Here is a 57,154-nt window from a genome sequence, read left to right on the forward strand (position 1 = left end):
AGCCGAGCCGAGCCGAGCCGAGCCGAGCCGAGCCGAGCCGAGCCGAGCCGAGCCGAGCCGAGCCGAGCCGAGCCGAGCCGAGCCGAGCCGAGCCGGGCCAGGCCAGGCCGAGCCGGGCTGCGCCGGGCGCAACGTGCTCGCTGTCGGCGCGTACCGCGACCCTGCGGTGTCGACTGTGGTCGCCACTGGCGGTCGGCGGGGCGTACTGCCAGGTCAGTGGGCCTGGCGGGGGTGCGGTCGCCGGGCCGGGGCCGCCGGGGCGGGGCGGTGTTGCCAAAACGAGGTCTTGACGAGTCGGGAAGTTTGACATTTGATAAATCCCGCCGATGCAGGAGGTCTCATGTCAGCTCGCACCCGTCTCGTCGCGGCCGTCGCCGCAGCGGCTCTCACACTCACCGTCGCCGGCTGTGGTGATTCGGAGAAGGCCGATTCCCCCGATGCCGCCTCCGTCACCTACCTGACCTCCTTCGGGACGTTCGGTCGGGACGCGTACGCATACGTCGCCCTGGAGAAGGGCTACTTCAAGGAGGCCGGGCTCAACGTCACCATCAAGCCCGGCACCGGCACCGTCGATGTCATGAAACTGATCGGGTCGGGGCAGGCCGACTACGGCCCGGGCGACCTGTCCGGGGTCATCACCACGCTGGCCAACGAGAAGATGCCGGTGCGCGTGGTGGCCGCCATCCACCAGCGGTCGATGGCCGGCATCGCCTCGCTGGACAAGGCGATCGACTCGCCGGAGAAGCTGCCCGGCGCCAGCATCGCGGACAGCTCCGGCTCCACCAACATGATCATTTTCCCGGCGTACGCCAAGGCGGCCGGCATCGACCCGAAGTCGGTGAAGTTCGTCCCGTCCTCGCCGCAGTCGCTCCCGCAGTTGCTCGCCGCCGGCTCGGTGGACGCGATCGGCCAGTTCGCCGCCGGCAAGCCGCTGCTGGAGAAGGCGGCCGGTGGCAAGACCGTCACCATGCTGCCGTACGCGGACAAGCTTCCCGACCTGTACGGCAACGGCCTGCTGGTCTCCGCCGCGAAGCTGGAAAGCAACCGCGCAGAGGTCGAGAAGTTCACGGCAGCGCTGGTCAAGGGCCTGCTCTACGCGGTGGAGCACCCCGAGGAAGCCGCCCAGTTGCTCAAGAAGCACGACCGGACGGCCGACGAGAAGGTCGCCGCCGCCGAACTCACCGAGATGCGGCCGTACGTCCTGGGTGACGGCGGGCCGGCCGGAAAGCTGACCCGGGAGCGGGTGGAGGCGATGATCAAGCTCCTCGCCGGCACCGGCACCCTCAAGTCGACGCCGAACGCCGAAGACATCGGCGTCTACGACATCGCAAAGTCATAACTTCCTCTTCGACGGCGGTGCGCGCGGCTGGTTGCGGCGCGCACCGCGAGGGGCGAACCATGATCGGAATTCGTAACGTTTCGCAGATCTACCGCACCCGGGCCGGTGACGTGGAGGCCCTGCGTGATGTGTCGCTGGAGGTCGCCGACGGCGAGTTCGTGGCGATCGTCGGGCGGTCCGGGTGCGGTAAGTCCAGCCTGTTGCGGCTGGTGGCGGGCCTCCAGGCGGCCACCTCGGGCGAGATAACCGTCGCCGGCACCCCGATCCGGGGGCCACGGCGGGACATCGGCTTCATGTTCCAGCGCCCGGCCCTGCTGCCGTGGCGGTCGGTCATCGACAACGTGCTGCTGCCGACCGAGGTGTTCAAGCAGGACCGCCGGGACGCCCGGGCACGCGCGCACGAACTGCTCGACCTGGTCGGGCTGAACGGCTTCGAGAAGCGCCTGCCGCACGAACTCTCCGGCGGGATGCAGCAGCGGGTCTCGCTGTGCCGGGCCCTCATCCAGCAGCCGCGGGTGCTGCTGATGGACGAGCCGTTCTCCGCGCTCGACGCGCTCACCCGCGCCGACCTCACGGTCGAACTCCAGCGCCTCCAGATGAAGCACGCCTCGACGGTGCTCTTCGTGACGCACTCGGTCGACGAGGCCGTGCTGCTCGCCGACCGGGTCGTCGTACTCAGCCCGCGACCGGGCCGGCTGCGGCAGATCGTGGGGATCGACATCGCCCGCCCCCGTTCACTGGGACGCGACGGCCACTCGGCCGAACTCGGCGTACTGCGCGCCCAACTGCACGACCTGCTCATGACCCCCGAGGAGGTGGCACGGTGACGGTCACCGAAACCCGCCGTACCGGCCGCGACAAGCCACGCGCCGCAGGCCACTGGGCCCAGCAACTCCCGCCCGTGCTCGGCGTCGTGGGCGCCACCGCCCTGTGGTGGGCGATCACGGTCGTCTTCGAGGTGGAGAGCTTCATCCTGCCGTCCCCCGTGCAGGTGGCGCAGACCATGGTCGAGCAGTCCGGCTACCTGTGGGACAACACCCTGGTCACCCTCTGGGAGACGCTGCTGGGCTTCCTGCTGGCCATCGCGGTCGGGGTGCCGCTGGCGCTGATCGTCACCGCCTCGCGGATGCTGGAACGGACCGTCTACCCGCTGCTGCTGATGCTCAACGCCGTACCGAAGGTGGCCGTCGCGCCGCTGCTGGTGGTGTGGATGGGCTTCGGCCAGTTCCCCAAGGTCTTCCTGGTCTTCCTGGTCTGCTTCTTCCCGATCGTCATCTCCACCGCCGCCGGGCTCAGCTCCACCCCGGCCGACCTGGTGGAGCTGGGCCGGTCGCTGAAGACCAACTGGTGGCAGACGTTCCGCATGATCCGGATGCCGGCCGCCATCCCGCAGCTCTTCGTCGGTCTCAAGCTCGCCATCACCCTCGCCGTCATCGGCGCGGTGATCGCCGAGTTCGTCGGGGCCACCGAGGGGCTGGGCTACGCGATCGTCGCCTCCGGCGCCAGCGCCGACACCGCGTTGGCCTTCGCCGCGATGATCCTGCTCGGGGTGATGAGTGTCGTGCTGTTCTACCTGCTCGCCGCAGTCGAGCGGTTCTTCGTGCCGTGGGCGGACCGGTCATGAGCGCGCCGGACTTCCCGCCGACCGTCCCGGTCGGGTGGCTCACCGACGCCGTCGCCTCGGTCTTCGGCGCACTGGGCTTCTCCGAGCAGGCGGCCGACCTGGTCGCCGGCTCCCTGGTGGACGCCGACATGCGGGGAATCCCCTCGCACGGGGTGATGCTGCTGCCGATGTACGTGGACCGGATCAGGGCCGGCTCGGTCAGCCGGGCCGAGCGGGCCGAGGTGGTCCGCGACAAGGGCGCCATCGCGGTGCTCGACGCCGGCCACGCGCTCGGGCAGCTCACCGGTGACCAGGCGATGCGGCTGGCGGTGGCGAAGGCGCGGACGTACGGCGTCGGCGTGGTCACCGTCCGCCGGGCGTTCCACTTCGGCGGGGCGTTCCGCTACGTGGACCTCGCCGCGAACAACGGCTGCGTCGGCATCGCGGCGGCCAACACCCGCCCGCTGATGCCCGCCCCCGGTGGCGCCTCGGCGGTGGTCGGCAACAACCCGCTCGCGGTGGGCGTACCCCGCGCGGGCGGCAAGCCGGTGATCCTCGACGTGGCGCTCTCCGAGGCCGCGCTCGGCAAGATCCGGCTGGCCGCCGGTGAGGGCCGCGAGATCCCCGCGAGCTGGGCGACCGACGCGCAGGGACGGCCCACCACCGATCCGGCCGCCGCGCTCAAGGGACTGCTGTTGCCGTCCGGCGCCCACAAGGGATACGGTCTCGCGCTCATGATCGACGTACTGACCGGGGTGCTGTCCGGCGGGGCGTACGGCCGGGGCGTCCAGGGCCTCTACGCCGACGTCTCGGTGCCCAACGACTGCGCGCACTTCTTCCTCGCCCTGGACGCCGAGGCGTTCGCCGAGGACGCGGAGGAGCTCGCCCGCCGGGTCGACGACCTGGCCGACCAGGTGCTCGGCTCCGCGCTGGCACCCGGCACGGAGCAGGTCCACCTGCCCGGTGACATCGAAGCCAGCCGGTACGACCGGGCGTCGCGCGACGGTGTCGCGCTCCAGCCGTCGGTCTTCGCCGGACTGGCGGAGGTCGCCGCCGGGCTGGGCGTGCCGCTCCCGTCACCGGCCAGCGCCGGCTGACCCCGGTCGACGAAGGAGGAAGGAAGTCATGCAGGCCAGTTTCGACGCCACCGGCGAGGTGCTCGTGGTCACCGGCGGCGCCAACGGGATCGGCGCCGCCCTCGCCCACGCGTACGCGGACGCGGGGGGCACGGCCGTCGTGTTCGACGTGACATCGGGCCAGCCGCACCCCAGCGGGCGGGTGCACGAGCACCGGGTGGACGTGTCCGACCGGGACGCGGTGCACGCCGCGGTCGCCCGGGTGCTCGCCGAGCACGGGCGGATCGACGCCCTGGTGGCCGGAGCGGCGGTGCAGCCGCGGTGCGACGTGGTCGACATGGACCCCGAGCAGTGGCGCCGCACGCTGGCGGTGAACCTCGACGGGGTGGTCTGGTGCGCGCAGGCGGTCCTGCCGGACATGATCGCCCGCCGCTCGGGCGCGATCCTGGTCTTCGCCTCGGGCCTGGCCACCGCCGGCCGGGCGCAGGCGTCGGCCTACGCGGCGAGCAAGGGGGCGTTGGTCGCCTTCGCCAAGTCGCTCGCCGCCGAGGTCGCCGAGCACCGGATCCGGGTGAACACCGTCTTTCCCGGAGTGGTGGACACCCCGCAGTTCCAGCAGGCCAACCCGACCGGTGGTGAACGGGAGCACTGGGCGCGGGTCACCGGCATCGGCACACCGGCCGACGTGGTCGGCCCGCTGATGTTCCTGCTCTCGCCCGCCGCGACCATGACCGGATCCACCCTCACCCGTGACCGGGCGTACCCGAGGAGCGAAGCACAATGAGCAGCACGACCGAGCAGTTGCCGGTGGGCATCGTGGGCGCCGGGCCGGTCGGCCTGGTCACCGCGCTGGGCCTGGCCCACTACGGCGTGCCGGTGGTCATCTTCGAGGAGGACGAGCGGCTGTCGCTGGACACCAAGGCCGGCACCGTCCTCACCCGCACCCTGGAGGTGCTGCACCGGTACGGCGCCCTGAACGACGTGCTGGCCGGGTCGCTGCGCATCGACGAGATCGGCGAGCTGGACCGGGCCACGAACACCCAGACCCTCAGCGTCCGGACCGGGGACCTCACCGAGGACACCCGCTTCCCGTTCGTCATCAACATCCCGCAGCACGAGTTGGAGCCGATCCTGCGGCAGCGGCTCGACGCCACCGCCCCCGGCGCGCTGCACATGGGACACCGGCTGCTCGACTTCGTCCAGCACCCGGACCGGGTGGACCTGCGGCTGCGCACCGCCGAGGGGGAGCGGACGGTTCCGGTGCGGTACCTGCTGGGCTGCGACGGCGGTCGGTCCGCCGTCCGGGACCAGATCGGCGCGCGGGTCGAGGGCGAGACGTACCAGGAGCGTTACATGCTGGTCGACCTGAAGGTCGACCTGGACGTGGAGAACCCGCGCGACTACCCGTACCTGGCCTACTTCGGTGATCCCCAGGAGTGGATGATCCTGGTCCGCCAGCCGCACTGCTGGCGTTTCCTCTACCCGCTGCCGGCCGGGCAGGCCGAGCCGGACCGGGAGGAACTGGCCGACAAGGCACGCCGGTTCATCGGGGACACCAAGACCCTGGAGATCGTCGGCACCAACATCTACAACGTGCACCAGCGGGTGGCCGACCGGTGGCAGGACGGGCGGGTCTTCCTGCTCGGCGACGCCGCGCACCTGATCACCCCGATGTGGGCGCTGGGCCTGAACACCGGTGTCCTGGACGCCTCCAACCTGCCCTGGCGGATGGCCTGGGTGCTGCGCGGCTGGGCCGAGCCGAGCCTGCTCGACGGTTACCAGGTCGAGCAGGAACCGGTCGCCACCAAGGGCTCCGCGGCGATGGCCGCGGCGGCGCGGGCCTACATGGCCCGCCGCGCGGACGACCCGGGGGTGATGACCGCCGGCAACTGGGGCAACGCGTTCACCCGCGCCATGCTCGGCGTACGCCTCGACGTGGGCGGCACGGGCGACTGGTCGATGGTCGCCGCCGGTGACGAGCCGCTGCCGGTGCTGGCCGGGGCGCGCTGCCCCGACCTGCCGCTGTTCGGTCAGTCCGGCACGGTGCACCTGCACGACCTGGCCGCCGACGCCTTCGTGGCGCTCTACTTCACCGACCCGCGCCGGGTCCCGGCACTGCCGCCACAGGAGTCGCCCGCGCTGCGGCACTACGTGGTGAGCCGGTGGGACGCGCCGCACGACTCCGGGCTGCGGGACCGGGCGCTGTTCGACCCGGGAGACCGGGTGCGGCGCCGCTTCGGGGTCGACAACGACACGCTGGTGCTGGTCCGCCCGGACGGGCACGTGGCGGCGATCGTCCCGTTCGACCCCGTCTCCGGCGTCGACACGGCCGCCCAGCTCTACGCCCGGATCACCGGCTGCCCACCGCCCGTGACCCGGTCCGACAACACCCTCGTCTGCGAAAGGGATGACAATGAGTAACTACGGTCACGCGACCGCCCCGGACGGAACCCAGGTCGAGCTCGGTGCCGTCGGCCAGCAGGTGGTCTTCGAGAACGACCAGGTGCGGGTCTGGGAGATCAGCCTGGCGCCCGGCGAGCAGCAGCCCTGGCACCACCACCTCAACCCGTACATGGTGATCGCGCTGGAAGCCGCCGACAACCGGATCGACGCGCTCGCCGGTGGCGACCCCCGCCTGGTGCACGAGGACATCGGCGGGGTGGTCTACCGCGAGCCGGGGGAGATCCACATGCTCACCAACAACGGCACCACCCGGTACCGCAGCCGGCTCATCGAGCTGAAGTGCCTGGGGGAGAACCTCGTGTCCGGTCAGGGCGAGCGATGAGCGACCTGCCGCTCGTACCGACCCCGCCGGTGCCGGCCGGCGTCGACCCGCAGGAGTGGGCCAACAACCTCTCCGAACCGTCGAACTACGGCGGCGAGGCGGCCGACCGGTCGCGGGAGGAACTGGTGCCCGGCCCGGACGGCCTGGTGCTGGCCCGCTTCCGCGAGATCCTGCTCCAGACCGACGAGTTGGACTGGGCGGACAAGACGCTGGCCGGCCTCGCCCACAAGGCGCTGTGGCGCAACGAGGAGACCGAGGCGTCCATCTCGCTGATCCGGTTCCGCAAGGGCGCCGGCATCCCATTGCGCCACTCACACGCGTCCAACCAGTTCATGTTCTGCCTCAGCGGCCGGTACACCTACGTGCCCACCGGGCTCACCCTCACCCCGGGCTCCTTCTACTGGAACCCGAAGGGCAGCCTGCACGGGCCCACGCTCGCCGAAGAAGAGAGCGTCCTGCTGGAGATCTACGACGGGCCGCACTACCCGACCCAGCCGGAGTGGTACACCGACCCGTCGGACGCCCGCTAGCTCCACCTCGAAGAAGAGAAGATGACGATGCCCAAGCAGCAGATTGTTTCCCCCGAGCTGGCCGCCCCGAACGGCCACTTCGCCCAGGCCACCCAGATCAGGGCGCGGGGCCGGATGGTGTTCGTGTCCGGCATGACCGCCCGCAACCGCGAGGGCGGGGTCACCGGCGTCGGCGACATCGCCGCCCAGACGCACCAGGTCTGCCAGAACCTGCGCGCCGCGATGACGGCTGCCGGCGGGTCGCTGGAGGACATCGTGCGGGTGGATGTCTACGTCCGCAACATGGAGGACTTCCACGCCATCCACGAGGTGCGCCGGCAGTACTTCACCGGTGAACCGCCGGCCTCGACGATGGTGGAGGTCTCCAAGTTCGTGAACAAGGACTACCTGATCGAGATCAACGCGATCGGCGTGATCGACGACGAGCAGGACGCCTGATGAAGCTCGCCAGCGTTCTCACCGAGACCGGCCGGCGGATCGGGGTGGTGGACGGCGACACCGTCGCCGTGCTTCCCGCCGAGCTGGGCGACCTCGACGAGGCGATTCGTGGTGGCGCGGACGCGTTGGAGGCCGTCCGCGCCGCCGCGCGGCAGGTCGCGGCGGTGCCGTTGGCCGAGGTCCGGCTCGACGCGCCGCTGCGCCGGTTCAACCGGGACATCCTCTGCACCGGTTGGAACTACTGGGACCACTTCGAGGAGTCGCGCGGCAAGCGGGAAGGGCAGGACCCCGCGGAACGGCCCAAGCACCCGACCTTCTTCACCAAGGGCCCGGACACGGTCGTCGGCCCGTACGACGACATCGCCTACGACCCGCAACTCTCTGCCAAGTGGGACTACGAGGCGGAGGTGGCGCTGGTCATCGGTGCGGACTGCCGCTCGGTGAGCGAGGCGGACGCGCTGTCGTACGTGGCGGCGTTCTGCGTGGCCAACGACGTGTCGCAGCGCGACCTGCAACGCGCGCACGGCGGCCAGTGGCTCAAGGGCAAGAGCATCGACGCCACCATGCCGCTCGGGCCGTGGCTGACCACCGTGGACGAGGTGCCGGACCCGGCGAACCTGCGCATCCAGTGCGAGGTGAACGGCGTGCTGCTCCAGGACGCGTCGACCGGGCAGATGGCCTTCCCATTCGCCCGCATCATCGCGGAACTGAGTTGGGGGATGACCCTGCGGGCCGGCGATGTCGTGCTCACCGGTACGCCGAGCGGCATCGGCAACGCCCGTGACCCACAGGTGTTCCTGAACGACGGGGACCTGGTGGTGACCCGGGTGGAAGCGCTCGGTGAGCTGCGCAACCGGGTGCGACTGACGAAGCTGCACTGACCCCGCGACGGGTGCGGGTCGGCGCAGCGCGGCACCGACCCGCACCATTCCACAGCGACGAAATTGGTACCATTTCCAGGGCCCTGATGCGTTTGTGGGATCACCCGAGCACCCCATGAACATGGATCATGTCCCGCGAGAACGGGACGAGCACGGCATCCACCAGCGGCCTATCCGGAGGCAACCGTGGTAACAACGCATCGTCGATCCGTGCTGAGCGACGCCAACGACGACGGCCGGGCCGGTGCCGGTGGAGCCGACGGACAGCACCGCACCCTCGCCGACTCGGCGACCGCGGTCCTGCACGAGGCGATCCTCACCGGCCGGCTGCCGGCCGGCACCCCGCTACGGCTCAACGAGATGGCCGACCTGCTCGGCATGAGCATGAGCCCGGTCCGCGAGTCGATCCGACGGTTGGCCGCGCTCGGCCTGGTCGAGGTGGTCCAGCACAAGGGCGCCTGGGTCATGCCGCTGACCGTCGAGGACGCGGTCGACACCCATGAGACCCGGATCGCCATGGAGACGGCACTGATCGAACGGGCGGCCGCCCGGTTCACCGCCCAGGACGCCCGGCGTGCCGAGGCGGCACTCGACGAGCACCTCGCCGCGTCCGCGCGCGGTGACGCCACGGCTGCCCGCCGTGCGCACACCGAGTTCCACTTCACCATCTACCGGGCGGCCGGATCGCGTTGGCTGCTGCGTGGCCTGGAGCCGGTCTGGGAGAACAGCGAGCGGTACCGGTTCGCAACGGTCACCCCGACGGGGCAGAACGAGGAGCGGGTCCGCGAGCACCGGGCCATCCTCGACGCGTGCGTGGCGGGGGACGTGGCCGCGGCGGTGACCGCCGTGCAGGTTCACATCCAGAATGCGGCCGACCGGGTGATCGGCAAGATGAACACCGACGCCGCGGCAGTGCCTGCCGCCCGGGCACCGGGACGCGCGCGTACCGGGAGCTGACCGCCGGCGCCACCGCGTCCGCCGGTAGTGGCGCCGCCCTCCAACCGTCGGGGCACCTCCGCCCCCGACGGACTGTCCGCCGCCGAGCGAGCGGCCACGCCAGCCACCATCCCGTACCGTCGGCGCGTCCCGTCGTGACCGCCGGTCGGGCCGACCGTTAGGAAGCCCCGTTGCCTGGCATCGACATGCACGCCCACCTCGCCCCCGACCTGCGCCCGGCCGACCTGCCGGGGGTGGCGGTCGACGGTGACGGCGCCGCCGTTCTCGGTGGCAAACGGGTCGGCCCGCCCGACCTGTACCACCCGGACCGGCTCGAGAACCACCTGGACCAGGCAGGGCTGGACGAGGCGATCGTCAGCGTGCCGCCGCCCTTCTACCGTCAGCGGCTGTCCGGGCCGGAGGCGGCGGCGTGGGTCCGTGCGGTCAACGACGGCCTGCTCGCCGTGGTCGCCGACCGGCCCCGGCTCACCCCGCTGGCGTACCTGCCGTTCGAACATCCCGAAGTGGCCCTCGCCGAGTACGACCGGATCGCCGCCGACGACCGTTGGGCCGGGGTGGTGGGCGCCGCCGGTGGAGACGCCGGGCCGCTCGACGGTCCGCCGCTGCACCCCCTGTGGCAGCGTCTCGACGCGGACCGGCGCACCGTGCAACTGCACCCCGCGCACTCGGCGGACCCCCGTCTGGAGCCCTACTACCTGGCCAACCTGCTGGGCAACCCGGTCGAGACGGCGGTGGCAGTGGCCCAGCTCGTCTTCGGTGGGGTGCTCGGCGGGCACCCGGGAATCCGGTTCGTGCTGGTGCACTGCGGCGGTTGCGTGCCGGCGGTGGTCGGGCGCTGGGAGCGCGGTCACACCACCACCCGACCGGGCGTACCGGTGCTGTCGCCGACCCCGGCCGAGGCGGTGCGCGCCCTCTACGTCGACAATCTGGCCCACGATCCGCAGGTGGTCGACCTGGCGGTGTCGGTCTTCGGCGCGGACCGGCTGGTGCTCGGCAGCGACTGGCCGTTCCCGATGGGCACCGACGCTCCGTCCGCCACGGTGGCACACCGGGGCGCTGACTACGCCCGGCAGGTGGCCACCGACAACGCGGCGCGGGCCCTGGGCCGGGCACCCGGCGGTCGGTGACGGCTCGGGCCGGGGGAGCGTCGAGCTGCGGCTGCCGCCGTCACCCGGCGCCGGGGCGCCCGGCATGCCGGGCCCACCCCGCCGCCTGCCCGGCAGCCCCGTATCGGACCTCAGCGCCGGGTCAGCGCCAGCACGCTCAGACCGAACATCAACACACCCAGGGGGAGATGGACCGACGGGACGTGTGCGATGCCCAGCACGACCTGGACCGAGGCGAGTACGAGGAATCCTGACGCGTGCCAGACAGGCCGGGGCGAGCTGCCGCCCGGCTTCCACGCCAGCACCGCCGCGAGGACGTACAGCATCGACGCCCCGTACATCACACGGGCTCCGACACTGTGCAGTGTCTCTCCGTAGGACGAGGTCAGCAGCAGTCCGGCGGAGACCGCCTGAAGGAAGATGGTCAGGGTCTGCAGGGCGATCGCGATCTGCAGGAACGAGGAGCTGCGTTGTGCGTTCGCCGTCACCTGAGTGGCCATGTCACAGTCCCCTTTTCCGCCCTCGGGCAGTAGGTCGATAAGGTCTCACCGGTCCGACGACGTGGGCCTGCAAAAGGTAAGGCGAGGGGCGGCCGGAGCATGGGGACTGTCGCGACCAGCGCAGACGAGATAGTCGGCGAGCGACGTCAACTGATCAATGTCGCTTACCGGTTGCTCGGTTCGGTGACCGAGGCCGAGGACGCCGTACAGGATGCCTACGCACGCTGGTACGGGCTGCCGCGGAGCCGGCAGGAGGAGATCGTGTCCCCGGGCGCCTGGCTGACGACGGTGACCAGCCGCATCTGCCTGGACCTGCTCGGCTCGGCGCGGGTCCGCCGTGAACGCTATGTCGGCGCGTGGCTGCCCGAGCCGCTGCCCGACCGCACCGAGTGGGACCACGCCGGCGGCGCCGACCCCACCGGCCGTGCAGACCCCGCCGACCAGATCGTTCTGGACGAGTCGGTGGCCATGGCCTTTCTTGTCGTCCTGGAGTCGATGACGCCCGCCGAGCGGGTGGCGTTCGTCCTGCACGAGGTCTTCCGGTACCCGTTCGCCGAGATCGCCGACGTTCTCGGCCGGACCCCCGCGGCCTGCAAGCAGTTGGCGGCCTCCGCCCGGCGGCGGGTGGGCGTCGCGCGCGCTCGGGTGACGGCGGCCGGCCAGGCCGACGTGGTGAGGCACGTCAAAGAGGCATGGGAGGCCAAGGACGTCGCAGCCCTCGTCGGTCTCCTCAACCCGGCTGCCGTGATGACCGCCGACGGCGGCGGCATGGTCGGCACCGTCCTGCGCCCGGTCGAGGGCGGCGCGCGCATCGCCCAGTACATGGTCGCCATTGCCGACAAGGCTCCGGGGCTCGAACTCCTGGAGCGGTCGGTCAACGGTGTGCCGGGCCTGGTGGCCCAGCGCGCCGGCGTCGTCGTGACCGTAGCCTCGTTCGACGTCGCCGACGGGCGCGTCACCCGGATCTGGGCGGTCCGCAACCCGGAGAAGCTGCGGCCGTGGGCGCGGGAGGGCTAGCCAGTGCTGTGTCCACAGACGTTTGCCGGGTCGACGGCGGTGAAAAATGTCGTACCGGTGGCGTCGGTGATCAGGTGCCCGTGCTGCCCCGGTCAACGGTTTTGCCGGGGAGGACCTTGCGTAGCCGGGGCCATACGCCAGCCACGGTCCATTCGGCCAGGCGGCGCCAGCAGGTCATATCCGAGTCAAAGCCGCGTTCCTGCGGCAGGTGTTCCCAGAGGATCCCGCCGAGGTAGCTGAGCAGCGGCTCGTCGGTCGCGTCGGCGACGGGTGCGGGATCGGCCTATCGGGGGCCCTCCTCCGTGGCGGTCAGCTCACCCTGGCCGGGTGAAGCGGTCGACCAGCAGGGCCAGCCGCCGCTCGTGCTCCGCGCGCCGGAGCCGGCCGCTGCGCATGAGCGTGACCAGGCCGTGCACTCCGCTCCAGAAGGTCTCGGTGAACGTCTCCAGGTCGTCGTCGCCGGCGACCGGGCGCAGGGTCTCGGCCAGCTCGGCGAAGGCCCGGGCCAGCTCGACCGGCGCGTCCTGGCTGGCGAAGGACAGGTCGACGGGGAGGTTGAATATCGCGTCGTAGAGCGCGGGCCGGCGCTCGGCGAACGCGACGTAGGCCGTGGCGATGTTGGCCACCGCCTGCCGTGGGTCGGTCGCGGCGGCCCGGGCGGCGGCGAGTTCGGCGGCCAGATCACCGCAGCCTTCCACGGCGACCGCCGCCATGATGGCGTCCTTGCCCTTGAAGTGGCTGTAGAGGACGGGCTGGCTGTACTCGATCTCGGCGGCGAGCCGGCGGGTGGTGACCGCGTCCCAGCCTTCCGACTCGGCCAGCTCCCGGGCAGCGGCGACGATCGCCCGCTCCCGTTCCGCCCGCTCCCGCTCCCGGCGGGCCTGAATCGACATGCTCGCAATCCTAGCACCGCTAGCCAACCTGCCGACGCTCTGCTAGCGTCGCTCCCAGATCTAGCACTGCTAGCTATCGGAGTCGAACATGCTCAGCCTCATCGCCTACGGGCTCGCCGTCGTCCTCAGCCTCTTCGTCGTTTTCATCGGCGCGCGGTTCCTCCTGGCGCCGCGGGCCTCGGCCGCCGGCTACGGCGTCCCGGCCGCCCCGGATGGGGACCCCGCCTACCTGACGATCAAGGGCCTGCGCGACCTCAGCTACGGCCTGCTCGGCCTCGCCCTGATCGTCTTCACCACCGCCGACGCGGTCGCGTGGTTCATGCTTATCGTCGCGCTCAACCCGTTGGGAGACACCGTCGTCGTGCTGCGGCACGGCGGCACGAAGGCGGTCGCCTTCGGCATCCACTTCGCCACCGCCGTGGTCGTCCTGCTCGACGCCGTCCTGCTGTTCGCCCTCTAGTCCGACCCGACGACAGGAGCCGCCCGATGTCCCTGACCACGCCCGATTTCGACCGCACCGTCATCGTCCGCGACGCGGATGCCGAGGTGGTGGGGCGGGCCCCGACCACGATCCGCCTGCTCGCCGACAGCAGCGCCACCGGCGGGGCGCTCTCCACCCAGCGGGTCACCCTGACCGACGGCGCGGACGGCGCCCGGCCGCACCACCACGCCAACTCGGCCGAGCTGTTCTACCTGCTGGACGGGACCGCGCAACTGCTCTCCGGCGAGCAGGTCGTCACCGCCGAGCGCGGCGACCTGGTGATCGTGCCGCCCGGCGTGGCGCACGCGTTCGCCGCCGCCCCGGGCGAGAACGCCGACATCCTCATCGTGATCACTCCAGGCGTCGAACGGTTCGAGTACTTCCGGCACCTGGAGCGGATCGCCTACGGGACGGTGCCGCCGGAGAGCCTGCTGGAGGTGCAGGAGTTGTACGACACGTACTTTCGGGGCAGCCCAGCCTGGGATGCCGCCCGTCGTTGACCGACGACCGGGCCCGCGACCGTCGACTCTGGTCGCGGGTCCGGTCGGCCGACGGCCGCAGCGGCGGGCCGGGCCGGTGGGGCGCGGTGCAGTCAGGGCGATGGAGTCCCGCCGCCTCCCGCCCCCGATCGCGCTGCTGCTGCTCGCGCCCTGGGCCGCCGAGTGCGCCGAGTGCGCCGGGGGCGGCTTCACCCTCGCCGAGACCGGCCTCGCGATCGCTGGTCGCACCCTGCCCCCACGCCGAAAGCCTCAGGAATCGTCGCGGTACAGGTCCCGTCTCTCGGGCAACTGCTGGAGGCCGGCCGACTGGTAGGTGGCGACGGCGCCGACGTTGGAACTCGGGGTGCACACGACCACGCTGGACGAACCCAACTCCTGGAGTGCGCGCGCCGCGGCGACCGTGATCGCTCGGCCGTAACCGTGACCGCGGTGCGCCGCGTGCACCCCCATCGGCTCGATCAGCCCGAGCTTGCCTTCACCCGCCGACCACACCGTCGTGGCCGCCACCGCCTCGCCCTGCTCATTCCGAACGACCAGGCACCGCGCGTCGACGTACGGCGCACCTGCCGCCATCGCGTGCCAGCGCTCGTCGGTGAACGTCGACCCGTCGAACGACGCCCGCAGGACCGCGGCCCACTCGTGCGCCTGTTCCGGCCCGATCACCTCGGCACGTACGCCGGGATCCGGCACAGGAGCGCCGAGGTCACGCCGAAGTGGTGTCCACGGCTCGCCACTGTCCCAGCCGTCCTTGAACAGCAGGTCCTGGACCAGCGCACCCGTCGGCGCCTCGACGTACACCTTGCCCTCGAACAGCACACCACGCTCAGGCACCGACACGTCCCCGACCACCTGTTGCGCCAACTCCTCGTCCCGCAACGCCTCCGGCGCGAACGCCAACCGCAGCAGATCAGCACCATCCAGCAGCCCGACCGCCAGAACCTTCCCAGCCCGACTCCAGGTCCGCGTGGCCTGCGCCGTTCGCTCCGCACCGAACCGCCAGAACCACCCCACATCTCCCGGATGCAACTGCACGGGTCCTCCGTCGTGCTGCCATTCCGCCAACACCCGCACCACGTCACCGAGCCCGTTGACCCCCGGGCTGCCCATCTCGATCGCCATCCCCCGATCACAGACCACCCCACCGGCCTCCGCACCCGGATTTCCCGCCGGCAGCCTGCCGATCACGCGCCCACGCTCGCTTCGGCACCGAGCAAGTCGCCGTCCACTCTCGGCACGCCGTCGGGTCGTGGATCGCCGGGTTCGCGCTGGAGTCCGCCCTCGGCGCCACCGAAACCGGTGCTGGTGAGTCAGACCCGACCTGGTTGAAGTCCTCGAATACAAGGTTGAGCGGGAACATTTCGGCGAGTCTCGTGCCACCGGGTGGTCGAACAGTTCGCCTTCGGCGCGGGTCTCGTCGACTGTGAGCTCAATCTTCATGCGATCTCCCTTCATTCCCTTGTCACGATGGTGGCGAGACTGCCTATCGGGCCGGGCCAGAGGTGCCCTGTCAGTGCGCCTCTCGACAGGGCCTCCCTGCGCAAGGGAAAGGCAGCTTGGATAGCAGGAGACTGCCCACGGCATGGACCGGAAAGGCCTGATCGGAAGGAGTTTCATCGTATGCGGAAAGGGAATCTCACGGCAGCGGCAGCGCTCGTTCTGACGCTCGCCCTCGCCGCGTGCAGTACGCCTTCCACCGACGAGGCCACTCCCACTGCCGCACCATCCATGCCAGGTGCCTCGTCGGCGCCCCTCAGCACGACGAGCACGGCACCGCCCAGCATCGATCAGGACATTGTGGGCACGGTCGTCCGGTTCACGGTGGACTCGGAGTCGGTAGACGTGACCATCGGTGTAGACAGCCCAGCCACCCGTGACTTCCTGAGCATGCTGCCACTCACCCTCACGCTCGAGGAGTTCAACGGCCGCGAAAAGATCGCCGATCTTCCGCGAGCCTTGGAGTACGAGGGATCGCCAGGATCAGACCCGGAAGACGGCCACCTCATCTATTTCATTCCGTGGGGCAACATCGGCTTCTACTACAACACCGACGGCATCGGATATTCCGATCAGACCCTCCACCTGGGCACCTACAACGCCACCCTCGAAGAACTCGAACGCCTCGAAGGCCATGCGACCGTAGAGATCGTGCGCTGAGCCCGCGAGTACCTGACGCCGCTCGTACGTGGCGAGCTGTGCCCCGCTGGGCCACCGCGCCTGGCGGTAGTGGCAGAAGAACATGCTCCCCGCCAGTACTCCAACGTCACTTGATCTTGACGCGGCAGTCTCAAAAATTATCCGGCGGCGGTCCGGCGAGGGTTCGCCAATGTCCGGCGGTCTACGGCTGCGTGGACGAAGGTAACTTCCCCAGCGTGCGCACCGCAGTCGACGACACCGCGGCCAGTTCGGGCTGCGCAGGCAGAAATACCGTGGGGACACCCAGTGACTGGTTCATCGCGGCGAGCTGGTACTCGGTCCAAAGGTCGGTGGTGTTACGCACGCCGCGGACGATCACTCCTACTTCATGGCGACGGCAGTAGGCGGAGGTCAACCCGCTCCAGGCCGCAACGGTGACGGAGGTCCACTCGACCGGCAGAATGGCCCGAACAGCGGCCGCTCGCTCCTCCTCGTCGGTGCCCGGATGCTTCATGCTGTTGACCGCGACGAGCACGACCACTTCGTCGAAGAGGTCGCGTGCCCGGTTCACCACATTCAAATGCCCGGGAGTAAAGGGATCGAAGCTGCCGGGGTAGACGGCTCGCACGCGTACGCGACCGGGGGTGGGTGCTATCGGACGTGGCCCTGCCGATGGTTCGGGTGTCACGGCCGCACGACCCGCTGCGCATCGCGGATGAGCCGCTCAGGGGCCAGTGGGGCCCAAGAGGCGAACAGGTTCCCCCCGGGATGCGCGATCTGCTCGGCTCCATGCCGGCGGAGCCAGACCCGCACGCCTTCGTCGGTGCTCATGGCCCGACTGTAGGTATCGGCTGTCGGATTCGCTGGCCCCTGGGCGTGGGCGATATGTCACAGCGCCGTGGAGACGTCTGGCACGGCCGCGATCAGCGCGCCATGAGGTGTCGCCGCGCAGCTCGGTCCCGCGCATCCGTCCACACGTACCCACGTGCCGTTCGGCTGGCAGCGACGCCGTGAGGGGGGCCCGCCCTTGACGATCTTCGTGGACTCGGCTGAGGGGCCGTCCGGGCTGGTACAGGTCTTCGAGGCGTGCGGGGCGATGCTGGCGGCCATGATCGATGCCGTGCCGCCGGACCGACGGTCGTTCACGCGTACGGTCTCTCCGACCCTTCCGGGTTCGCCGCGATGGGCGTGGTCGAGGTCCTGGTCCACATGTACGACGTGGCCGCCGGGTTGGACCTGACGTGGTCGCCGCCTGCCGACCTGTGTGCGGGAGCGCTGCGCCGGCTGTTCCCTCCGTGCCGTCAACCGGCGAGCCGTGGTCGACGCTCCTCTGGGCTACCGGCCGGGCGGACCTACCCGGCCTACCGGCGCGAACGTCTTGGAGGTGGGACGGCACTCCGCGCCCCTGAACGCCGGCCCAGACCAAGGTCAGGTGCACTGGCGCCGGGCAGCCCCGCGCCACCCGTTCGGAGTCGACCCCGGCCTCGCACGGCCGGCCGCGGGATTTCGCCGTGGGCAAGACCCACCGGGCCGCTCACGCGGCGTGAGCGGAAGACCTGGCGGTCACCGGGCTCGGCACAGCCGGGCACGTGCCTGATCGCTCGCGGGCGTCGCTGTCCCGCCCTCACCGCGCCGAGGACGTCGTCTCCTTCACCCGGTCGGCCGCGCCGCCGTTGCCTGTCTCGCCGAACACGCTGTCCCGCATGGCAGGAAGGTCACCGGCCGTCGCGCCGCGCACGGCACGGCGACGGCTTGCTCGTACGACGACCGCCGCCGTCACCACCGCGGCCACGGACATCGCCGCCGCCTGCATCAGCGGCACCTTCCTGCTCCGTCGACGCCTCATCTCGCCACCCGTCTTTGTCGAGTCCAACCATGTCGTTCTCATCGTGAGGACACCGCAGCGGCAGCGGAGCTCTGTTCGACGCAATTGACACGGTCGGGTCATTCCCCACGCGGACACGCCGCCGGTGGGTGCGCCAGGTGCGATGGCGGGATCACGAGCGGAGCCCGCCGGCCGCCCGAGCCCACCCGTACGGATCCGAACATCCCCGAACGCCTGGTCCCGGCCTCGGCGGCGCAGGCGTGGTTACGTTCTGGACCCAGTGCCCGGAGGGCAGCCGGTGGTGGGACAGGACGGGGGCGGAGTGACCGAGCGCGCCGCGACGTACGCCGAGGTGTTCGCGGTGCGCGAGTACCGCTACCTGTTCGTGGCGTACCTGCTGTCCCTGGCGGGTGACCAGCTCACGGCCGTGACCGTGGCGTACCTCGTCTACACCGGCACCGGCTCGGCCGCGCTGGCGGCAACCGCCTACGCCAGTTCCTACCTCGCCTGGCTCGTTGGCGGGCCGCTGCTGTCCGGCCTCGCCGACCGCTTCCCCCGGCGGCGGATGCTGGTCACGTGCGACCTCGTCCGGGCGGCGCTCGTCCCGGCGGCGGCGCTGCCGGAACTCCCCGCCCCCGCCCTGGTGGCGCTGCTGTTCGCGGTCAACCTGATGCGGCCGCCGTTCGTGGCCGCGCGGGCGGCGCTGATGCCCGAAGTGCTCGACGGTGACCGCTACGCGGTGGCGAACGGCGTGGACAACATCTGCGCCCAGGTCGTGCAGGTGCTCGGCTTCGCCGTCGGGGGGAGCCTGGTGGCGCTGCTGTCGCTGCGCGGTGCGCTGCTGGTGGACGCCGGCACGTTCCTCGTCTCCGCCCTTCTGATCATGATCGGCGTTCGTTCCCGTCCCGCGCCCCGGCCGCCCGGCCGCCCGGCCCGCCGCGGCCGGGCGGCCGGCCTGCGGGTGATCTTCACCGATCCGCGGCTGCGCGCCTACGTCCTCGTCCTGTGGGCAGCCAGCGCCTTCACCTACGCCGCCGAAGGACTGATGGCGCCGCTGGCCCGACAGTACGGAGGCGGCGCCGGCACCGTCGGGCTGTTGCTGGCGGCGGCGCCGACGGGGATGGCCCTCGGCGGGGTCGCCCTCACCCGGCTCTGTCCGCCGGCGGCCCGGCCACGACTGATCCTGCCCCTGGCCGCGCTCTCCGCCGGGGTGCTGGCGGCGACCTGGCTCGTCCCTCCGCTGTGGGTCGTCCTCCTGCTGTTGGTGCTGGCCGGCACCGCGAGCGCCTTCGCCATCCCGCTGAACGCGTTGTTCGGCCGGGCCGTGCCGACGCAGTACCGGGGACGCGCGTTCGGGGTGGCCATCACCGGTCTGAGCGGGCTCCAGGGGGCGGCGATGGTCATGGCGGGTCTGGCCGCGGACCGGTGGCCGGCGACCACGGTGATCGGGTTCAGCGGACTGTCGGGCGCGGCGGCGGTCCTCGCCCTCGTGCCGCTCTGGCCGCGGCGGTCTGCCGGCACGCCGACGACGTTCGAGATCCCGGTCGAACAAGGCCGAACGACCTCGACCGCCGACAGCCCTACCGCCGAGGCGGGCGGCGGCCGACGCTGAGATCACGGGCGGGCACGGGGCCGCCACGAAGGGAGAGGAGAAGCGCATGCGCAGCGTCCGCAAGCGTGGCGTCAGCTGGACCTGACCCTGACCCTGACGCTCCATCACGTCGGCGACGCGCCTCCGGCTCCGACCTCACCGCCGGAGGAAGCCGACCGCTCTCACGAGAGGAGGTGCGGGCGATGCGGAAGGACGACTGCACTGCCTGAGATCCGTGAACCACGGTGGGTGGTCACCGCGGGTGACCACCCACCCCCTCGACGCTGGAGGAGTCATGCGCGGTCAGGGTGGCCACCCGCTCACCATGGGTCAGCTCTCCATGTGGCGAGCCCTCTCGGTGCGCCCTCCGGAGCAACTCTGGGAGTCCAACCAGGACGTGGTCTGGCCGGTTCCGGCCGGAACCACCGAGGAGCAGGTACGCCAGGCGCTCACCGCGCTGGCGGTGCGGCACGAGTCGCTGCGCACCGTCTACCGGCCGGCGGACGAGCCCGACGCCGTGCGGCAGGTGGTCCTGCGCGACCCGCTCGTGCGCTTCGCCGAGGCGTCCGTACGGGAGCCGTTCGACCTGGCCGCCCAGCCGGCCTGGCGGGCCTGGGTGCGTAGTTCCGACGACGGTGGACCGCCGCGGGTCCATCTGGTGATCCACCACCTCGCGGCCGACGGCGCCGCCGTGCGGATCATGGAGTCCGACCTGCACGCCCTGCTGCGCGGTGACCGCCTCGCCGACGCCCCCGCGCCCCGCGAGGTGGCCGAACTCCAGCGCGCCGACGACTTCCGGGCCAGGCTGACCGCGGCCGGCGAGTACCGTCGGCGGATCGTCGCCGCCGCACCGCGGGTTCCGGTGTCCCGGGGTTCCCTGGTGCGGGCTCGCGCGCACACCGGCATCCCGTACGGCGCGGTTCGCCACGCGGCGCGGCGCCTGCAGGTCACCGTGCCCACCCTGCTGCTCACCGTCTACGCGCAGGCGCTGGCCGCGACCACGGGCCGGACGGACCAACTGCTGTGGCAGTTGGCCGCGAACCGGATGGATCGCACGGTGCGGCACCTGGTGTCGTCGATGACCCAGTGGGTGCCCATGCTCGCCGCCTGCGACCCCGACGGGCCGCTGCGCCCGATGGCCCGCGAGGTCAACGTCGCGGCGGTGCGCGCCATGCAGCACGGCGTGTACGACCCGTTCGCCGTCGCGCCCATGGACTTCGACCACGGCAGCTTCTTCACCTTCATCCCGGCCCCCGCCGACGCCGACGCCGCGCCGTCCGAGGTGACGCCCCGGCGTGTCGAGTTCCTTCCGCCCCGCGCCTACAGCGGGGCCAGCTTCTACCTGATCGCCTGGGTGCACCCCTGCGTGCAGCTCACCATGCGGGTGATGCGCAGCGGGTACGGGCGCGCCGAGGTGGAACGCTTCCTGACCACCATGACCGACCTCCTGCTGCGCGCGGTCGAGGAGCCGGCATGAGCGACAGTCTGTGGCGGCACCGTGACTTCATGGTGTTGTGGTCGGGCCGGACCCTCAGCGAGGTGGGCGACGCCGTCTCGATGCTGGCCATTCCGCTGCTGGCCGTCACCGTGCTGGACGCCTCCGCCGTCGAGGTCGGCGTCCTCGGCGCCACCCGGATGATCGCCTACCTGTTCCTCTCGCTGCCCGCCGGGGTGTGGGTGGACCGGATGCGCAAACGCCGGGTCATGGTGGTCTGCCACCTCGTGCGGGCCGGGCTGGTGGCCACCGTCGCCATCGGCGCGTGGGCCGGCTGGGTCACGATGGCGCAGCTGTGGATCGTGGCGCTGCTGTCCAGCGTCTGCACCGTGCTGTACGAGACCGCGCACCAGAGCTTCCTGCCGTCGGTCGTCGCCGGCAACCAGCTACTCGACGCCAACGGCAAGCTGACGACCACGTACTCGGTGTCGCGGATCGCCGGATACGGCGTGGGCAGCGCACTCGTCTCGGCGCTGGGCGTGGCGCGTACCGCGGGCATCGACGCGCTCGCCTACGTGGTCAACGCCGTGTCCCTCCTGCTGCTCCGCCGTCCAGAGCAACCGCCGGCCGTGGCGCGGCGTCGGGACTTCCGCCGGGAGCTGGGCGCCGGGCTCTCCTTCGTGTTCCGCCACCCGATCATGCCCAGACTGGTGGCGGCCTCGGCGTCGCTGAACCTCTTCAGCCAGATGATCTTCGCGCTGGCGGTCCTGTACCTCGTGCGTGACCTCCACCTGAGCGAGCACATGGTCGGTGTGGTGCTGGCGCTCACCACGCTGGGCGGGATCGGCGGCGGCCTGGTCTCCGCGCGGCTGGCGCGCCTGGTGGGCACGGCCCGGATCATCTGGATCGCCCCACTGGGGCTCGGCTGGACGGTGCTGCTCGTACCGCTCGCCCAGCCCGGTTGGGGTGCGATCGCCTACACGGCCGGCATGGCGGGGCTGGGCGCGGTGTTCGCCATCTACAACGCGGCGGCGGTCAGCTACCGGCAGCGGGTCTGCCCGCCGGACCTGCTGGGCAGGATGACCGCGTCGGTCCGGTGGGTGATCTTCGGGGTGATGCCGGTCGGCGCCCTGACGGGCGGACTGCTGGGCAGTTGGCTGGGGGTGCGCCCGACGCTGTGGATCGCCGCCGCCGGAGTGTGGGCGTCCGGTCTGCTGCTCTACCTCTCGCCGCTGCGGCGGTGGCGCGACCTGCCGGACGAGGCCGGCACGCCGGACGGCGGGCAGCCGCCGCCGAGACTCCCGGCGCCGCACGGGCGGTCGCCGGTCGACCCGGCCGGAAAGGCCATGGGAGGTGTACGAGGTGGATGACCAGCCGTACGCGCAGCACATTCTGTCCTGGGCGGGCGGGCCGGCGGACACCGACCGGTTCGTCGCGCTGGGCGGGGCACGGCTGCCCGCCGAGCCCGACCCGGCAGCCCTGCGCCGAGCCCTGGACGCGCTCCTGGCCCGGCATCCCGTACTCGGCACGGGGCCGGTGCCGCTGCGAACGGTCGACGACGTGTGGGCGGCGGCCGCCGCCGGCCGGTACCCGCCCGACGCGCGGTGCCTGCTCCGGGCGTACCTGGCCGGCCGCGAGTTGCTTCTCGTGGCGCACCACACCGTGTCCGACCCGTGGTCCATGCGGCTGCTGCTCCGCGAGGTGATGAAACCAGGGACCGGCCCGGCCCCCGCCTACCACGCCAGCGCGTCCACGCCCGCGCCCAGGCGGGTGAACCGGTCCCTGCCGTTCTGGCGCCGGATGCTGGCCGACGTGCCGACCCTGGTCCCGGACCCCGCCGGCGACACCGGCACGGCCGAGATCAGGACGCCGAGCGGCATCACCCAGCAGCAGGCGGCAGCGGTCGCCCGGACCGTGCGCAGCACCCCGTTCGTCGTCCTGCTCACCGCGTTCGCGCGGGCCCTCGGCCCGCTGTGCCCGGGCGAGGCGGTCGTCCCGGTGTTGACCCACGGCCGGCAGCGGTCCGACTGGGACACCGTGGGGCTGTACATGAACGTGCTGCCGGTGCGGCTCGGCACGCCGACGGTGGGCGCGGTGCACCGCGCGTTCGCCGAGGCGTACGCCCACGAGATTCCGTTTCCGGTGCTGCTGGACGCGGTGCCGCAGGCCGACGCGCTGTTCGCCGAAGGCGGACCTGCTCTGGCCCAGTTCGAGGTCATCCAGGTGCCCGACGGCGCCGGGATCGAGCCGCTGACGATCCCGGCCGGGCTCGGGCTGGGCGGGCCGGTGCTGCCCGTCAACGGGCTGGCGTTCTGGCTCGAGCCGGGTGCGGGCGGCGCCTACACCGCCTGCCTGCGGTACCGCCGCTCCTACCGGGAGGCCGAGATGCAGGCCCTGACCCGGCGATTCATCGACAGTTGGGAGGATGTCCGTGCCGACGCGGAGCGAGCTTGAGTCGATGCTGACCCGGCTCTGGAGCGAGAAGCTGAACGTCACGCCGGTGGGTGTCGAGGACGACTTCTTCGCCCTCGGCGGCGACTCGCTGCTCGCCGCCGACCTGCTGATGGACCTCTACGAGCAGCTCGGCGTCGAGGTCGACGCCGCGGTGCTGTTCCTCAAGCCGACCATCGCCGAACTGGTCGACGAGGTGCTGGCCGCATGAGGACCCCGCCCTGCCTCCAGACCCGGCCACCGGGCCGGATCGACCTCGCCGACCCCGCCCTGCACGGCGCCGGCGACCCGCACGCCGCCTGGCGGACGCTGCGCCGGTGGGATCCCGTCGGCTGGCAGCCGGTCGAGGGCAGGTCGGGCTTCTGGGCGGTCACCCGCTACGCCGACGCCAGGACCGTCCTGGCCGACCACGCCAGGTTCACCTCCACCGGTGGGGTGATGCTCACCATGCTCGGCCGGGCGGAGCCGGCGCAGAACCAGCAGTTCGCGGCGACCGACCCGCCGCGGCACGGCCTCATCCGGGGGCCGCTGCAACGGCAGATGACCGCGCGTGCGGTGGCACGGCACGAGCCGGCCATCCGGTCCTTCGTCCGGCAGATGCTCCGCCCCGCCGCCGGGGTCCTTGACTTCGCCGAGCTCACCTCCGCCCTGCCGCTGGCCTTCCTGGGGCCGCTGATGGGCATCCCGGCCGCGGACTGGCCCGCCCTGGCCCGGTGGGTGTCCATGTCGGTGGCCGAGCACGACCCGGATGTCGCGCTGCCCGACGGCCCGTCGGCGACCCTCGACCGCGGGCACCGGGAACTTTTCGCCTACCTGCTCCACCTGGTGCTCGAACACCGTCGGCGCCCACGCGGAGACCTGGTGGACCTGCTGGGGGCCATGCCGCTGCGCCCCGGAGCGATCGTCGCCAACTGCTACAGCCTGCTCCTCGGCGGCAGCGCCGCCATCCCGCACGTGCCCCGCGCGGCCCTGGCCGAGCTGATCCGCACCGACCGCTACGAGCAGTGGGCCCGGCGGCCCGAGCGGGTCGGCCGCGCGGTGGAGGAGGCGCTTCGGTTCACCTCTCCCGCCGGGCACTTCATGCGGCTGGCGACACGGGACACCACCGTCGGCGGCGTACGCGTCGGGGCGGGCGACGCCGTCGTGGTGTGGCTCGGGTCGGCGAACCGCGACGAGACCGTCTTCCCCGACCCCGACACGCTGGACCTGGACCGCCACCCGAACCGGCATCTGGCCTTCGGGGACGGGCGGCACTACTGCCTGGGAGCGGCCGTCGCCAGACTGACGTTGCGCGTCTTCTTCGAGGAACTCTTCGCCACCTTCGCGTCCTTCGAGCCGGCCGGCGAGGTCGAGCGCGTACGGTCGACCTGGCTGGGCGGGATCAAGCGGATGCCGGTCGTGGCCGGGCGACGATGATCACCGAGGCGCTGGCCGCTCAGCTGCGCTCCCGCCGGGAGACGCCGGCCGTGACGGATCCCGAGCAGGCCCTGACGTACGCGGACCTGGACGGCCTGTCCGGCGCGGTCGCCCTCCATCTCCGGCAGCGGGGCGTGGCCGTCGGGGAGCCGGTGGTCGTGCACACCCGGCTGTCGTGCTGGGCCGTCGTGGCCATGCTCGGCGTACTGCGGGCGGGAGCACGTTACGTCCCCGTCGACGCGGCCTTCCCGGCGGCGCGCCGCGAGCTGATGGTCGCGGGCAGCGGCGCCCGGGTGACACTCACCGAGAGCCTGCTGACGTCGCTGCGCCCGGCCCGCTCCGGCTGGCGGGACGGGCCCGACGCGTACACGCTGTTCACCAGCGGTTCGACCGGCGTGCCGAAGGCGGTCACGGTGTCGCGGGCGGCGCTGAGCTACTCGACCGGCGCCCGGCTGGAGTACTACGGTCGTGCGCCGCAGCGGTTCCTGCTGTGCTCGTCCATCTCGTTCGACAGCTCCGTGGCGGGCATCTACTGGACGCTGTGCACCGGGGGCACACTGGTCATCCCGAGCGACCGGCCGTTCGACGTGCGGGCGCTGGTCCGGGCCGGCACCCTGCACCGGCCCACCCACACCCTGATGGTGCCGTCCCTGTACCGGCTGATGCTGCGCTCGCCGGTGCCCAGCCTGACCACCGTGATCGTGGCGGGGGAGAGCTGCCCGCCCGGCCTGGTCGACCTGCACCACGAGCGGATGCCCCACGCGACGCTCTACAACGAGTACGGTCCCACCGAGTGCACCGTCTGGAGCACCGTGCACAGGTGCGCGCCGGGCGAGGACCCGGTCCCCATCGGCCGGCCGATTCCCGGCACCACGATCTCCATCGACGACGGCGAGCTGTGCATCTCCTCGCCCGGGGTGGTGTCGGGGGGACCGGTCTACCGCACCGGCGACCGGGTCAGCCTGGGCGCCGACGGCCTGCTCCGCTACCACGGACGCGTCGACGAGCAGCTCAAGGTCGGCGGGATGCGCATCGAACCGGCCGAGATCGAGCACGCCCTGATGTCCCACCCGGCGGTGCTCCTCGCCGGCGTCGCCGTCCCCTACCAGGGCGTCGCGTACGTGGTCTGCGCCGAACCGGTGCCTCGGCGGACCCTGCGCGCGCACCTGCTCGACCGGCTGCCCGCCGTGGCCGTACCCACCGCCTTCGAGCGGCTGGATCGGCTGCCCACCCTGCCCAACGGCAAACTCGACAGGCGCGCTCTGGGCCGGTCCGACCACACTCCACCTCATGGCTGAGGGGCACGCCTCCCCGGCGCCGGCCGGCGTGCGCATCGCCGTGGCCGCCGCGTACGCGAGCACCGCCCGGATCGACGAGCTACGTGCCGCCGAGTATCGGCACCTCGACCGCGACGGGTGCGTCTACCTCGACTACGCGGGGGCCGGGGTGGCCGCACGGGCACAGGTCGCCGCCCACCACGACCGGTTGCTCGCCGGCCCGTACGGCAATCCGCACTCGGAGAACCCCACCTCCGAGGCGACCGGCGTACTGCTCGCCTCGGCGCGACGCGCGGTGCTCGACTTCTTCCGCGCCGACCCCGGCGAGTACGTCGTCGTCTTCACCCCGAACGCCAGTGGCGCCTGCCGCCTGGTGGGCGAGGCGTACGTCTTCGGCCGCGGCCGCCCGCTCGTGCTGACCTGGGACAACCACAACTCCGTCAACGGCATCCGGGAGTACGCCCGCGCGGCCCGCGCGCCGGTCCGCTACGTGCCGCTGGCCGGGCCCGACCTGCGGGTGGCCGAGTCCGACGTGATCGCCGCGCTGGCCGCCGGCCGAGGCGGGCCGGGCGGTCGTAGCCGGCGGGGCAGGTCCGGCCCCACCGGGCTGTTCGCCTACCCGGCACAGAGCAACTTCACCGGCGTGCAACATCCGCTCGGGTGGGTGGAGCTGGCCCGGCAGCGCGGCTACGACGTGCTGCTCGACGCCGCCGCCTTCGCCCCGACGAACCGGCTGGACCTGAGCGTCGTGCAGCCGGAATTCGTCTGCCTGAGCTGGTACAAGCTCTTCGGCTACCCCACCGGGGTGGGGGCGCTGCTGGCCCGGCGCGAGGCGCTGGCCCGGCTGCGCCGACCCTGGTTCGCCGGTGGCACCGTCCGGGCGGTCAGCGTCCAGGGCGACTGGCACCAGCCGATGGGGGACGAGTCGGGGTTCGAGGACGGCACGCTGAACTTCCTCAGCCTCCCCGACGTGGAGTTCGGGCTGCGCTGGCTCGACTCGATCGGCGTCGACCTCGTCCACACCCGGGTCGGCCTGCTCACCGGGTGGCTGCTGGAGCGGCTGACCGCCTTGCGACACCGCAACGGCCGGCCGCTCGTCCACGTCTACGGACCGTCGACGGGCGACGCCCGGGGCGGCACCGTGGCGTTCAACTTCCGCTACCCGGACGGCTCGCTGGTCGACGAGCGGCTCGTCGCGCTCGAATCGTCGGCGGCCGGCTTCGCCCTGCGTACGGGCTGCTTCTGCAACCCGGGCGCGGCCGAGGCCGCCTTCGGGATCAGCCGCCGCTCGCTGCGCCGTACGAACCTCGCCCACGCCGGGACGATCGACCAGCATCTCGCGGCGCTGCGGCTGCCGACCGGCGGAGCGGTACGCGTCTCCTTCGGTCTGGCCTCGACCGCGGCCGACGCGGAGCGCTTCCTGGCCTTCGCCGAGTCGACCTACCTGGACCGCGCCGGCCCCGCCGACGTCCGGCTGGCACCACGCATACGCTGCTGAGCCCGGCGAGCGCCCGCCCGGCAGCCGCCAGACGCGCGTCGTGAGGCCGTGGGCGGGAGCGGCCCGGGGTGGCGTCGACACCCGGAACTGCGCTGCCCGCCAGCGGCGGTCAGGCAGTCGTGTCCGCCGCCAGGGCGGCGCGGAGGCGGGTGCACGCCTGCGGGTCCAGCCCGTCGAGCCGGCCCAATGCCTCCCGCCAGTGCCGGCGCGCCACGGCGCGGTGTCCGAGGCCCGCGTGGGCGTCGCCGAGCACCTGTAGCGCCAAGCCGATGCCCCGCCGGTGCTCGTAGCGTCGGCAGATCTCCAGCGACTCGGTCGCGCGAGCGATCGCCTCCCGGTGGTCACCGCCGGCGTGCAGCGTCTCGGCGAAGTTGACCAGCGCCTGGGCCTCGCGCAACGGATCGGTGCCGCCGTCGGCGACGGCGCGTCCCGCCTCGTGGCAGGCGACGGCCCGGGCGTGGTCGCCGAGGCGCTGGTATACCAGGGCCAGGTTGTCGAGCACCAGCCCCTCCTTGTGCCGGTGGCCGAGTTGCCGCCGGATGACCAGGGCGGCCCGCAGGTGGTTCAGGGCGCCGGTCAGGTCGCCGCCGTCGCGCAGGGCGTTGCCGAGGTTGTTCAGGATGGCGGCCTCCCGGCTCCGGTCGCCGAGTTCGCGCTGGACGGCCAGGCACCGCTCGAGGATGGGGATCGCCTCGTCGAGCCGGCTCTGGCGCAGCAGCGCGACGGCGACGATGTTGAGCCCGGCGGCCTCGCCCGAGCGGTCCCCACACCGGCTCGCCGCCGAGGCGGCGAGGTGGCCGAACTGTTGCTGCTCGGCGATGTGCCCGGCGTAGTCGAGGAACTTGGCCGCCACGAGGGCCAGGTCGCGGACCTCGGTGAGGGCCCGTCCCGCCGTCGCCTGCTGGCCGGCCACCAGCAACAGGTTGGTGTGCTCCCGCTCGAACCAGGTCCACGCGTCGGCCGCGTCGGCGAGGGGCGGGCCGGGGCGAGTCGGGCCGGCCGGCTCGTCGATGCCGAACCGGTCGTCGGGGTAGAGCAGCCGCGCCGCGCGGGTGGTGGCCGCGAGCAGCCACGTGGTGAGGTTGCCGAGGGCCGCCTCCCGGTGGTGTGGGTCGTCCACCGCCTGCGCCCGCTCCCGGGCGTAGAGCCGGACGATGTCGTGGAACCGGTATCCGCCGCCACCGGCCGACTCGATCAGGTGCGCGTCGGCCAACGCGTCCAGGGCCTGCTCGGCGACGGTCACCGGCAGGTCGGCCAGTGCCGCGCAGCCGTACGGCGTGAGGTGCGTCCAGTCGGGCAGCGCGGCGAGCCGGAAGAGCCGGGCCGCCTGCCGACGTCCGCCCTGCCGCGCGTCCCCGAACACCTGGTAGCCCAGGTGCAGGCTGGCCCGTACGGACAGGTCACCGACCTCCAGGACGTCCAACCGCATGCCCTCGTCGTCCATCCGCTCGGCGAGGCCGGTCAGCGAGGCGTCTGGCCGGGCCGCGGCGCGGGCGCCGACGATTCGCAACGCCAGCGGCAACCCGCCGCACCGGCGGACCACCGTCGCGGCCGCGGTGGGCTCCGCCTGCACGCGGTGGGCGCCGGTGAGCCCGCTGAGCAGGGCGAGTGCCGCGTCGTCGGGTAACGGGCCGAGGCGGATCCGCGCCGTCGTGTCGAGGTCGGGGAGCATCCACCGGCTCGTGACGATCGTGGTGCATCCGGGCCCGCTGGTCAGGAGTGGTCGGACCTGCGCCGCCGATGCGGCGTTGTCCAGCACCACCAGCACGCCCCGTCCGGCGGTCCACGTGCGCAGCAACGCCGAGGCCTCGTCGAGCGAGGAGGGGACGGTGGGCAGGCCCAGTGCCCGCAGGAACCGGCCCAACACGTCCGCGGGCTCGGCCGCCGCGACGCCGTCGGTGGCCCCGCGCAGGTCCGCGTAGAGGCAACCGCCGTCGTAGCGTCCCACGATCCGGTGCGCGACGTGCAGGGCGAGCGCGGACTTGCCGACCCCGCCGGCACCTTCGACGAGACACACCGCGGCGTCGGTCTCCGTGGCCGCGAGCAGTTGGCCGACCTCCGCCGAGCGGCCCGTCATCAACGGGGGCGCAGGTGGCAGTTGATAGGGGACCGGTGTCCCCGAACCGCCCTCCACCGGCGGCGGCTCGTTTGCCGCCGGCCACGACAGCCCCCGTAACACGGCCCGGTCCCGGCCGCCGCCGGACGTGGCGACCCGCCCCCGTTCCGGGCCGGCCGACCCGGTCCCGCCGCCTGCGGGGATCAGGCGTAGGGCGGCGGAACGCTGCGGGTGGGATGTCGGCCCGACACCCGTGGTGTCCGGCCCGCCGACCGGGCCGCTCGGACCGGTGACGCGCGCGGCCGGACCGATCGGGGAGTGACCAACCCGGCCCGAGGAACGCGCCCGCGTGGCCGCCGGAGGCGTCGCCGCCGTACGGGCGGCGGCCAGCCTGCCCCACACGGCCAGCCACGCTGTCGCGCGGTCGTCCGGCACGTCGCAGGCCCGCAGCAGCGCCGACACCAGATCACGGCGGGGCAGCGTCGACCGGCCCAGCATCGTCGCCAGGGTGCTCGCCGGCAGCACGTCCCCGTTGCGCTGCGCGCGGCGGGCGATCTCACGATAGGCGAGGCCGGACTGGTCGCGGACGCGACGCAGCAGCCTGACGTACTGTTCCGGACCGGTCGCGGTGGTCGGGTCGACGTCGAAGTCGGCGGCCGTCATGCGCGCCCTCACGTCAGATGTCCTGTGCCCGGGCCGAGGGCGCCGGGCGGTTCTGCCAGAGTGCGTCACACGGTACAGGGCCCGGGCCAGGCACCGTCGCCCCGATACTTCAAAATGGACGCGCCGAAACGCACAGCCCGTGTTGGGTATCGGTTTGTGTCGATCAAGCGACGCGAACCGACATGCCTACGGCAGCCCTGTCGCGACGGGTGGCCGCTCCGCCGTGTGGACAGCCCCTGTGCGGCGATCTCGGGGCGGTGGGGCAGCCCCCACGGCGGCGCGACCTGGTACGCCGCATCCGACGTCGACCACGTCGTGCCCGCTGGCCGAGGCTTGGCGCTCCGGTGCCAGCTCGTGGACGGCCGGCCGCCGCCAGCCAATCGTGCACGAGGTCGTCAGACCAGCAGCTCGCCGTCCCGGACCACCAGCCGCCCGCCGGCGATCACGGCCTGGCGGCGGGGAGCCCTCATCAGAGCGTCCGGCACGTTCTCGGCGTCGAGCAGGACGATGTCCGCACGCGCGCCGGGGACCAGATCGTGCCCGGTGCGGTGCACGAACCGGGCGCCGTCGGTCGTGGCAAGCTTGACCGCGTCGGCGAGGTCATCATCGGTGCGAAGGCCGTGCAGCCGGGCGAAGCCCAGGGCGATGCGGAGCATGTCGCCGTCGCCGTACGGTGACCACAGGTCGCGGATGCCGTCGGTGCCCAGCCCGATCGGGATGCCACCACGTAGGAAACACTGCGGGCACCTGCACCGGAAGCCGCTCGGGCCGGCGCAGGGACTGGGTGCACAAGGTCGCCAACGTCCTCGCCGCACCACCGAAGTCCGCCCACCCCGGCGCGAAGAACGTCCTGGCCGAGATCTACAACGCCGAGCTGTCAGGCCGGAGTGGCTCATAGTGCCACTGCATCCACAACTCTTGACAATTGTTCGATCCTGCGCCGGTGCGCATCCGGGTGCCCGGTGGTCGTGCCGCTGAGAGGGCCCCGCTCGGCGATCGAATTCCAACGAAGTTGGGCTGGCACGTCGGTCACGAGTCCCGCCTTCGGTCGGCTACCGTCCTGCGCCATGACGCAATTTCGGGTGCGATCCCGGTACCGGGATGGGCTTGTGCTGGCCTACGAGATTCCTGTCGGCTCAGCGCCGGTGTCGGACGTGGTGCCCGCAGCGACCTTTCCCGTTGGGGCGCACATGGAGTTGGACGACCATGCCGTAGCACCCGACCTGAGCCGCGCTGTGTACGCGATGCCCGACCACGTGACGTGTATCGACCGTACCGGACGGCGGCTGTGGCAGCTTGACTTCATCCCCGCCGCGGCACCGTGGCCCATCGTCCATAGCTGCTGCGTCTACTCCTTGGACGGAATGATCGTGTGGGTGTTCCGACCTGACGTGATGGCGCGCGGTACCGGCGCCGATCAGTGGTTGGCCGTCGACGCGGGTACCGGTCGGGTGATGGCGCAGGTGGACTTGTGTTCGGCCGGTCACGGGGGCAGGCACTTCGCCCATCCAGACGGCAGGCACATGCTGCTGAATGTGGGGGAGGGGCAGGATGGCTCGCTGATCTACCGGGGTCGCTTCGAGAACGGTCGGATCGAGCTGACCGAGTATCCGTGGCCGGATCGGGTCCTTGTCGACGTAGCGCCGGGCGGCCGCCATTTCATGACCGTGGACCACGATCAGCATGACGCCGCTTTCCATGCGTATCCCGACGGCGCAGTCGTCGCGCGAGTAACGGCGGAGTCGCTCGGCCATGATCCCGACGGCGTGGTCGTCGAGTGGGTTGGCGGCTACCTCGGCGACGACACCGCCGTTGTGACCGTCATCGGCGAGGCCGACGATGAGGAGGAGTGGTTCGAGCGGTACATCGTCGATCCGCGAACCGGCGAGGTCCGAGGGCAGCTGGCCCCGTTCTCTGCTGAACAGTACGACTTCGAACCGCTCGGCGACGGCTCTTGGCTCACCGCCGCCGACGACCATCGGCTTCGGCGCCAAACCCGTTGACGGAGCGAGCCGGTCGGTAGGGCTTCGTAGTTCGCGGGCCACCCGAGCGTGAAGGGCTCGCAGCCCATCGGTGATCATCTGAGTGTCCAAGAGGTCGCGCAGACAGGCGCGGGGGCTGGTGTTGGTCATGCACGACAACGGCACAACAACGGTACGGTCGGCCGCCCGGCAGTTGATAGCGTGATCGTCGTGGCGGAGCTGGAAGAGCTGGTCCTGACCCCCGGCGAGCGGGTCCGGGGGGTCCGGGTCGACAGTGTGATGTTCACGATGGACTGGACTGGTGAGGATTACCCGGGCCAGCTGGCGGCGTTCGTGGCTGGTCGGGTACGGGCCTTCGGGGCAGAGCCGACAGACGTCGACACCAACGTCCTCTACCACGCGGCCGAGGCCGACCCGACTCTGTGCCGCGGTGATTTCCCGGTCCGCCAGCTCGATCATTTGTCCGGTGTGCTGGCAGATCTCGGCTGCACGCTCGTGGTGTGGGACAACGGCACCGACACCTACGAGGTGCTGGTCGCGCTGACCGGTGAGCGTGAGTTGACCGGGTTGATGCACCAGGGCCTCCCGGTGCGGGCCTGGGGCTCGGAACCCGAAGAGACCCTGGTCAGCCTGGACTGCCCGAACTGCTCGGAGATGCTGGTCTGGCAACTGTCGGCGACCCAGACCCTGGCCGACGAGCGCTGCGATTGTGGAGCCGCGTTGTTCGACGCCACTGGCCGCCCACTGCCCAACGTCACTCTCCACGACTGACCAGCTCGGTGCCCCTGGCCTACGGCGCAACTTCGGGGCCGGATCCCGTACGCTCCGGCCGTGTTCACCCCGATTCGCGCGCGCCGGCTCACCCTCCGGCCGGTCACGATGGACGACCTCGACGACGTGTACGCGTACCAGCGCCGGCCCGACGTGTGCCGCTGGATGCTCGGCAACGAGCCGCGCAGCCGCGAGCAGTCGCGGGAGTCGGTGGCGACGATGACCCGTGAGGACGGGCTGCGTGCCGAGGGCGACATCCTGACCTTGGCCGCCGAGCGGGACGGGCGGGTGACCGGAACCGTCGAGCTGGTCTGGCGGAGCCAGGCCGACCGCACCGCCGAGATCGGGTACGTCTTCAACCCGGAGTTCGCAGGCCGGGGGCTGGCCACCGAGGCGGTGGCGGCGCTGCTGGGATGGGGCTTCGAGGAGTTCGGCCTGCACCGCGTCTACGGCCGGTGCCACGCCGGCAACGAGGCGTCGGCCCGGCTGATGACCCGGCTGGGGATGCGGTGCGAGGCGCGGCATGTCGAGAGCTACCTGTTCCGCGGCGAGTGGGCCGACCGGCTCGTGTTCGCGGTGTTGGCCCGGGAGTGGCTGTCGCGATCGGCGGCGCTCCCTGGCTGACGTGGGAGGCCATGACGCGCAGCTGACAGGCGATCACGGCATCGCGGTCGGCGAGGGCGGGGCGCTGCCGCCCCGCGGTGCCTCCGCCGTCATCAGGCGTACGATCTCCGCCCGGTCGGCGGCGGACGGCAGACCCCAGCCGGGGCGGTACCCGTACACCTCGTGCAGCGGGTGGGAGGCGGTGCGGCCGTCGAGGACCTCGATGGCGTCGGTGTCGATCAGGCCCGGATGCTCGACGCCGCACGCCTCGGCGACCTTGACCAGGTCCCGCCGCAGGGTCCTGACGTAGTTGGCCGCGCGGACCGACTTCCGGGTCGGGTCGAGGCCCCGGGCGAGCCACGGGTTCTGCGTGGCGACGCCGGTGGGGCACGTGTCGGTGTGGCACTTCTGGGCCTGGATGCAGCCGATCGCCAGCATCGCCTCCCGGCCGACGTTGACCATGTCGCAGCCGAGCGCGAACGCCACCACGGCGTTGTCGGGCAGGCCGAGCTTGCCGGCGCCGACGAAGACCACCTGCTCGTGCAGGTCGCGTTCCGCGAAGACCTTGTAGACCCGGGTGAAGCCCTGCTGGAACGGCAGCGACACCGAGTCGGTGAAGATCAACGGCGCGGCGCCGGTGCCGCCCTCGCCGCCGTCGACGGTGACGAAGTCGACCCCGCGCCCGGTGTCGCGCATCAGGGTGGCCAGCTCCTCCCAGAAGCCGAGGTCGCCCACCGCGGACTTGATGCCCACCGGCAGGCCGGTCTCGGCGGCGAGCAGCTCCACCCAGTCGAGCAGGCTGTCGCAGTCGGAGAACTCGGCGTGCCGGGACGGGCTCACGCAGTCCCGCCCCGGCGCGATGCCCCGGGTCGCGGCGATCTCCGCGGAGACCTTGGCGGCCGGCAGCAGGCCACCGAGGCTGGGCTTGGCGCCCTGGCTGAGCTTGACCTCCAGCGCCCGTACGGGCGCCCCGGCGACGAGGTCCCGGAGCCGGTCGAGGCTGAACCGGCCCTGCTCGTCCCGGCAGCCGAAGTACGCCGTGCCGATCTGGAAGACCAGGTCACCGCCCTTGCGGTGGTACGGGGACAGCCCACCCTCGCCGGTGTTCTGCAGGCAGCCCGCCAGAGCCGCGCCCCGGTTGAGGGCCTCCACGGCGTTGCCGGAGAGCGAGCCGAAGCTCATCCCGGAGATGTTCACCACCGACTCGGGCCGGAAGGCGTGGGCCCGGCCCCGGGCGGCGCCGAGTACCTTCGCGCACGGCAGCCGCACGTCGTGTCCGGCACCCGGAGTGGACGGCGGTACGGCGCGGCCGAAGGTGCGGTGCTTGATGATCGGATAGCCGGGGGTGAACTCGATGTCGTTGTCGGTGCCGAAGCCGAAGTAGTTGTTCTGCTGCTTCGCCGACGCGTACACCCAGCGGCGCTGGTCGCGGGTGAACGGGCGTTCCTCGTTGTTGCCCGCGACGATGTACTGGCGCAGCTCCGGCCCGATCGACTCGAGCAGGTAGCGGGCCCGGCCGAGGACCGGGAAGTTGCGCAGCAACGCGTGGTCGCGCTGGATCAGGTCGCGCGCGGCGAGGGCCGCGACGGCGGCGACGGCGGCGGGTACGGCTCGACTTGCCCACTTCATGCCCGCCACTCTTTCCGCGATCGCCCTCCGCCAAACGGGCCGGCGGGGCGGACCCGGCCAGCCCCGTGCCGCCGGCTGACCCCCGGCGCGCTCCCCTCCGGCTACCGGATCAGCCGTGCGTCGGCTGTCGACGGACGACCAGCAGGGCGATGTCGTCGGTCGGTTGCTCGACGCCGAGGGCCGCCATGACGGTGCGGCAGACCTCCTCGGGAGGGTCCGGCCGGACCGCGTCGACGAGCTGCTGGACACCGACGTCGATGACCTCGTCGCGGCGTTCGACGAGCCCGTCGGTGAAGCAGGCCAGCACGGCCCCCGGCGGAAGATCCACCTCGGTCTGCCGGCGGGCGGTCGGTCGGCGACCCGTGCCGAGCGGAGGGTCGACGTGGACCGGGACCAGGGCGCCCGGCCGGCCCGGCACGGCGAGGACGGGTTGCAGGTGCCCGGCGGTGGAGATCCGGATCCTGCCCCGGTCGGGGGAGACCATGACGTAGAGGGCCGTGGTCAGGCTGCCGGCCTCGAAGTGGGAGACCTTCCGGTCCAGCAGCGTCAACGCCTCCGCCGGATCGTCGCAGACCAGCGCGTACGCGCGCAGCGCGCTGCGGACGCGCCCCATCACCACGGCCGACTGCAGGCCGTGCCCCGACACGTCGCCGATCACCAGCCCCAGCCAGCCCGACGGCAGGCTGAACACGTCGTACCAGTCCCCGCCGACGCCGGCGACGTGACCGGGCACGTACCGGGCGGCCATGGCCAGACCGGGCACCTCGGGCAGCTGGTTGGGCAGCAGGCTGCGCTGCAGGGCGAGGGCGGCGGTCTGTGCCAGGTTGTTCGCCCGGGCGAAATGGGCCAGGCTCGCCCGGTCGGCGACCAGCTCCAGCAGGCGGACGTCGTCCGCGGTGAACCGGCGGTGACGCAGCGTGCCGACGTGCAGCACGCCGATGAGCTCACCGCGGGCGAATATCGGCACGCCCAGCAGCGACGTCAGGCCCATCGCCAGCAGGATGGGGTTGACCACCGTGCCGGGCGTGACCTCCTCGATGACCACCGGCTGTCGGGTCAGCGCGATCCGGCCGGCGAAACCCCGGCCGACCGAGACGCGGAAACCTCGCCGGACCTCCTCCTCGAGACCCTTGGCGGCGGTGGCCACGAGCTGCTGGGCGTGCGCGTCCAGCAGCAGGATGGCCGCGGTGTCGACGCCGAGCAGATCCCGGACGCGATCGAGCAGCTCGTCGAAGAGGTCGGCCGCGTCGAGCCGGGACAGGGCAGCGTCGGTCACCGCCTCGAGACGGCGTAACCGCTCGTCGTCCTGGATGAGCCCCGCGTCGGCCACGACAGGATCCTAGTCCCGCTGGCCGGTTCCGCCGCTATCAGACCTGCGCCGACAGCAGCGCGTACGGTGCGGGGACGCCGGTCGGACGGTGACGACCGCGAGGTTCGTCCCGAACCGGGCCCGTCCGGGCGTTTCGAGCCGGCGGCGGCGCCGGCGGTCCCGATCCGCGGCCGGTCAGGGGCGGTGTCGGCGGGCGGACATCGCCTGGAGCGTGGGCCGACGCACCACCGCGATCCGGTCGCCGCGGGCGCGCAGCGACGTACGCCCGCCGCGTCCACGCCGGACGGTCAGGTCGACGGTGCGCCCGCCGACCTGCACGCCCTCGAGGACGAGGTCCGGCAGCCACTCGGGCAGGTGCGGGTCGACGAAGATCGTCCGCAGCGGCGCGGCCGGGCGCAGCGCCAGCAGCGCCTGGATGAGCGCGACGACCGCGCTGGCGGACCACGCCTGCGGGGAGCACGAGTTCGGGTAGACGCCGGGGTGCGGGTGCGCGTCGTCGCGCGGCAGGCCGCTGAGCACCTCCGGCAGGCGGTGCTCGGTGAAGAGCGCCGCCGCGGCGAACATCCCCTCGGCGAGCCGGTGCAGGTGCTCCCAGCAGCCGTACCGGGCCAGCCCGAGGCCGATCGTGCCCGCCTCCACCGGCCAGACGCTGCCCCGGTGGTAACTGAACGGGTTGTACGCCGGGTGCGCCGACGACAGGGTGCGCACCCCCCAGCCGCTGAACATGTCGTCGGCCAGCAGGCGGTCGGCGACCAGGGGAGCGAGCCGGGCCGGCACGATCCCGGTGGCGAGCAGGTGACCGTCGTTGGAGTTGACCGAACGCACCTGCCGCTTGTCCGGGTCGAGCGCCATGGCGTGACAGCCCCGCTCGGGCATCCAGTAGGCGCGGTGGAAGCGGCGACGAAGGACGGTGGCCCGGCTGACCAGCCGGGCGCCGAGCGCGGGGTGACCGGCCGCGGCGAACACCACGGCGGCGTGCCGCAGCGCGGCGTACCAGTACGCCTGCAGTTCGCTGGTCGCGATCGGGTTGGGCACCACCTCGCCGTGCTCGTCGACGACTGCGGTGTCGGAGTCCTTCCAGCCCTGGTTCTTCAGCCCGGCCCGGGACCGGCAGTGGTATTCGAGGAAGCCGTCCCGGTCGGGGTCGCCGTACCGGTCGATCCAGTCCAGGGCGCGGCGCGCGACCGGCAGCAGGTCCCGCACCGTGTCGAGATCCCCCGTCCACGCGAAGTACTGCCCGAGGAAGATCAGCAGGTCCGGCGCGGTCGACCAGTCGCCGTAGTAGCCGCTGAACGGGTCGAGCCCGAGCGCGGACACCGGGCCCCGGCGGGCCTCGTGCAACGGCTTGCCGGGCTCCTCGTCGCGCCAGTCGTCGATGCGCCGCCCGAGGTGGCCGGCGTTGAGCCGCAGGCTGTCCGCCAGCATCGTCGGCCCGGCGAGCAGGGCCTGCCACGACGCGGTCATCGTGTCGCGGCCGAAGATCTCCTGGTAGATCGGCAGGCCGGCCATCGGCGCCGTCGGCCCGGCCGGCTCACCCAGCGGCAGCACCGCCAGGTCGTCGACCGCGCACCGCCAGGCCGCCGTGACGTCGAAGTTGCTGCTGTTCAGCCGGGTCAGTTCCCGGGCGAGGTGGGCGCGGGCGCGGGCCGCGTCGTCGTCCGGCTCGGCGAAGGTCGGCGGCGGCGCGGCGAGACGCCGTCCCTCGAAGACCGGCTCGACCACGAGTTCCACCCGGCCCGACCCCCGGGGCGGCACCGCGACCGCGACCAGGACGGCGTCGTCCACGTACCGGACGGGCGAATCCGCGTGTACGCCGATCGCCACCGCCCGGTCGAGGCCGTCGCACCGGTAGGTCAGGCGCAGCTCGCGGTCGTCGGGGTGCCAGCTCGCGTCGACCGCGCCCGACTGCACCCGGCGGCCGGTCTCGGCCTCGCTGGTGTCGGCGAAGTCGGCGGCGAGATCGATCCGCAGTTCCAGTTCCAGCGGCACCGGGGCGTAGCTGACCACGGTCAGCCGGGTGCGCAGCCCCTCGCCGACGAAGCGCTCCACCAGGAGGTAGGCCGCGCGGGAGGGCAGTGCCTCACCGTCGCCGAGTGCGGCGTACGAGAGCTGGGCGTGGCCGGCCACGTTGGCCGTGCTGAACGGCACCGGCTCGCGGCCGTCCACGGCGAGGCGCTCCGTGCTGAGCACCCGGGTGTTGCGCGCGAAGAAGCCCTGCGGGCCGGCGCCGGTGATCCGGCCGCGCACGTCGGTGACCAGCGTGCTCCAGCCGCTCGCCACGTAGAGCAGATCCGGTCGGACCCGCAGGTTCCGGACGCCGCTCATCGGCCCGGCGGCCGGTGTGGCCTCGGCGTCCGGGGCGGCCGCCGCCGGCGCGACCTCCCGTGGCCGGAGGCGGCCCCGGCGGGGCGGGCGGCAGGCGGGTGCGGCGACGTCGCGCGGCCGGCAGGGGTCCCGGCGGCAGGCGCGCTCGAGGGCGTCGACGGCATCGGTGCACCCCCTGACCGGCGGCTGGCGGGCCCGGGCGCGCCGGTGCGGCGCGCCGCGGACCCGTCGGACAGCGGTCGGTACCCGGTCGCGTCGCCGGTACACCTCCGGCCGGCCCGCCGGGCCGCGGGAGCGCTCCCCGGATCAGCCCTGGGGCTGGCCGATGTCCACCATCCAGCTGGTGCCGAAGCGGTCGACGCACATGCCGAACTCGTCGCCCCACATCTGCTTCTCCAGCGGCATGGTCACCGTGCCGCCGTCGGCGAGCTTCTCCCAGTAGCCGCGCAGCTCGTCGGCGTCGTCGCCGCTGAGGCTGACGGCGACGTTGTTGCCCGGGTTGTGCTCCATCCCCGGCGCGGTGTCCGAGGCCATCAGGGTGTAGCCCCGGTCGGTCTGCAACATCGCGTGCATGATCTTGTCGGCCAGCGCGGGATCGTCGGTGCCGAACTCGCCGAAGGTGCTCATCGACAGCGAGCCGCCGAACACACGCTGGTAGAACTCCATCGCCTCCCGTGCGGTGCCCGGGAAGCTGATGTACGGGTTGAGCCGAGACGCCACAACACCCTCCTCCGGTCGTGAAGGCGTCATCGTCGCAGATCAGGGGCCGGGTGTGGGCGAGGCGCGCCCGCGTTCCGCGGCCCGTGGGAGCGGGGAGGCCGTCCCACGGGCCGCGGGCGGTCAGTGCCGGAAGGAGTGGCGCACGACGCCGCCGACGAGGACGCACCACGTGTTGGTGGTGAGCTTGCCGTCGCGGGGCAGGCCGTGCAGCGCCTGGAGGTCCTGGACGGCCTTCTTGGTGGCGTGGTCGTACTCACCGGTGACGGCGACGTCCGCCCACCCCTTGAAGTTGAGCATGAACTGGGCGGCGCTGACCGGGATGCCGGTGGTGTCCTTGTCGAGCTCCGGCGCCAGCGTCTCCCAGGTCGGCGCGGTGAGGGTGGCGTCGACGTCGACCGGGATGCCGTTGCGGTACTGCCAGTCCTGCACGGCCGCGACGGTGGCGGCGTCGAAGACGCTGTTGACCGGCACGGTGTAGCCGCGGTGGGCCAGCAGGTACTGCACGACCCGCACCGACGGCGAGCCGACGAACCGCCACAGGTCCGGCCAGCGGCGGGCCGGCACGTCCGCCAGGTCGGTGTCGAGGGCCTCGAACACCCGGCGGCGCAGGACGGGGAACTGGCGGTAGAAGGCGGCGCCGGGGCACTGCGTGGTGCGGAAGTCCCAGTGCCCGAAGATGTCGTGGGCGTGCAGACCGTACTGCCGGCAGATGGTCGTGCAGAGCCTGACCAGCGAGTCCAGCAACGCCTCCGGCGGCGTCTCGGTGACGTACGTGCCTTCGTTCTCGATGCCGATCGCGCGGCCGTTCTCGCCCGGGCAGTGCGCCGAGATCATCTGCCGGTCGCCGGCCTGCAGCCGCTCCAGGCTGCCCCGGCGCCCCTCCATGACGTATCCACCACGGCTGACGGTGAAGTGCTGGCCGGTGTCGGACCAGCGGTTGCCGTCCATGTGCAGGTCCTGGCAGTCGCGGGCCAGCTTGATCGCCTGCGCCTCGGAGTAGTCGGTGACGTTCGGGAACGCCATGTGGTGCACGATGATCTTGTTGGTGGGGATGGCGCTGACCGACAGCGGGTCCGCCGGCGGACGCGCGCCCCACTCGTCGCAGCTGTAGATCCAGTCCAGGTCGGCGCCGGGGTCCGCCTGCGCGGCGGCCGGGAAGGCGAGTTCGCTTCCGACGACCGCGACCGTGGCGGCGCCGAGGCCGGCCCGCAGCAGGGTCCGACGGTCCAGTTCGGAGTGGTCGAGGTGCATGGGATCTCCTGTGCGGCCGGGTCGGGGGTGGAAGGGGGGTGCGTGAAAGGAAACTCCAGTGGCCGCCTGTGTTGTGGAAGATATTGCCCAGACCTCCGCCGCTGGTCAATAAGGAGTCGTCCGGGTGACCGTCCGCGCCGAGGTTGAGGATCACGGGGAGCGACGCGCAGGTGGCCGTGGGTCGTCGGGTTTCCGACAACAGAGGTTCGGCCGGTGGACGAGCCGGCTGCCCGGACCGCCGACAGCGCGGACCGCCAGGGGCGTCACCAGGCAGCGCAGACCGGTACGGGCGGGTCAGCGGCGTGGACCGGCGTCCGGCCATCCTCCGAGAGGGACGGTCCGCCGACGGTCGGGTGATCGGGCCGCACCGGGCGGGGGGAACTACGACACGGCGCGTCCGTACGTCGTCGGGCTCACCGACGGTCAGGCGGTCACGCTGGCGACGAGGTGTTCGGCCGTGCCCTGGCCGCCTTCTCCGCCGCGATCCACGACTGTCCGGCGTCCCGCGCCTACGTGGTCCTCCCCGTTGGGGCGTCGCGGCGGGTCAGAGCACCTGGGAGAGGAAGCGGCGCAGCCGGGGGTGCTCCGCCCCCTCGAAGATCGCGGCCGGCTCGCCGGCCTCCAGCACCACGCCGCGATCCATGAACGCGACGGTGTCGGCGACCTCGCGGGCGAAGCCCATCTCGTGGGTGACCACCACCATCGTCATGCCGCCGGCGGACAACTCGGCCATCAGCCCCAGCACCCCCTTGACCAACTCCGGGTCCAGAGCCGAGGTCGCCTCGTCGAAGAGCATCACCTGCGGCCGCAACGCCAGCGCGCGGGCGATCGCGACCCGCTGCTGCTGCCCGCCTGACAGGTGCGCCGGCCGGGCGTCGGCCTTGGCCGCGAGCCCCACCAGCTCCAGGTGGTCGCGGGCGACCGCCGCCGCCTCGTCCTCACCAAGCTTCCTGATTCGGCGCAGCGCGAGGGTGATGTTGCGCAGCACGCTCATGTGCGGGAAGAGGTTGAACTGCTGGAAGACCATGCCGACCCGCTGCCGCAGGGCGTCCGGGTCGTCGCCCAGCACGCTGCGCCCGTCGAGCAGCACGTCGCCCCGGTCGGGCTCGATGAGCCGGTTGATGGCGCGCAGGAGCGTGGACTTGCCCGAGCCGGACGGGCCGATCACGCAGGCCGTCGCGCCCCGCGCGACGTCCAGGTCCACGCCGCGCAGCACCCGGTGCGACCCGAAGGCCAGGTGCACGTCGCGGACGCTCAGGCTCACCGAGGTCGTCGTGTCGATGCTCATCGCTGGTTTCCTCCCGCCGCGCCCGGCAGCGCCAGGTCGAGGTCGTCGTCGGCGTCGGCGGGCGCGGCGGCCTGCCGGCCGTGCCGCAGCCGCCGGTCGATCCAGTTCACGACGTGGGTCAGCGGCACGGTCAGCGCCAGGTAGAACAGGCCGGCCAGCAGCAGCGCCGACTGGTTGCCGGTGTTCGCCGCGTAGTCCTGCCCGATCCGGAACAGCTCCCGCTGGCTGGCCAGCAGGCCGAGGAAGTAGACCAGGCTGGAGTCCTTGATCAGCGCGATCAGCTGGTTCACCCAGGCCGGCAGCACCCGGCGGATGCCCTGCGGCACGATCACCAGACGCATCGCCTCGCCCCAGGACAGGCCCAGCGCCCGGGCCCCCTCCAGCTGGGCGGCCTCCACCGACTGGATGCCGGAGCGGAAGATCTCGCCGATGTAGGCCGCCGCGATCAGCGACAGCGCCAGGATGCCCAGGGGATACGGGTTGGGGCCCCACACCTCCATGCCCAGCGGCGCCAGACCGACGCCGATGAGCAGGATGGTCGCCGCGGCCGGCAGGCCGCGGAACACGTCGGTGTAGACCCGCGCCGGCCAGCGCAACCATCGGGTACGCGAGATGCCGGCGACGGCCAGCCCCATGCCCAGCACCGAGCCGAGCAGGGCGGCGGAGATCGCGAGGATCAGCGTGTTGGGCAGCCCGACCGTCAGCATCTCGGGCAGCGCCTCGCGCATGGAGTCCCAGTCGAAGAAGGTCTCCCACAGGGTGCTCAACGGATCCATCGTGTTCTCCTACCGTCCCGCTCGCTCGTCGTCAGTACGTGTCAGGAGGCGGCCGAGGCCGACGGCACCGGGACGGTGCCGCTGCCCGGCTTGAAGTCGGCGGGGATCGGGCGGCCCGGGTAGTACTGGGCCTGCAGGCGGCTCCACGTGCCGTCGGCGATCACCTCGTCGAGGCCCTTGTTCAGCGCCTCGCGCAGCTTGTCGTTGCCCTTGGCGAACGCGTACGCCGTCGGGGCCGGGCTGAGCAGCTTTCCCGCTACCTTGATCTTGCCGTTGCTGTCGGCGGCCGACTTGTCGCCGATCTCGGCGGGGGCGATCCAGGCGTCGGCGGTGCCGGCCTTGAGCTGGTTGATCGCGCCGTTGTAGTCGGGCACCCGGACCGGGTCGAGGCCCTCGCCGGTGGCGTAGTCGTCCTGGACGGTGCCCTGGACGACCACGACCCGCTTGCCGGCGAGCTGGTCGAAACCGGTGATCGAGGAATCGGCCGGCACGTCGAGCCCGAAGTAGCCGAAATCGTAGCCGTTGCCGAAGTCGACGGTCTTCCTGCGGGCCTCGGTGATGGTGATCGAGGAGCTGCCGACGTCGAACTTACGGTTGTTGACCTGCGAGAGCAGCGCGGAGAAGTCCGTCCCGACGAACTCGACCTTCAGGCCGACCTTCGCGGCGACCGCGGTGAGCAGGTCGTTGTCGAAGCCGGTGAACTTGCCGTCCTTGAGGTAGACGTTCGGCGGGGCGTCGGTGAGCGTGCCGGTGCGCAGCACCCCCGGCTGGAGCAGGTTGTACGGGTTGTCGGTCGTCTCGGACGCGTCGTCGCCGCAGGCGGTCAGGGCGGTGGCGGCGAGGACGGCGGCGACGCCGAGGGCGGCGGCGCGGGTGAGGGCGGGAAGGAATCGCACAGGTGTCTCCGAAAGGGGTCTCCGGCGGCGGGCACGGGCGTGCGTCGCCGGCGGTGCGCCCGGTGGGCGTACCGCTGGGGTGGTCCTGGGAAGGGGGTCTGGTGCGTGGCTAACGCGGGTCGCCGGGGCGACACGAGGCGCTGCAGACCCGCATCATGTCGACGTGGCGGCGCCGGGTCAACGGCGGCGGGGCCGCGGCGGGGACCGTCGGTACGCAGATGCGGAAGGACATGGCTCTCCTCGGTCGTTGCTGACCTGGGAACCAGGCCACGCTTGCACCGAAGCTGCTCCGGTGCCTGGTCTTCACCCGGGGCACCCCTGCGCGGACGAGGGTTGCCGGCCAGCGAGCCGGGGCTTGACGCTGGCGCTCATGACCTGCCGACGAGGCTAGCAGCCCCCCGTGGTGGCGCGTCCAGCCGCTATGACCACCCTCACGTGGCGCCGCCCGGCGCGAGCGGAGACGGCGCCGACCCCAGCGGCGACCCGGCGGCGAAGCGGGGCCGGGCCCGGTGGCGAACCCACGCCGAACCCGGGCCGAACCGGCGGGCTCGGTCCCGGGCGGTCATTCCTCGATCGCGCCGCCCACGCGCCGCAGGTGCTGCCGGAAGGTGTAGCCGGGGTCGGTGGCCCGGCGGGCGAGGTAGTCGGCGAACCCGGTCTGCTCGCGCAGCGTCTCGCCGGCGCGGATCCGCCGCGCCTGGACCCGCTCGACGTCCCGGATCCGCTGCGCCGCCGCCAACACCTCCCCGGCGTTCGCGGCGGGGACGAAGAGCACGCCGTCGTCGTCGGCGATGACGAGGTCGTCGGCGCTCACCAGGTGCGGCCCGATCCGGGCGCTGGCGAGCGTCTCCGGCTCCCGCTCGTCGAGGCGGTCCGGGCCCAGCGGCAGGCTGCCGTAGCTGAACACGGGCAGGCCGATCTCCACCAGCTCGGGCGTGTCCCGGTGCAGGCCCCACACCACGACGCCGGCGACGCCGGCCGCGGCCCCCTCCAGCACCGCCAGGTCGCCGATGCACGCCTCGTCCGTCCGGCCGCCGTTGTCGATCACCAGCACGTCTCCGGGGGCCGCGCCCGCGTACGCCTCCAGGAACACGTCGACGCTGCCGTGGTGGCGCACCGGCAGCACCCGCCCGGCGAGGCGGTGGCCGGGGACGACCGCCCGGATCCCGGCCGGCGCCGCGCGCGGCGGCACGCCCAGCCGTACGCAGGCGTCGGCGATCAGCGGCGTGGACAGGTCGGCGAAACGCTCCGGCATGGGGTCCTCCCGGCGGTGTCCGAGGCGTGGACGGTCATCGTAGGAAGGCCGGCCCGCGTGGCGGCCAGGTCCAATCCGGACCCGCTGGCCCGGCCGACGACGACCGTGACCGCAAGGGCGAGCGCCCCCGGCGCCGGCGAAAGCCGTGCCGTGTGCGGGGCCGGCAACGGATGTCGGGGCCCCGACTGGAGTTCAGTCGGGGCCCCGGTGTGGGAGTGCGCTGGTGGCGCCGTTGCCGCTAGAGCGTCAGCGTCCAGGTGTTGAGGTAGCCGGTGTCGCCGGAGGCGGCGTCCTGCACCCGCAGCTTCCAGGTGCCGTTGCGGGCCTCGGAGGAGAGGTTGACGGTGTAGGTCTGGTTGATGTTGTCGGTCGAGCCGCCGGTGCGGTTGTGCAGGGTGTAGGCGGTGCCGTCGGGGGCGACGAGGCTGACGACGAGGTCACCGATGTAGGTGTGGACGATGTTCACGGCGACGGTGCTCGCGGTGGAGGCGTTGCCGGAGCAGCCGCTGATGGTGATCGAGCTTTCCACCGTGGTGTTGTCGCCGATGCTGACGTCGGTGCCGTTCGTGCCGGTGCAGCCCGGGGGCGTCCCGCCGACCAGGTTGAGTGTCCAGGTGTTGAGGTAGCCGGTGTCGCCGGAGGCGGCGTCCTGCACCCGCAGCTTCCAGGTGCCGTTGGCGGCCTCGCTGGAGAGGTTGACGGTGTAGGTCTGGTTGATGTTGTCGGTCGAGCTGCCGGTGCGGTTGTGCAGGGTGTAGGCGGTGCCGTCGGGGGCGATGAGGCTGACGACGAGGTCACCGATGTAGGTGTGGACGATGTTCACGGCGACGGTGCTGGTGGCGGAGGCGTTGCCGGAGCAGCCGCTGATGGTGATCGAGCTTTCCACCGTGGTGTTGTCGCCGATGCTGACGTCGGTGCCGTTGGTCTGCGAGCAGCCGGGCGGCCCGTTGACCGTCAACGTGTACGACGCGGTCTGGGTGGTGACCGTGCCGGTGCCGGTGACGGTCACCGCGTAGGTGCCCGGCGCGGTGGTGCCGGTGGTGGAGATGGTCATCGTGGCGGAGTTGCCGGAGGTGACCGACGACGGGCTGAAGCTCGCCGTGGCTCCGGCGGGCAGGCCGCTGGCGGAGAACGTCACGTTCTGCGCGCTGCCGACCGTGGTGGTGGTGCCGACGGTCGCGGTGACCGCGCTGCCCGGGTTGACCGTTCCGGAGGTCGGCGACACCGACATGGCGAAGTCCTGCGTCGGCGTGCTGATGTTGCCGATGTAGAGCAGCTTGTTCGGTGAGCCGGTGCCCGGGTTGGTGACCTTGCCGTTGGTCGCGTCGTTGACGAGCTTGTCGCGGACCTGCTGCGGGGTGTACGACGGGTTGGCGGCGAGGACCAGCGCGGCCGCACCGGCCACGTGCGGGGTGGCCATCGACGTGCCGCTGATGGTGTTGGTGGCGCTGTCGCCGGTGTGCCACGCCGAGGTGATCGACGAGCCCGGGGCGAAGATGTCCAGGCAGGTGCCGATGTTGGAGTAGTCGGCCCGGGCGTCGGTGCTGGTCGTCGCCCCCACGGTGATCGCGTTGGGGGTGCTGGCCGGCGAGACACCGCAGGCGTCGGCGGAGTAGTCGTTGCCGGCCGCGATGGCGTAGCTGACGCCGTCGGCGATGGAGGCGGTCACCGCGTCGTTGACGGCCTGGTCCTTCCCGCCGCCGAGGCTCATGTTGGCCACCGCCAGCTCGCCGGGGTCGTGGTCGCCGGTGACCCAGTCGATGCCGGCGATCACCCCGGCGTACGTGCCACTGCCCCCGCAGTCGAGGACCCGGACGCCGACCAGGGTGGCGTTCTTGGCCATGCCGTACGCGGTGCCGCCCACAGTGCCCGCGACGTGGGTGCCGTGGCCGTTGCAGTCGTCGGCCGAGCCGCCGTCGACCGAGTCGAAACCGGTGACCGCGCGGCCACCGAAGTCGCTGTGCGAGAACCGGATGCCGGTGTCGATGATGTACGCCCGGACGCCGGAGCCGCCGTTCGGGTAGGTGTAGGAGTTGTTCAACGGCAGGTCGCGCTGGTCACTGCGGTCCAGGCCCCACGACGGGGTGGGGCTCTGCGTACCGGAGATCCGCACGACGTGGTTCTGCTGGACGTACTTCACCGACGGGTCGGCGGCCAGCCGCCGGGCCTGCGCGGCGGACATCCGGGCCTCGAACCCGCGCACCGTGTGCTGGAAGGTCCGGGCGACGGTGCCGTCGTGCCGACCGGCCAGGGCGCGGGCGTTGCCCGTGACCTCGGCCCGGGTCACCGCGGTGTCCTTGAACACCACGATGTACGAGCCGGAGACCGCGGTGGCGCCGCCGGCCTGGAGGATCTGCCCCTCGGCGGGAGCGGCGGTCGCTGGGGTGCCGAACGCCACCGCGGCGGTGACCGCGGCTGTTGCGACGCCCAGACGCCAGTGGCGCCTGGACAGGCGGGGGAGTGTCATCGGTCGTCCCTCTCCTGACGCCGGATCCCGTGCGGGGGGTGGTGCAGAGATCCGGGAATGTCGATCTGGTCGGAGTGATGCTAGACGGCGATGCATTCGAATGTATAGATGAAAGAATTTCCGCGTTTCCTGCTGATTCCACGCGGATGTGAAGGACTTGCCGTGTCGACACGCCTGTTTTTTCGTCCTCGGTCGAGGATGGCGTCCCACTCGTCGAGTAGCGGCCGGGAGTCCACGTGTCGATCCCGGTCGCCGACGCTCCTGCCGGATTGTCGGCCGTGGTGTCGCGCCGCGGCGGTCAGCGCCTCGGCACGCCCGGCGGCGGCTCCGGCCCGAAGTGCACCCCCGCGATCGGGCCGCCGGGCGGCAGGAGGATCTCGAGCATCCGCTGCCGTCCGTCCGGCCCCGGGTCCCGGATGAACCAGAGGTGGTACTGCGATCCGGCCGGGATGTTCTCGAAGTCCCCGAGCGCGTCGCGCAGGTACTGCCGGGCCGTCGCCTGCTGCTCCGCGGCGGTCTGGAGGTGGATCGCGTCGGACTTCAGCTCGAGGAAACACGGCACGTCGCCGGCCACCCAGTGCCCGTCCAGGTTGGACCGGCCGGTCAGCCATGTGCCGATCCGCGCGCCGAGGAACCACATCGTCTGCTGCAGGACGGGCAGCGGACCGAGGAAGACGTGCTCGGCGAGCCGGCCGCGCATGCGGTTGGCGACGATGGTCAGATCCGGCACGCGGATCTGCCCGTCGACCATCATCTTCTCGAACGAGTCGACGAGCGCGATCCTGGTCTGCGGCCGGTACGCGTCGAACTCGCCGGCCTCGGCGACCTCGATGACCTGCAGGCAGTCGGTCATCGCCCGGCGCTGGTCCGGGGTGAGCGCGGGGAAGTCCCGGGCCACCTCGTCGGCCAGGACCCGCCAACTGGGGTGGGCCCGGTCGACGCCCAGGTTCTCCGGCGTGATCTTGCGGCGTGGCGGGCGCAGCGGGGGAGCGAGTGCCAGTTCCCGGCGCAGCTGCTGGCTGGTCAGCGACATCAGCCGGGCGACGAGCGCCGGGCGGTCACCCGCCGGGGCCTGCTCCAGCAGGGTGCCGGCCCGGCCGAGCCCGTCGTCGACCTGCGCCGTGCCGAGCCGCTTGCGCAGCCGCAGCACCAGCAGCGGACCCCACTGCCGCCCGAACGCGATCGACGCGGGATGTGACGCGAGCCCGTACAGGGCGGTCGAGCGGGACTGGACGGCGCCGACACCGGCCAGGTCCGGGTGCGCGAGCAGACGCAGGAACGACTCCCGTCCCTTGGTCGCCTGCGCGAGGATCTTCGCCACCTTGTCGGGGCCGAAGGCGGCCTGGAGGCGCTCCAGGCCCACGGTCGCCGCGCCGGGCAGCACCACCGGCTCGGGTGGCGGCCCGGGCCGCATGCCCGCCTCGGGCACGTGGACCAGCCGCTCCGGCGTCGCGGCCCGCGCCGGCAGGTCGCCCTCGGGCAGCAGGAGCAGGCGTCGGCCGCCGGAGCCGGACACGAGCACGGCGTCGGGGAGGTCGGTGGGCCGCCGGGTGTTGGGCGGGTAGGCGGCGTCGAGCACCGGCCGGGCGTCGTCGCTGAAGACCACCAGGCCCGGCAGCAGACCCTCGAAGGTCGGTACGGCGTCCGGCCAGGTCAGCGAGGCGCTGATCCCGGCCTCGGCGAGGCGCAGCTCGATCTCGGCCTTGGCGGCGGTGAGCCGGAGGAGCGCCGCGTCGCGTTCCGCCCCGGGCGGCAGCCCGTCGACGAGGGCGACCAGCCCGTTCCAGGCCTGCGCCGCGCGGGTCGCCCACGCCCGGAACTGTTCCGGGCCGGCCGTGCCGTTGCGGACGGCCTCGAAGTCCTGGGTGACCTGCGCGCGCTCGGCCTCCAGCTCCTGCAGCCGCCGCTCGCCGTCGACGGTGAGCGCCCCGCGGGCCGCGCCGAGCCGGTCGAGGAACGACCTCGCCATCAGCCCGCCGACCATGACGGCGCCCGTGGTGGCGGCCTGCTGCACCGCGGCCACCACGCTGTCCCGCAGGCTGCGCAGTTCCCCGGTGCGGATCAGGTGCTGCGCCTCGCCGAACCCGAAGGTGGTGATCTGCTCGACCACGAGCCGGGCGACCTGCTCGGCCCGGTCACCGGACCGGGCCACCGCCTTGAAGATGTCCCCGGAGCCGCAGAGCACGACACGGACGACGGCGGCCTGCAGCGCCTGCCACGCGAGGTCCTCCTGGAACGACGTCGCCGTGATGGACTCCGGCCCCAGCAGCAGCTCGGACGCGCCACGGGCGACGAGCGTCTCCCACATCAGCCGGGTGGCGACCACGCCCGCCGAGACGGCGATCGAGCCGAGCACCGTGCCGCTGCCGACGACGGTCTCCAGCACCGCGCCGGCGGCGGCGCCGGCCGCCCCTGCGGTGATCGCCGTGGCGACGCCGATCGCCACCCCGGCCGCGATCGCCTTGACGGTCTTCTGCAGTTCGATGGTGTCGGCGATGTCGTCGAGGTCGGCCTTGAACCCGGGGCGGCCGGTGACGGTGGCCAGCACCGCGACGGCGAGCCTGTGCCGCTCCGCCGCCTCGACGTACGCGCCGTCCTTGTGCAGCAGGAAGCTCTGCTCCACATGGGTGAGGGCCGCCGCGAGTTCGACGACGTACCCGTCCACCCGTTCCGTCGCCGCGCTGGGCAGCACCGGTTGGTCGGCGAGCCACGACAGCCGTTCCCGGGTGGTCAGGATCTGCACCGCCAGGCTGATGGTGCGCAGCTTCTGGCTGAACCGCAGGTACGGCTGCAGGTAGTCGCGGAACGGGTAGGCGCGTACCGCGTAGAGCTCGGCCAGCAGGCGGCGGTGCAGGAACCACTCCTGCCCGGGGGCGGTCATGGTGACGCCGGTCTCGGCGTCCGCGGCCTGTCGGGGAAGGGCGTCGTCCTCCCGTTCCGCCCGCAGGGCGACGAGGTCGGTGACCTGGTCGGCGAGCTGCCCGAGCACGGCCTCCAGACCCATGGGGTTGGTCAGGTAGAGCTGCGGCATCGTCGCCGAGAACTCCCCGACCAGCCGGTCGCCCTCGTTCTGCCGGGCCTCGATCCGGTACGGCGGCGCGGCGTCGAGCGCCTCGGTGATCGCGGCGCAGTACGCCTCGCGGGCCTTGTGGAGGAGGCCGCGCAGCCGTGGCTCGAACGGGGGGAGGTACTGGCCCGGCCGGGCGAGGTCGGCCAGTTGGCGCAGGGTCGGGCCGAGCGCCACGGTCACCGCCCAGGCCATCTCCACGCCCCGGATCCGGCGCGCCATCGCCCGCGCGGTGGGCGCCGGCGCGCCGGCCGCCGGGTTCAGCATGGCCCACAGCCGGCGGCGTGCCGGCTTCAGCTCCTGCGCGTACGGGACGAGGTCGTCGACGGCGTCGAGCAGCTCCGCGAGCAGCAGGTCGTGCGGCACGCGGCTGGTCGGGCTCTGGGTGACGGCCACCGGGGCCGGCCGCCGCGTGCCCACGGTCGCCAGGACGGCCCCGCGTACGCCCTCTTCGCTCAAGCTCTGGGTCATGGACTCCCCCGCCCCGCCGGCGCGGCGACCGCGCCTCACCATGGACATTCCGGTCATCGATTGCGCGCCCCGGGTCGTGGGCACGACCCGGGGCGGTTCGGTACGGGTGCGGGACCGGGGCGACCCGGTTCCGCGCCGCGGATCAGTAGGTGACGCGTACGCCCATCTCGGCCCAGGTGAGCCGGCCGACGATGCCGTCGTCGGTGAGCCCCCGCATCCGCTGGTACCAGCGGACCCCCGCCTCGGTCTTCGCGTCGAAGCGGGTGCCCGGCGGTCCGCACCGCCGCGCGCCGACGAACCGCTTGACGTACGCCACGTCCTCGCCGGTGCTGCCGACGCGGACGGTGCGCGACCCCGGGGCCCGGCCTGCCGGCTGCGGCGCCGGCGGCCTGGTGGCGCTGCGGAGAGCGGTCAGGGTCTTCGGTCCGACGACGGCGTCGACCGTCAGCTTCTTCGACTTCTGGAAGGTCCGGACCCAGGCGGTGGTCTTCGGCCCGAACACGCCGTCGGCGGTGAGGCGGGCGCCCAGCCGGTTGGCGAGGGTCTGCAACTCCCGCACGTCGCTGCCCTTGCAGCCCGCCCGCAGGACCCGGTCGCCGAGCTTGGCGGCCCGGGCCGTGGCGACGCCCCAGGGGCGCAGGCTGTCCTCCAGGGCCCGGGCGTGGCTGACGCTGACGTGCAGGTGCTTGGTGTGCGGGTTGGATCCGGTGTAGCGCGCGGGCCGGAAGTCGCGGGTACGGCTCCAGATCAACCGGTTGTAGATCACGTACTGGGTGGACGGGTGCTCGATGCAGTGCCGGACGACCAGCAACGGGTCGATCCCGTCGATGTCGAAGTCCGCCGCGTTGACCGAGCGGTCGTCGGCGTCCGGGTTGTGGTCGGACTTGCGGGCCTGGTGGGCCGCGTCGCCGATCCAGCCGTCGGAGGCCTTGTCCCGGTGCGGCCAGCGGGTGTTGATCTCCTCGCGCAGCACGCGCAGCGTCGGGGCCAGGTGCACGCCCATCGTCACTCCTCCTCTGCCAGCGCCGCGAGCAGGTCGTAGTCGACGGCGTCGCCGATCAGCTGCTCCGGGTCGTCGTCCTCCTCGAACGTGGCCACCAGGTACTCGGCGTCGATGCTGGCGGTGTCCACCAGTGGTCCCCCCTCTTCCGAATCGTCACCCTGCCGGCCGGATCCGGTCGGCCCGGCCGCGTCGCGGGGCGCGGCACGGGCGTCGCCGCCCCGGGTCGACGGCGGGTGACTGACGTTCTCGTGGGCAACCTTCGGGATCGCGGCGGCGGGCCGGCAAGGGGAGAGTCGCCTATTGGCATCACGACTGACCGACCGGTCGGTCACCGCCGCCGGACGACGGTCGACGGTCGTCGAACGTGTCCACTGCGGCCAGGCACTCAGGTGGCCGGGGAACGCGTTTGACTGATCGATCGGTCAGCCGCCGGCCGCCGAGTCGTTGACCCGGTCGGCCGGGCGGGGAAGCCGCGTGCCGCAACGGGCGAGCGCGGCCTGACGCTTCGGACCGTCTCGGCGACGGCACGGTCGGCAACGTCCGAAGGGCGACAGAGTTTCGGTGTCGGTCCTCCGTAGCCTCCGGGAACTCCCGCGCCGGATCTACTGAGGAGGGCGGGAACCGAGGGGGACGATGGGGTGGGTGGGCTCGTGATCAACGTTGACGGCATTCCCGCCGAGGTCGAGGACCTCGGCATCGCGCTCGGGCTGCTCGCCCCGTCCGGCGGCGGCGTCCGGCTGGTCGAGGAGTTCTTCGCCGACCCGTGGACGCGGGTCGGCAAGCTGGTCGCCAGCGACGTGCAGCGCGGCGCGCTGGTGCGCGCGATCGAAGGGCTGCTGCCCTCGGCCCGGCCGCGCTTCGCGACCGAGGCCGCCGGCCGGCCCGACCGGGTCGCCCGGCACGTGCCACTGCTGGAGCAGGGCGGCAAGGGCCAGGTCTACCTGGTCGTCGAGCGCGCCGGGCTGGCGGCGTCCGCCCCGCTGACCCTGGCGATCGAGGCCGAAGCCGGGCCGGTCGCCGGCGGCCCCGCCGTCACCGCGCGGCTCGACCTGCTCGTGGCGTCCGCCGGCACCGTCACCCCCGTGGCCGCCAGCCGGGAACACCCGGTCCGGCTGCGCGCGCGGGCGCCCCTCGGCGACACCGGCGCCAGCGTGGAGGCGGCCGTCCTGCTGGTCGCCCCGCCCGACGAGGCGCTGAGCCGCGTCACCGTCACCGTCCGGGGCCTGCCCGGCGCCACCGAGCCGCTCGTGCTGGACCCGGCCGCCGGCAGCTCACAGCTGGCCCTGCTCGTCACCGCGCTGCTGCGCTACGTCCTGGCCGAGGTGGGCGACGGCGTGCCCGTACCGGTGCGACTGGTCGCGGCCAACCTGCCCGGCCTGCTGGGCCTGGCCCCGGGCCTGGTGCCGCTGCCCCTGAATGACCTCGCCACCGACCCGGCGGCGTTCCGGTCCTGGTTGGCCGCGCTGGTCGCCGCGCGGACCCCGGACGGCGCGCCCGGCCTGGTCGGCTGGCTCGACTCGGTCGCCGGCCTGCTCGGCGCCGACGAGTCCAAGCGCACCGACCTGCCCACCGACGCCGATCCGCTGCTGATCCCGGTGCTGGCCGGCCCGCCGTCGGTCGACCTCACCGTGGCCGTCCGCACCGACCCCGCCACCGGCGCCGACGCCCTCGTGGTCGGCGCCCGGGTCACCTACACCGGCGACGGCACGCTCGACGCGGCCGTACGCGGCGATGCCGTGCTGCTGGTGGTGCCGCTGGCGGGGTCGGCCCCGGTCACGCTCTTCGAACGCCTCGACGTGCTCGTCGCCGCGCCCGCCCACGGCGGTCGGCTCTTCCCGGCCGCCGACGAGCCGGCCGGCGCCGTGCAGGTCGGCGGGCTGCGCGCCGGCCTGCGCTACCGGGCGGCCAGCGGCACGATCACCCCGCTGCTGGAACTGCGCGACGTCACCGTCGCCATCGGCGACGACCCGCACCACCTCGACCTGGTCGACCTGACCGACGCCCGGTCGCTGACCTCCGCCGCGCAGTCGCTGCTGGAGGAGGCCATCGAGACCGGGCTCGGCCCCGCCGCCGGACCGGTCGCCGCGCTGCGGCGCCTGCTCGGGCTGGGCACCACCCCCGGGGTCGACCTCGGACTGCTCACCACCGCGCCGACCCGCGCGCTGGCCGCCTACTACCGGCAACTGCGCCAGACACCCGACGGCTGGCCCGGCGTGCTGCGCGACGTCGCCCGGCTCGCGGGCACCGCCACGCCGGTGGTGACCGGCGCCGGCACCCCGGCCGACCCGTGGCGGGTCCCGGTGGACGCGCTCGCCGCCGCGCCGGGCGCCCCCGTGGCGCTGGACCTCGTCCTGTGGGACTCCGGCACCGCCGCCGCGCCCGTCGTCGAGCTCGGGCTCGCCCTGCGCGGCGGCGCCCACCTCGACGCGACCCTGCCCTGGCGGGTGGACGTCCGCGTGGCGCTGGCCTCGATCCCGCTCGACGGGGCGACCGGTCCGGCCTGGCTCGGCGGGGTCACCGCCACCGCCGCCTTCGACCCGCCGGCCCTGGCCATCGGCGCGCCGGTACGCGTCTCCACCGACGGCGTCCGCCTCGACGTCGCCTGGTCGCTCGGGTCGCCGGTGGCGGTCACCGCGACCGTCGACGACCTCGCCGTCACCGTCGACGGGGTGCCCCACCTGCTGGGCGACCTCACCCTGCCGCCCGCCGGCCCGATCGACCCCGCCCTGCCCGACCTCGGCCTCGGCGTCGACCCCGCCGCGCTGTGGGGCGCCGCCCGCGGCCTGCTCGCCCGGGTCGCCGAGTCGTGGGCCGGCCCCACCGCCCGCGACCTGCTGGCACTGGCCGGCATCGCCGGGCCGGGCACCACCGGCCCGCTGGCCGCGATGCCGCCGCTGCTGCCCCCGAACCCGACCGACCTGTCGTCGCTGCTGGCCGACCCCGCCGCCGCGCTGCGCCGCTGGCTCGCCGACCTGGCCCGCGACGAGGACGCCCGCACCGACGACGGGACGCCGTACCTGGTGGCGCTGCTGCGGCTGCTGCAGGCCGCGCTGACCGACCGGCTGCCCGCCCTGCCCGGCCAGGACCTGCCACAGGTCGACCTGCCCGTCTCCGGCGGCGGCACCGAGGCGGCGCCCTGGCGGGTGCCGGTCCACCGCGCCGGCGACGACGCGGTGGAGGTCCTCGCCTGGCTGGAGCCGCAGGGCCCGCCCGCGAAGTGGGCGATCGCGCCGCTGGTCGACCGGTTCGCCGGCGCCGACACCGACGACGACGCTTCGGAGGAGGCCGACCCGATCCCGGTCACCGGCGCCGACGTGATCGCGACGGCCGAGGCCGCCGGGGCGTACCTGCCGGAAATCGCCGACGTGCTCGACGGCGTCGACGCCACCCACGCCGCGGCGGCGCTCGGGGCGCTGGCCGGCGTGCTCACCGAGGGCGACGGACTGATCCCCGCCGGCACCGCCCCGCCGGCCGAGACCGGCTGGCGCACCGGCACCCCGGTCGCCGCCACCCACGACAGCCTCACCACCGCGCCGACGGCGGTCGCCCAACTCCGCGACGAGATCGCCGCCCGCACGGCCGCCGCCGGCGACGACTGGGCGGTGCTGCTGCTCGCGCCGCCGCTGGCCGGGTCACGACCCTGGGCCGACCTGCTCGGCGACGTCGCGCCCGACCAGGTCGCCACCGTGGACCTGCGGGTCCCCGGCACCCCACCCGACCTGGTCGACCTCGGCGCGCTGCCCGCCGCCCACTGGTACGTGGTGGACCTCGCCGACGACGGCACCCTCCCCGCCGCCACCGCGCTCGCCGCGCTGCGGCACGTGCAGGACGCGGTGCGGACGGTGCGTCCCGGCGTACGCACGATCCTGGTCGGACACTCCTACCTCGGCCTGGTCGCCCGGCAACTCGCCGCGGCCGTCCCCGCGCAGGTGCTCGGCCTGATCACCGTCGGCACCACGTTCGACGGCGCCCTGCTGCCGCTGGACGCCCCGACGGTGGCCGAGGGGGTGCGGCTGGCCGGCGTACTGGCCCCGACCGGCCTGCCGGCCGCGCCACTGCTCGACGCCGCCCTGCGCCTCCAGCGCCGCCTGCTCGACGGGTACGCCGCCGGGGAGCCCGGCGCGCAGGCCCGCCCCTGCCCGCTGCCCGCCGCCGCGTTCGCTCGCTGGCTCGGCGCACCCGTCGACCTGCGCGGTGTGCCCGCGCTCGCGCTGCACGGCAGCCTCGGCGACGTCGACGGCAGCGGGGGAGCGGGCGACCTGCGGGCGGCGCTCGTCGCCGCGCTGACCACGCGCACCGTCGAGGAGGCCGGACCGGCCGCACCGCCCACCCACGCGGTCGCCGCCCTGCGGCTCGCCCTCGACCTGGGCGCCCCGGCGGCCGGCGACCCCGACGTCGACGTCGACGTACGCCTCGGGCTCGGCACGGTGGCACTGGATCCGGCGGCGCCGGCCGACCTCTCGTCGGCGCAGGTACGCGTCCGCGTCGCCCGCCCCGACGGGTGGCTGCTCGGCGGGCCCGGCACCGGCGCCCCGAGGCCCGCCCGGGTCCGCGCCCTCACCGTCCGCGCCACCGTGCGTGCCGGCACCGCCGGCCCCGTCACCGACATCGACGTGGTGCTGCACGACGCCGCCCTGCGCGGCGAGTCGGCCGCCGCCGTCGACCTGGCCGACCCCCGGTCGCCGGAGCTGCTCGACGCCCTGGTGCAGGAACTCGACCGGGTGGCCGCCGCCAACGGCCGGCTGACCCGGCTGCTGAACGAACTCGCCGCCCTCGGCGTCATTCACCGCGCCGCGCCCGGCCGGCCGGCCGCCGTGCTCGCCGACGCGGTCGCCGCGCTGCGCACCGACGCCACCGGTTGGCTGGCGC

The 57,154-nt window shown here is 72.9% G+C and carries 49 protein-coding genes, 1 pseudogene and 1 riboswitch (1 of these 51 cut by a window edge); of the genes and pseudogenes, 28 read left to right on the forward strand and 22 right to left on the reverse strand.

Annotated features, from left to right (window positions below; all coding sequences use genetic code 11):
• The first annotated feature begins 340 nt into the window (after positions 1-340).
• The 12 genes from ABZ793_RS09645 to ABZ793_RS09700 all read left to right on the forward strand — a co-directional run bounded on the left by ABZ793_RS09645 (position 341) and on the right by ABZ793_RS09700 (position 10,736).
• Positions 341-1,339 (forward strand): ABC transporter substrate-binding protein, encoded by a 999-nt coding sequence (locus ABZ793_RS09645; protein ID WP_357454514.1) that lies wholly within the window; start codon positions 341-343, stop codon positions 1,337-1,339.
• A gap of 59 nt (positions 1,340-1,398) precedes the next feature.
• Positions 1,399-2,166, forward strand: coding sequence for an ABC transporter ATP-binding protein (locus tag ABZ793_RS09650; RefSeq protein ID WP_350712634.1), 768 nt, complete (start codon positions 1,399-1,401; stop codon positions 2,164-2,166).
• A complete protein-coding gene (locus tag ABZ793_RS09655) occupies positions 2,163-2,963 on the forward strand; it encodes an ABC transporter permease (protein ID WP_357454518.1) in 801 nt (266 codons plus the stop codon). The genes ABZ793_RS09650 and ABZ793_RS09655 overlap by 4 nt, the downstream gene beginning before the upstream one ends.
• Positions 2,960-4,039 carry an Ldh family oxidoreductase gene (locus ABZ793_RS09660; protein WP_357454521.1) on the forward strand — a complete coding sequence of 360 codons (1,080 nt, stop codon included), beginning with the start codon at positions 2,960-2,962 and terminating at the stop codon, positions 4,037-4,039. The genes ABZ793_RS09655 and ABZ793_RS09660 overlap by 4 nt, the downstream gene beginning before the upstream one ends.
• 28 nt (positions 4,040-4,067) lie before the next feature.
• Positions 4,068-4,802, forward strand: coding sequence for an SDR family oxidoreductase (locus ABZ793_RS09665; RefSeq protein ID WP_357454525.1), 735 nt, complete (start codon positions 4,068-4,070; stop codon positions 4,800-4,802).
• A complete protein-coding gene (locus ABZ793_RS09670) occupies positions 4,799-6,439 on the forward strand; it encodes an FAD-dependent monooxygenase (protein WP_357454528.1) in 1,641 nt (546 codons plus the stop codon). The genes ABZ793_RS09665 and ABZ793_RS09670 overlap by 4 nt, the downstream gene beginning before the upstream one ends.
• Positions 6,432-6,803, forward strand: a complete 372-nt coding sequence (locus ABZ793_RS09675; RefSeq protein WP_357454531.1) for a cupin — start codon at positions 6,432-6,434, stop codon at positions 6,801-6,803. The genes ABZ793_RS09670 and ABZ793_RS09675 overlap by 8 nt, the downstream gene beginning before the upstream one ends.
• Positions 6,800-7,333, forward strand: coding sequence for a hypothetical protein (locus tag ABZ793_RS09680; protein ID WP_357454534.1), 534 nt, complete (start codon positions 6,800-6,802; stop codon positions 7,331-7,333). The genes ABZ793_RS09675 and ABZ793_RS09680 overlap by 4 nt, the downstream gene beginning before the upstream one ends.
• Positions 7,334-7,354: 21 nt before the next feature.
• Complete coding sequence (locus tag ABZ793_RS09685; protein ID WP_357454537.1) at positions 7,355-7,771, forward strand: RidA family protein; 417 nt, start codon at positions 7,355-7,357, stop codon at positions 7,769-7,771.
• A complete protein-coding gene (locus ABZ793_RS09690; protein WP_357454540.1) occupies positions 7,771-8,652 on the forward strand; it encodes a fumarylacetoacetate hydrolase family protein in 882 nt (293 codons plus the stop codon). The genes ABZ793_RS09685 and ABZ793_RS09690 overlap by 1 nt, the downstream gene beginning before the upstream one ends.
• 210 nt (positions 8,653-8,862) lie before the next feature.
• Positions 8,863-9,609, forward strand: a complete 747-nt coding sequence (locus ABZ793_RS09695) for a GntR family transcriptional regulator (protein WP_357454543.1) — start codon at positions 8,863-8,865, stop codon at positions 9,607-9,609.
• A gap of 170 nt (positions 9,610-9,779) precedes the next feature.
• Entirely contained in the window at positions 9,780-10,736 is a 957-nt protein-coding gene (locus ABZ793_RS09700) for an amidohydrolase family protein (RefSeq protein ID WP_357454546.1), read from the forward strand.
• Positions 10,737-10,846: 110 nt separating this feature from the next.
• On the opposite strand, the gene ABZ793_RS09705 is transcribed toward ABZ793_RS09700, so the two are convergent.
• A complete protein-coding gene (locus tag ABZ793_RS09705; protein WP_357454549.1) occupies positions 10,847-11,215 on the reverse strand; it encodes a hypothetical protein in 369 nt (122 codons plus the stop codon).
• A 99-nt stretch (positions 11,216-11,314) separates the two neighbouring features.
• On the opposite strand from ABZ793_RS09705, the gene sigJ reads away from it, so the two are divergent.
• On the forward strand, positions 11,315-12,232 hold the full coding sequence (gene sigJ, locus ABZ793_RS09710; protein WP_357454552.1) for an RNA polymerase sigma factor SigJ: 918 nt from the start codon (positions 11,315-11,317) through the stop codon (positions 12,230-12,232).
• A gap of 109 nt (positions 12,233-12,341) precedes the next feature.
• Here sigJ and ABZ793_RS09715 read toward each other — a convergent pair.
• Both ABZ793_RS09715 and ABZ793_RS09720 read right to left on the reverse strand, forming a co-directional pair.
• Positions 12,342-12,458: pseudogene (locus ABZ793_RS09715) on the reverse strand (IS5/IS1182 family transposase); the annotation flags it as partial.
• A gap of 88 nt (positions 12,459-12,546) precedes the next feature.
• Entirely contained in the window at positions 12,547-13,125 is a 579-nt protein-coding gene (locus ABZ793_RS09720) for a TetR/AcrR family transcriptional regulator (protein WP_357454555.1), read from the reverse strand.
• Positions 13,126-13,213: 88 nt separating this feature from the next.
• Here ABZ793_RS09720 and ABZ793_RS09725 point away from each other — a divergent pair, with 88 nt between their 5' ends.
• A complete protein-coding gene (locus ABZ793_RS09725; protein ID WP_357454557.1) occupies positions 13,214-13,585 on the forward strand; it encodes a DUF4267 domain-containing protein in 372 nt (123 codons plus the stop codon).
• A 26-nt stretch (positions 13,586-13,611) separates the two neighbouring features.
• Positions 13,612-14,106, forward strand: a complete 495-nt coding sequence (locus tag ABZ793_RS09730) for a cupin domain-containing protein (protein WP_357454560.1) — start codon at positions 13,612-13,614, stop codon at positions 14,104-14,106.
• A gap of 249 nt (positions 14,107-14,355) precedes the next feature.
• Here the strand turns inward: ABZ793_RS09730 and ABZ793_RS09735 are convergent, their stop codons facing one another.
• Positions 14,356-15,225, reverse strand: a complete 870-nt coding sequence (locus ABZ793_RS09735) for a GNAT family N-acetyltransferase (RefSeq protein WP_357454563.1) — start codon at positions 15,223-15,225, stop codon at positions 14,356-14,358.
• A gap of 498 nt (positions 15,226-15,723) precedes the next feature.
• Here ABZ793_RS09735 and ABZ793_RS09740 point away from each other — a divergent pair, with 498 nt between their 5' ends.
• Positions 15,724-16,260: a cyclophilin-like fold protein gene (locus ABZ793_RS09740; RefSeq protein WP_357454566.1), complete on the forward strand. Its 537-nt coding sequence runs from the start codon at positions 15,724-15,726 to the stop codon at positions 16,258-16,260.
• Positions 16,261-16,441: 181 nt separating this feature from the next.
• Here the strand turns inward: ABZ793_RS09740 and coaD are convergent, their stop codons facing one another.
• The 3 genes from coaD to ABZ793_RS09755 all read right to left on the reverse strand — a co-directional run bounded on the left by coaD (position 16,442) and on the right by ABZ793_RS09755 (position 18,052).
• Complete coding sequence (gene coaD, locus ABZ793_RS09745; protein WP_357454569.1) at positions 16,442-16,867, reverse strand: pantetheine-phosphate adenylyltransferase; 426 nt, start codon at positions 16,865-16,867, stop codon at positions 16,442-16,444.
• Positions 16,868-16,923: 56 nt separating this feature from the next.
• A complete protein-coding gene (locus ABZ793_RS09750) occupies positions 16,924-17,070 on the reverse strand; it encodes a hypothetical protein (RefSeq protein WP_357454572.1) in 147 nt (48 codons plus the stop codon).
• 793 nt (positions 17,071-17,863) lie between these two features.
• Complete coding sequence (locus ABZ793_RS09755) at positions 17,864-18,052, reverse strand: hypothetical protein (RefSeq protein WP_357454575.1); 189 nt, start codon at positions 18,050-18,052, stop codon at positions 17,864-17,866.
• A gap of 334 nt (positions 18,053-18,386) precedes the next feature.
• On the opposite strand from ABZ793_RS09755, the gene ABZ793_RS09760 reads away from it, so the two are divergent.
• The 8 genes from ABZ793_RS09760 to ABZ793_RS09795 all read left to right on the forward strand — a co-directional run bounded on the left by ABZ793_RS09760 (position 18,387) and on the right by ABZ793_RS09795 (position 27,732).
• The gene (locus ABZ793_RS09760; RefSeq protein ID WP_357454578.1) at positions 18,387-19,676 is read left to right on the forward strand and encodes an MFS transporter; all 1,290 of its coding nucleotides are present in this window, start codon (positions 18,387-18,389) and stop codon (positions 19,674-19,676) included.
• 274 nt (positions 19,677-19,950) lie between these two features.
• Positions 19,951-21,132 (forward strand): condensation domain-containing protein, encoded by a 1,182-nt coding sequence (locus tag ABZ793_RS09765; RefSeq protein ID WP_357454581.1) that lies wholly within the window; start codon positions 19,951-19,953, stop codon positions 21,130-21,132.
• Positions 21,129-22,460, forward strand: a complete 1,332-nt coding sequence (locus ABZ793_RS09770) for an MFS transporter (protein ID WP_357454584.1) — start codon at positions 21,129-21,131, stop codon at positions 22,458-22,460. The genes ABZ793_RS09765 and ABZ793_RS09770 overlap by 4 nt, the downstream gene beginning before the upstream one ends.
• A complete protein-coding gene (locus tag ABZ793_RS09775) occupies positions 22,453-23,544 on the forward strand; it encodes a hypothetical protein (protein WP_357454587.1) in 1,092 nt (363 codons plus the stop codon). The genes ABZ793_RS09770 and ABZ793_RS09775 overlap by 8 nt, the downstream gene beginning before the upstream one ends.
• The gene (locus tag ABZ793_RS09780) at positions 23,516-23,752 is read left to right on the forward strand and encodes a phosphopantetheine-binding protein (protein ID WP_350708107.1); all 237 of its coding nucleotides are present in this window, start codon (positions 23,516-23,518) and stop codon (positions 23,750-23,752) included. The genes ABZ793_RS09775 and ABZ793_RS09780 overlap by 29 nt, the downstream gene beginning before the upstream one ends.
• Positions 23,749-24,957 (forward strand): cytochrome P450, encoded by a 1,209-nt coding sequence (locus ABZ793_RS09785; protein ID WP_357454590.1) that lies wholly within the window; start codon positions 23,749-23,751, stop codon positions 24,955-24,957. Before ABZ793_RS09780 ends, ABZ793_RS09785 begins: the two co-directional genes overlap by 4 nt.
• The gene (locus ABZ793_RS09790) at positions 24,954-26,255 is read left to right on the forward strand and encodes an amino acid adenylation domain-containing protein (RefSeq protein ID WP_357454593.1); all 1,302 of its coding nucleotides are present in this window, start codon (positions 24,954-24,956) and stop codon (positions 26,253-26,255) included. Before ABZ793_RS09785 ends, ABZ793_RS09790 begins: the two co-directional genes overlap by 4 nt.
• On the forward strand, positions 26,248-27,732 hold the full coding sequence (locus ABZ793_RS09795) for an aminotransferase class V-fold PLP-dependent enzyme (protein WP_357454596.1): 1,485 nt from the start codon (positions 26,248-26,250) through the stop codon (positions 27,730-27,732). The genes ABZ793_RS09790 and ABZ793_RS09795 overlap by 8 nt, the downstream gene beginning before the upstream one ends.
• 109 nt (positions 27,733-27,841) lie before the next feature.
• Here the strand turns inward: ABZ793_RS09795 and ABZ793_RS09800 are convergent, their stop codons facing one another.
• Together ABZ793_RS09800 and ABZ793_RS09805 are read right to left on the reverse strand one after the other, a co-directional pair.
• A complete protein-coding gene (locus ABZ793_RS09800) occupies positions 27,842-30,463 on the reverse strand; it encodes a tetratricopeptide repeat protein (protein WP_357454598.1) in 2,622 nt (873 codons plus the stop codon).
• 383 nt (positions 30,464-30,846) lie between these two features.
• The gene (locus ABZ793_RS09805; protein WP_357454601.1) at positions 30,847-31,269 is read right to left on the reverse strand and encodes an amidohydrolase family protein; all 423 of its coding nucleotides are present in this window, start codon (positions 31,267-31,269) and stop codon (positions 30,847-30,849) included.
• A 291-nt stretch (positions 31,270-31,560) separates the two neighbouring features.
• Between ABZ793_RS09805 and ABZ793_RS09810 the strand changes: the two genes are divergently transcribed.
• The 3 genes from ABZ793_RS09810 to ABZ793_RS09820 all read left to right on the forward strand — a co-directional run bounded on the left by ABZ793_RS09810 (position 31,561) and on the right by ABZ793_RS09820 (position 33,828).
• Complete coding sequence (locus ABZ793_RS09810) at positions 31,561-32,454, forward strand: hypothetical protein (protein WP_357454604.1); 894 nt, start codon at positions 31,561-31,563, stop codon at positions 32,452-32,454.
• A gap of 189 nt (positions 32,455-32,643) precedes the next feature.
• Positions 32,644-33,204: a hypothetical protein gene (locus ABZ793_RS09815; protein ID WP_357454607.1), complete on the forward strand. Its 561-nt coding sequence runs from the start codon at positions 32,644-32,646 to the stop codon at positions 33,202-33,204.
• A gap of 60 nt (positions 33,205-33,264) precedes the next feature.
• The gene (locus tag ABZ793_RS09820; RefSeq protein WP_357454610.1) at positions 33,265-33,828 is read left to right on the forward strand and encodes a GNAT family N-acetyltransferase; all 564 of its coding nucleotides are present in this window, start codon (positions 33,265-33,267) and stop codon (positions 33,826-33,828) included.
• A 33-nt stretch (positions 33,829-33,861) separates the two neighbouring features.
• Here ABZ793_RS09820 and ABZ793_RS09825 read toward each other — a convergent pair whose 3' ends face one another.
• The 13 genes from ABZ793_RS09825 to ABZ793_RS09885 all read right to left on the reverse strand — a co-directional run bounded on the left by ABZ793_RS09825 (position 33,862) and on the right by ABZ793_RS09885 (position 52,413).
• Positions 33,862-35,436, reverse strand: a complete 1,575-nt coding sequence (locus tag ABZ793_RS09825) for an FMN-binding glutamate synthase family protein (RefSeq protein WP_357454613.1) — start codon at positions 35,434-35,436, stop codon at positions 33,862-33,864.
• 109 nt (positions 35,437-35,545) lie between these two features.
• Positions 35,546-36,766, reverse strand: a complete 1,221-nt coding sequence (locus ABZ793_RS09830) for a GAF domain-containing SpoIIE family protein phosphatase (protein ID WP_357454616.1) — start codon at positions 36,764-36,766, stop codon at positions 35,546-35,548.
• A 174-nt stretch (positions 36,767-36,940) separates the two neighbouring features.
• Positions 36,941-39,091, reverse strand: coding sequence for a glycogen debranching N-terminal domain-containing protein (locus tag ABZ793_RS09835; RefSeq protein WP_357454619.1), 2,151 nt, complete (start codon positions 39,089-39,091; stop codon positions 36,941-36,943).
• A 306-nt stretch (positions 39,092-39,397) separates the two neighbouring features.
• Positions 39,398-39,811 carry a VOC family protein gene (locus tag ABZ793_RS09840; protein WP_357454622.1) on the reverse strand — a complete coding sequence of 138 codons (414 nt, stop codon included), beginning with the start codon at positions 39,809-39,811 and terminating at the stop codon, positions 39,398-39,400.
• 120 nt (positions 39,812-39,931) lie between these two features.
• A complete protein-coding gene (locus tag ABZ793_RS09845; protein WP_357454625.1) occupies positions 39,932-41,062 on the reverse strand; it encodes an N-acetylmuramoyl-L-alanine amidase in 1,131 nt (376 codons plus the stop codon).
• A 544-nt stretch (positions 41,063-41,606) separates the two neighbouring features.
• The gene (locus tag ABZ793_RS09850; protein ID WP_357454770.1) at positions 41,607-42,344 is read right to left on the reverse strand and encodes an amino acid ABC transporter ATP-binding protein; all 738 of its coding nucleotides are present in this window, start codon (positions 42,342-42,344) and stop codon (positions 41,607-41,609) included.
• Positions 42,345-42,346: 2 nt separating this feature from the next.
• Entirely contained in the window at positions 42,347-43,126 is a 780-nt protein-coding gene (locus ABZ793_RS09855) for an amino acid ABC transporter permease (protein WP_350708139.1), read from the reverse strand.
• Between the two features lie 41 nt (positions 43,127-43,167).
• Positions 43,168-44,022 (reverse strand): ABC transporter substrate-binding protein, encoded by an 855-nt coding sequence (locus tag ABZ793_RS09860; RefSeq protein WP_357454629.1) that lies wholly within the window; start codon positions 44,020-44,022, stop codon positions 43,168-43,170.
• A 264-nt stretch (positions 44,023-44,286) separates the two neighbouring features.
• Positions 44,287-44,398, reverse strand: a riboswitch (SAM riboswitch).
• Between the two features lie 186 nt (positions 44,399-44,584).
• Positions 44,585-45,277, reverse strand: a complete 693-nt coding sequence (locus ABZ793_RS09865) for a hypothetical protein (protein WP_357454632.1) — start codon at positions 45,275-45,277, stop codon at positions 44,585-44,587.
• Positions 45,278-45,515: 238 nt separating this feature from the next.
• Positions 45,516-47,744 (reverse strand): S8 family peptidase, encoded by a 2,229-nt coding sequence (locus tag ABZ793_RS09870; protein WP_357454635.1) that lies wholly within the window; start codon positions 47,742-47,744, stop codon positions 45,516-45,518.
• Between the two features lie 298 nt (positions 47,745-48,042).
• Positions 48,043-51,282 carry a hypothetical protein gene (locus tag ABZ793_RS09875; protein ID WP_357454638.1) on the reverse strand — a complete coding sequence of 1,080 codons (3,240 nt, stop codon included), beginning with the start codon at positions 51,280-51,282 and terminating at the stop codon, positions 48,043-48,045.
• A 142-nt stretch (positions 51,283-51,424) separates the two neighbouring features.
• Positions 51,425-52,285, reverse strand: a complete 861-nt coding sequence (locus tag ABZ793_RS09880) for a peptidoglycan-binding protein (protein WP_350708147.1) — start codon at positions 52,283-52,285, stop codon at positions 51,425-51,427.
• A 2-nt stretch (positions 52,286-52,287) separates the two neighbouring features.
• Positions 52,288-52,413 (reverse strand): hypothetical protein, encoded by a 126-nt coding sequence (locus ABZ793_RS09885; protein ID WP_350679578.1) that lies wholly within the window; start codon positions 52,411-52,413, stop codon positions 52,288-52,290.
• A gap of 522 nt (positions 52,414-52,935) precedes the next feature.
• On the opposite strand from ABZ793_RS09885, the gene ABZ793_RS09890 reads away from it, so the two are divergent.
• Positions 52,936-57,154, forward strand: the 5' portion of a protein-coding gene (locus tag ABZ793_RS09890) for a DUF6603 domain-containing protein (RefSeq protein WP_357454643.1). Its footprint extends 5,372 nt past the window's final position; the window shows 4,219 of its 9,591 coding nt (coding positions 1-4,219); the start codon lies at positions 52,936-52,938; the stop codon falls past the right edge of the window.

The sequence above is a fragment of the Micromonospora sp. NPDC047465 genome (assembly GCF_040643125.1).
Lineage (GTDB): Bacteria > Actinomycetota > Actinomycetes > Mycobacteriales > Micromonosporaceae > Micromonospora.

Excerpts from the sequence above, each read along its gene's own strand:
- ABZ793_RS09645 (WP_357454514.1), top strand. The coding sequence starts at position 341 with ATGTCAGCTCGCACCCGTCTCGTCGCGGCCGTCGCCGCAGCGGCTCTC.
- ABZ793_RS09650 (WP_350712634.1), top strand. The coding sequence starts at position 1,399 with ATGATCGGAATTCGTAACGTTTCGCAGATCTACCGCACCCGGGCCGGT.
- ABZ793_RS09660 (WP_357454521.1), top strand. The coding sequence starts at position 2,960 with ATGAGCGCGCCGGACTTCCCGCCGACCGTCCCGGTCGGGTGGCTCACC.
- ABZ793_RS09665 (WP_357454525.1), top strand. The coding sequence starts at position 4,068 with ATGCAGGCCAGTTTCGACGCCACCGGCGAGGTGCTCGTGGTCACCGGC.
- ABZ793_RS09670 (WP_357454528.1), top strand. The coding sequence starts at position 4,799 with ATGAGCAGCACGACCGAGCAGTTGCCGGTGGGCATCGTGGGCGCCGGG.
- ABZ793_RS09675 (WP_357454531.1), top strand. The coding sequence starts at position 6,432 with ATGAGTAACTACGGTCACGCGACCGCCCCGGACGGAACCCAGGTCGAG.
- ABZ793_RS09680 (WP_357454534.1), top strand. The coding sequence starts at position 6,800 with ATGAGCGACCTGCCGCTCGTACCGACCCCGCCGGTGCCGGCCGGCGTC.
- ABZ793_RS09685 (WP_357454537.1), top strand. The coding sequence starts at position 7,355 with ATGACGATGCCCAAGCAGCAGATTGTTTCCCCCGAGCTGGCCGCCCCG.
- ABZ793_RS09690 (WP_357454540.1), top strand. The coding sequence starts at position 7,771 with ATGAAGCTCGCCAGCGTTCTCACCGAGACCGGCCGGCGGATCGGGGTG.
- ABZ793_RS09705 (WP_357454549.1), bottom strand. The coding sequence starts at position 11,215 with ATGGCCACTCAGGTGACGGCGAACGCACAACGCAGCTCCTCGTTCCTG.
- sigJ (WP_357454552.1), top strand. The coding sequence starts at position 11,315 with ATGGGGACTGTCGCGACCAGCGCAGACGAGATAGTCGGCGAGCGACGT.
- ABZ793_RS09720 (WP_357454555.1), bottom strand. The coding sequence starts at position 13,125 with ATGTCGATTCAGGCCCGCCGGGAGCGGGAGCGGGCGGAACGGGAGCGG.
- ABZ793_RS09725 (WP_357454557.1), top strand. The coding sequence starts at position 13,214 with ATGCTCAGCCTCATCGCCTACGGGCTCGCCGTCGTCCTCAGCCTCTTC.
- ABZ793_RS09730 (WP_357454560.1), top strand. The coding sequence starts at position 13,612 with ATGTCCCTGACCACGCCCGATTTCGACCGCACCGTCATCGTCCGCGAC.
- ABZ793_RS09735 (WP_357454563.1), bottom strand. The coding sequence starts at position 15,225 with ATGGCGATCGAGATGGGCAGCCCGGGGGTCAACGGGCTCGGTGACGTG.
- ABZ793_RS09740 (WP_357454566.1), top strand. The coding sequence starts at position 15,724 with ATGCGGAAAGGGAATCTCACGGCAGCGGCAGCGCTCGTTCTGACGCTC.
- ABZ793_RS09750 (WP_357454572.1), bottom strand. The coding sequence starts at position 17,070 with ATGAGCACCGACGAAGGCGTGCGGGTCTGGCTCCGCCGGCATGGAGCC.
- ABZ793_RS09755 (WP_357454575.1), bottom strand. The coding sequence starts at position 18,052 with ATGCAGGCGGCGGCGATGTCCGTGGCCGCGGTGGTGACGGCGGCGGTC.
- ABZ793_RS09765 (WP_357454581.1), top strand. The coding sequence starts at position 19,951 with ATGCGCGGTCAGGGTGGCCACCCGCTCACCATGGGTCAGCTCTCCATG.
- ABZ793_RS09770 (WP_357454584.1), top strand. The coding sequence starts at position 21,129 with ATGAGCGACAGTCTGTGGCGGCACCGTGACTTCATGGTGTTGTGGTCG.
- ABZ793_RS09780 (WP_350708107.1), top strand. The coding sequence starts at position 23,516 with ATGTCCGTGCCGACGCGGAGCGAGCTTGAGTCGATGCTGACCCGGCTC.
- ABZ793_RS09785 (WP_357454590.1), top strand. The coding sequence starts at position 23,749 with ATGAGGACCCCGCCCTGCCTCCAGACCCGGCCACCGGGCCGGATCGAC.
- ABZ793_RS09790 (WP_357454593.1), top strand. The coding sequence starts at position 24,954 with ATGATCACCGAGGCGCTGGCCGCTCAGCTGCGCTCCCGCCGGGAGACG.
- ABZ793_RS09795 (WP_357454596.1), top strand. The coding sequence starts at position 26,248 with ATGGCTGAGGGGCACGCCTCCCCGGCGCCGGCCGGCGTGCGCATCGCC.
- ABZ793_RS09825 (WP_357454613.1), bottom strand. The coding sequence starts at position 35,436 with ATGAAGTGGGCAAGTCGAGCCGTACCCGCCGCCGTCGCCGCCGTCGCG.
- ABZ793_RS09835 (WP_357454619.1), bottom strand. The coding sequence starts at position 39,091 with ATGAGCGGCGTCCGGAACCTGCGGGTCCGACCGGATCTGCTCTACGTG.
- ABZ793_RS09845 (WP_357454625.1), bottom strand. The coding sequence starts at position 41,062 with ATGCACCTCGACCACTCCGAACTGGACCGTCGGACCCTGCTGCGGGCC.
- ABZ793_RS09855 (WP_350708139.1), bottom strand. The coding sequence starts at position 43,126 with ATGGATCCGTTGAGCACCCTGTGGGAGACCTTCTTCGACTGGGACTCC.
- ABZ793_RS09865 (WP_357454632.1), bottom strand. The coding sequence starts at position 45,277 with ATGCCGGAGCGTTTCGCCGACCTGTCCACGCCGCTGATCGCCGACGCC.
- ABZ793_RS09870 (WP_357454635.1), bottom strand. The coding sequence starts at position 47,744 with ATGACACTCCCCCGCCTGTCCAGGCGCCACTGGCGTCTGGGCGTCGCA.
- ABZ793_RS09875 (WP_357454638.1), bottom strand. The coding sequence starts at position 51,282 with ATGACCCAGAGCTTGAGCGAAGAGGGCGTACGCGGGGCCGTCCTGGCG.
- ABZ793_RS09880 (WP_350708147.1), bottom strand. The coding sequence starts at position 52,285 with ATGGGCGTGCACCTGGCCCCGACGCTGCGCGTGCTGCGCGAGGAGATC.